Annotated in this window: 56 protein-coding genes (1 of these 56 running past the window's edge); 43 read left to right on the forward strand and 13 right to left on the reverse strand. The window is 63.1% G+C overall.

Annotated elements, in window-relative coordinates; all coding sequences use genetic code 11:
• Positions 1-202: 202 nt before the first annotated feature.
• Positions 203-523 carry a hypothetical protein gene (locus tag GSQ88_RS14440; RefSeq protein WP_159008425.1) on the reverse strand — a complete coding sequence of 107 codons (321 nt, stop codon included), beginning with the start codon at positions 521-523 and terminating at the stop codon, positions 203-205.
• Positions 524-855: 332 nt separating this feature from the next.
• Here GSQ88_RS14440 and GSQ88_RS14445 point away from each other — a divergent pair, with 332 nt between their 5' ends.
• The 6 genes from GSQ88_RS14445 (at position 856) to GSQ88_RS14465 (ending at position 6,596) form a co-directional block, all read left to right on the forward strand.
• The gene (locus GSQ88_RS14445; RefSeq protein ID WP_159008426.1) at positions 856-2,043 is read left to right on the forward strand and encodes a serine hydrolase domain-containing protein; all 1,188 of its coding nucleotides are present in this window, start codon (positions 856-858) and stop codon (positions 2,041-2,043) included.
• A 96-nt stretch (positions 2,044-2,139) separates the two neighbouring features.
• Positions 2,140-3,834, forward strand: a complete 1,695-nt coding sequence (locus tag GSQ88_RS14450; RefSeq protein WP_159008427.1) for an AMP-binding protein — start codon at positions 2,140-2,142, stop codon at positions 3,832-3,834.
• A gap of 333 nt (positions 3,835-4,167) precedes the next feature.
• Positions 4,168-5,097, forward strand: coding sequence for a penicillin-insensitive murein endopeptidase (gene mepA, locus GSQ88_RS14455; protein WP_159008428.1), 930 nt, complete (start codon positions 4,168-4,170; stop codon positions 5,095-5,097).
• Between the two features lie 189 nt (positions 5,098-5,286).
• Positions 5,287-5,436, forward strand: a complete 150-nt coding sequence (locus GSQ88_RS35245; RefSeq protein WP_210253812.1) for a hypothetical protein — start codon at positions 5,287-5,289, stop codon at positions 5,434-5,436.
• Between the two features lie 276 nt (positions 5,437-5,712).
• Positions 5,713-6,192 carry a hypothetical protein gene (locus tag GSQ88_RS14460; RefSeq protein WP_159008429.1) on the forward strand — a complete coding sequence of 160 codons (480 nt, stop codon included), beginning with the start codon at positions 5,713-5,715 and terminating at the stop codon, positions 6,190-6,192.
• An 83-nt stretch (positions 6,193-6,275) separates the two neighbouring features.
• The gene (locus tag GSQ88_RS14465) at positions 6,276-6,596 is read left to right on the forward strand and encodes a hypothetical protein (RefSeq protein ID WP_159008430.1); all 321 of its coding nucleotides are present in this window, start codon (positions 6,276-6,278) and stop codon (positions 6,594-6,596) included.
• Between the two features lie 591 nt (positions 6,597-7,187).
• Here GSQ88_RS14465 and GSQ88_RS14470 read toward each other — a convergent pair.
• On the reverse strand, positions 7,188-7,415 hold the full coding sequence (locus GSQ88_RS14470) for a hypothetical protein (protein ID WP_159008431.1): 228 nt from the start codon (positions 7,413-7,415) through the stop codon (positions 7,188-7,190).
• A gap of 256 nt (positions 7,416-7,671) precedes the next feature.
• Here GSQ88_RS14470 and GSQ88_RS14475 point away from each other — a divergent pair, with 256 nt between their 5' ends.
• On the forward strand, positions 7,672-7,863 hold the full coding sequence (locus tag GSQ88_RS14475) for a hypothetical protein (RefSeq protein WP_159008432.1): 192 nt from the start codon (positions 7,672-7,674) through the stop codon (positions 7,861-7,863).
• Positions 7,864-7,886: 23 nt separating this feature from the next.
• On the opposite strand, the gene GSQ88_RS14480 is transcribed toward GSQ88_RS14475, so the two are convergent.
• Complete coding sequence (locus tag GSQ88_RS14480) at positions 7,887-8,888, reverse strand: adenosine kinase (protein WP_159008433.1); 1,002 nt, start codon at positions 8,886-8,888, stop codon at positions 7,887-7,889.
• Positions 8,889-9,216: 328 nt separating this feature from the next.
• Between GSQ88_RS14480 and murJ the strand changes: the two genes are divergently transcribed.
• The 16 genes from murJ to GSQ88_RS14560 all read left to right on the forward strand — a co-directional run bounded on the left by murJ (position 9,217) and on the right by GSQ88_RS14560 (position 24,735).
• Positions 9,217-10,773, forward strand: coding sequence for a murein biosynthesis integral membrane protein MurJ (murJ, locus tag GSQ88_RS14485; RefSeq protein WP_159008434.1), 1,557 nt, complete (start codon positions 9,217-9,219; stop codon positions 10,771-10,773).
• Between the two features lie 43 nt (positions 10,774-10,816).
• A complete protein-coding gene (gene trpS, locus GSQ88_RS14490) occupies positions 10,817-11,869 on the forward strand; it encodes a tryptophan--tRNA ligase (RefSeq protein WP_159008435.1) in 1,053 nt (350 codons plus the stop codon).
• Positions 11,870-12,231: 362 nt separating this feature from the next.
• Positions 12,232-12,726 (forward strand): universal stress protein, encoded by a 495-nt coding sequence (locus GSQ88_RS14495; protein WP_159008436.1) that lies wholly within the window; start codon positions 12,232-12,234, stop codon positions 12,724-12,726.
• Between the two features lie 152 nt (positions 12,727-12,878).
• Positions 12,879-13,448 (forward strand): NifU family protein, encoded by a 570-nt coding sequence (locus tag GSQ88_RS14500; protein ID WP_159008437.1) that lies wholly within the window; start codon positions 12,879-12,881, stop codon positions 13,446-13,448.
• 93 nt (positions 13,449-13,541) lie between these two features.
• Positions 13,542-14,240 carry a tRNA (adenosine(37)-N6)-threonylcarbamoyltransferase complex dimerization subunit type 1 TsaB gene (tsaB, locus tag GSQ88_RS14505; RefSeq protein WP_159008438.1) on the forward strand — a complete coding sequence of 233 codons (699 nt, stop codon included), beginning with the start codon at positions 13,542-13,544 and terminating at the stop codon, positions 14,238-14,240.
• Positions 14,240-14,752, forward strand: coding sequence for a ribosomal protein S18-alanine N-acetyltransferase (gene rimI / locus GSQ88_RS14510; RefSeq protein WP_159008439.1), 513 nt, complete (start codon positions 14,240-14,242; stop codon positions 14,750-14,752). The genes tsaB and rimI overlap by 1 nt, the downstream gene beginning before the upstream one ends.
• 133 nt (positions 14,753-14,885) lie before the next feature.
• Entirely contained in the window at positions 14,886-15,335 is a 450-nt protein-coding gene (locus GSQ88_RS14515) for a Fur family transcriptional regulator (protein ID WP_159008440.1), read from the forward strand.
• 14 nt (positions 15,336-15,349) lie between these two features.
• The gene (locus GSQ88_RS14520; RefSeq protein ID WP_159008441.1) at positions 15,350-16,045 is read left to right on the forward strand and encodes an HAD family hydrolase; all 696 of its coding nucleotides are present in this window, start codon (positions 15,350-15,352) and stop codon (positions 16,043-16,045) included.
• Between the two features lie 175 nt (positions 16,046-16,220).
• Complete coding sequence (gene miaB / locus GSQ88_RS14525; protein WP_159008442.1) at positions 16,221-17,657, forward strand: tRNA (N6-isopentenyl adenosine(37)-C2)-methylthiotransferase MiaB; 1,437 nt, start codon at positions 16,221-16,223, stop codon at positions 17,655-17,657.
• A 4-nt stretch (positions 17,658-17,661) separates the two neighbouring features.
• On the forward strand, positions 17,662-18,717 hold the full coding sequence (locus tag GSQ88_RS14530; RefSeq protein WP_159008443.1) for a PhoH family protein: 1,056 nt from the start codon (positions 17,662-17,664) through the stop codon (positions 18,715-18,717).
• An 84-nt stretch (positions 18,718-18,801) separates the two neighbouring features.
• Complete coding sequence (ybeY, locus tag GSQ88_RS14535) at positions 18,802-19,308, forward strand: rRNA maturation RNase YbeY (RefSeq protein WP_246784802.1); 507 nt, start codon at positions 18,802-18,804, stop codon at positions 19,306-19,308.
• Position 19,309: 1 nt separating this feature from the next.
• Positions 19,310-20,428, forward strand: coding sequence for a hemolysin family protein (locus GSQ88_RS14540; protein WP_159008445.1), 1,119 nt, complete (start codon positions 19,310-19,312; stop codon positions 20,426-20,428).
• Positions 20,425-22,038: an apolipoprotein N-acyltransferase gene (gene lnt / locus GSQ88_RS14545; protein WP_159008446.1), complete on the forward strand. Its 1,614-nt coding sequence runs from the start codon at positions 20,425-20,427 to the stop codon at positions 22,036-22,038. The genes GSQ88_RS14540 and lnt overlap by 4 nt, the downstream gene beginning before the upstream one ends.
• A gap of 308 nt (positions 22,039-22,346) precedes the next feature.
• Complete coding sequence (locus GSQ88_RS14550; protein ID WP_159008447.1) at positions 22,347-22,763, forward strand: helix-turn-helix domain-containing protein; 417 nt, start codon at positions 22,347-22,349, stop codon at positions 22,761-22,763.
• Between the two features lie 53 nt (positions 22,764-22,816).
• The gene (locus tag GSQ88_RS14555; RefSeq protein ID WP_159008448.1) at positions 22,817-23,953 is read left to right on the forward strand and encodes a M20 family metallopeptidase; all 1,137 of its coding nucleotides are present in this window, start codon (positions 22,817-22,819) and stop codon (positions 23,951-23,953) included.
• Positions 23,950-24,735, forward strand: a complete 786-nt coding sequence (locus GSQ88_RS14560; RefSeq protein WP_159008449.1) for a tRNA (guanine(46)-N(7))-methyltransferase TrmB — start codon at positions 23,950-23,952, stop codon at positions 24,733-24,735. The genes GSQ88_RS14555 and GSQ88_RS14560 overlap by 4 nt, the downstream gene beginning before the upstream one ends.
• A gap of 206 nt (positions 24,736-24,941) precedes the next feature.
• Here GSQ88_RS14560 and GSQ88_RS14565 read toward each other — a convergent pair whose 3' ends face one another.
• On the reverse strand, positions 24,942-26,024 hold the full coding sequence (locus tag GSQ88_RS14565; protein ID WP_159008450.1) for a DUF2336 domain-containing protein: 1,083 nt from the start codon (positions 26,022-26,024) through the stop codon (positions 24,942-24,944).
• Between the two features lie 412 nt (positions 26,025-26,436).
• On the opposite strand from GSQ88_RS14565, the gene rimP reads away from it, so the two are divergent.
• From rimP to GSQ88_RS14620, 11 genes are all read left to right on the forward strand, one after another.
• Positions 26,437-27,249: a ribosome maturation factor RimP gene (gene rimP, locus GSQ88_RS14570; RefSeq protein WP_159008451.1), complete on the forward strand. Its 813-nt coding sequence runs from the start codon at positions 26,437-26,439 to the stop codon at positions 27,247-27,249.
• 3 nt (positions 27,250-27,252) lie between these two features.
• The gene (gene nusA / locus GSQ88_RS14575; protein ID WP_159008452.1) at positions 27,253-28,866 is read left to right on the forward strand and encodes a transcription termination factor NusA; all 1,614 of its coding nucleotides are present in this window, start codon (positions 27,253-27,255) and stop codon (positions 28,864-28,866) included.
• A 75-nt stretch (positions 28,867-28,941) separates the two neighbouring features.
• Complete coding sequence (locus GSQ88_RS14580; RefSeq protein ID WP_159008453.1) at positions 28,942-29,649, forward strand: RNA-binding protein; 708 nt, start codon at positions 28,942-28,944, stop codon at positions 29,647-29,649.
• Positions 29,650-29,707: 58 nt separating this feature from the next.
• Entirely contained in the window at positions 29,708-32,335 is a 2,628-nt protein-coding gene (infB, locus tag GSQ88_RS14585; protein WP_159008454.1) for a translation initiation factor IF-2, read from the forward strand.
• A 129-nt stretch (positions 32,336-32,464) separates the two neighbouring features.
• Entirely contained in the window at positions 32,465-32,878 is a 414-nt protein-coding gene (rbfA, locus tag GSQ88_RS14590) for a 30S ribosome-binding factor RbfA (RefSeq protein ID WP_159008455.1), read from the forward strand.
• Complete coding sequence (gene truB, locus GSQ88_RS14595; RefSeq protein ID WP_159008456.1) at positions 32,878-34,005, forward strand: tRNA pseudouridine(55) synthase TruB; 1,128 nt, start codon at positions 32,878-32,880, stop codon at positions 34,003-34,005. The genes rbfA and truB overlap by 1 nt, the downstream gene beginning before the upstream one ends.
• 2 nt (positions 34,006-34,007) lie before the next feature.
• Positions 34,008-34,277, forward strand: a complete 270-nt coding sequence (rpsO, locus tag GSQ88_RS14600; RefSeq protein WP_159008457.1) for a 30S ribosomal protein S15 — start codon at positions 34,008-34,010, stop codon at positions 34,275-34,277.
• A 38-nt stretch (positions 34,278-34,315) separates the two neighbouring features.
• A complete protein-coding gene (locus GSQ88_RS14605) occupies positions 34,316-34,630 on the forward strand; it encodes a hypothetical protein (protein ID WP_159008458.1) in 315 nt (104 codons plus the stop codon).
• The gene (pnp, locus tag GSQ88_RS14610) at positions 34,623-36,773 is read left to right on the forward strand and encodes a polyribonucleotide nucleotidyltransferase (protein ID WP_159008459.1); all 2,151 of its coding nucleotides are present in this window, start codon (positions 34,623-34,625) and stop codon (positions 36,771-36,773) included. The genes GSQ88_RS14605 and pnp overlap by 8 nt, the downstream gene beginning before the upstream one ends.
• 356 nt (positions 36,774-37,129) lie before the next feature.
• On the forward strand, positions 37,130-37,576 hold the full coding sequence (locus GSQ88_RS14615) for a GNAT family N-acetyltransferase (RefSeq protein ID WP_159008460.1): 447 nt from the start codon (positions 37,130-37,132) through the stop codon (positions 37,574-37,576).
• Between the two features lie 11 nt (positions 37,577-37,587).
• On the forward strand, positions 37,588-38,184 hold the full coding sequence (locus GSQ88_RS14620) for a glutathione S-transferase family protein (RefSeq protein ID WP_159008461.1): 597 nt from the start codon (positions 37,588-37,590) through the stop codon (positions 38,182-38,184).
• Positions 38,185-38,201: 17 nt separating this feature from the next.
• On the opposite strand, the gene fabV is transcribed toward GSQ88_RS14620, so the two are convergent.
• From fabV to fabA, 3 genes are all read right to left on the reverse strand, one after another.
• Positions 38,202-39,371 (reverse strand): enoyl-ACP reductase FabV, encoded by a 1,170-nt coding sequence (gene fabV / locus GSQ88_RS14625; protein ID WP_159008462.1) that lies wholly within the window; start codon positions 39,369-39,371, stop codon positions 38,202-38,204.
• An 84-nt stretch (positions 39,372-39,455) separates the two neighbouring features.
• Entirely contained in the window at positions 39,456-40,679 is a 1,224-nt protein-coding gene (fabB, locus tag GSQ88_RS14630) for a beta-ketoacyl-ACP synthase I (protein WP_159008463.1), read from the reverse strand.
• Positions 40,680-40,760: 81 nt separating this feature from the next.
• The gene (fabA, locus tag GSQ88_RS14635; protein WP_159008464.1) at positions 40,761-41,291 is read right to left on the reverse strand and encodes a bifunctional 3-hydroxydecanoyl-ACP dehydratase/trans-2-decenoyl-ACP isomerase; all 531 of its coding nucleotides are present in this window, start codon (positions 41,289-41,291) and stop codon (positions 40,761-40,763) included.
• A 362-nt stretch (positions 41,292-41,653) separates the two neighbouring features.
• Here fabA and irrA point away from each other — a divergent pair, with 362 nt between their 5' ends.
• Complete coding sequence (gene irrA / locus GSQ88_RS14640) at positions 41,654-42,127, forward strand: iron response transcriptional regulator IrrA (protein WP_283810685.1); 474 nt, start codon at positions 41,654-41,656, stop codon at positions 42,125-42,127.
• 138 nt (positions 42,128-42,265) lie between these two features.
• Here irrA and GSQ88_RS14645 read toward each other — a convergent pair whose 3' ends face one another.
• Complete coding sequence (locus GSQ88_RS14645) at positions 42,266-42,793, reverse strand: SH3 domain-containing protein (protein ID WP_159008466.1); 528 nt, start codon at positions 42,791-42,793, stop codon at positions 42,266-42,268.
• A 331-nt stretch (positions 42,794-43,124) separates the two neighbouring features.
• Here GSQ88_RS14645 and GSQ88_RS14650 point away from each other — a divergent pair, with 331 nt between their 5' ends.
• Positions 43,125-44,126, forward strand: a complete 1,002-nt coding sequence (locus tag GSQ88_RS14650; protein ID WP_159008467.1) for a 2-hydroxyacid dehydrogenase — start codon at positions 43,125-43,127, stop codon at positions 44,124-44,126.
• A 182-nt stretch (positions 44,127-44,308) separates the two neighbouring features.
• Here the strand turns inward: GSQ88_RS14650 and GSQ88_RS14655 are convergent, their stop codons facing one another.
• Positions 44,309-45,256, reverse strand: coding sequence for a LysR family transcriptional regulator (locus GSQ88_RS14655; protein WP_159008468.1), 948 nt, complete (start codon positions 45,254-45,256; stop codon positions 44,309-44,311).
• Complete coding sequence (locus GSQ88_RS35970) at positions 45,253-45,375, reverse strand: hypothetical protein (RefSeq protein ID WP_283810684.1); 123 nt, start codon at positions 45,373-45,375, stop codon at positions 45,253-45,255. Before GSQ88_RS35970 ends, GSQ88_RS14655 begins: the two co-directional genes overlap by 4 nt.
• Between GSQ88_RS35970 and GSQ88_RS14660 the strand changes: the two genes are divergently transcribed.
• Positions 45,374-46,381 (forward strand): aldo/keto reductase, encoded by a 1,008-nt coding sequence (locus GSQ88_RS14660; RefSeq protein WP_159008469.1) that lies wholly within the window; start codon positions 45,374-45,376, stop codon positions 46,379-46,381. The genes GSQ88_RS35970 and GSQ88_RS14660 overlap by 2 nt on opposite strands.
• Before the next feature lie 31 nt (positions 46,382-46,412).
• Here the strand turns inward: GSQ88_RS14660 and GSQ88_RS14665 are convergent, their stop codons facing one another.
• On the reverse strand, positions 46,413-47,213 hold the full coding sequence (locus GSQ88_RS14665; protein ID WP_159008470.1) for a HesA/MoeB/ThiF family protein: 801 nt from the start codon (positions 47,211-47,213) through the stop codon (positions 46,413-46,415).
• Between the two features lie 326 nt (positions 47,214-47,539).
• Between GSQ88_RS14665 and GSQ88_RS14670 the strand changes: the two genes are divergently transcribed.
• The gene (locus GSQ88_RS14670; protein WP_159008471.1) at positions 47,540-48,958 is read left to right on the forward strand and encodes a serine protease; all 1,419 of its coding nucleotides are present in this window, start codon (positions 47,540-47,542) and stop codon (positions 48,956-48,958) included.
• An 11-nt stretch (positions 48,959-48,969) separates the two neighbouring features.
• On the opposite strand, the gene ggt is transcribed toward GSQ88_RS14670, so the two are convergent.
• Together ggt and mutM are read right to left on the reverse strand one after the other, a co-directional pair.
• Positions 48,970-50,649: a gamma-glutamyltransferase gene (ggt, locus tag GSQ88_RS14675; RefSeq protein ID WP_159008472.1), complete on the reverse strand. Its 1,680-nt coding sequence runs from the start codon at positions 50,647-50,649 to the stop codon at positions 48,970-48,972.
• Between the two features lie 142 nt (positions 50,650-50,791).
• Positions 50,792-51,673, reverse strand: coding sequence for a bifunctional DNA-formamidopyrimidine glycosylase/DNA-(apurinic or apyrimidinic site) lyase (mutM, locus tag GSQ88_RS14680; protein ID WP_159008473.1), 882 nt, complete (start codon positions 51,671-51,673; stop codon positions 50,792-50,794).
• Positions 51,674-51,752: 79 nt separating this feature from the next.
• Between mutM and ubiE the strand changes: the two genes are divergently transcribed.
• From ubiE to GSQ88_RS14705, 5 genes are all read left to right on the forward strand, one after another.
• Complete coding sequence (ubiE, locus tag GSQ88_RS14685; RefSeq protein ID WP_159008474.1) at positions 51,753-52,514, forward strand: bifunctional demethylmenaquinone methyltransferase/2-methoxy-6-polyprenyl-1,4-benzoquinol methylase UbiE; 762 nt, start codon at positions 51,753-51,755, stop codon at positions 52,512-52,514.
• Entirely contained in the window at positions 52,511-54,079 is a 1,569-nt protein-coding gene (gene ubiB / locus GSQ88_RS14690; protein ID WP_159008475.1) for a 2-polyprenylphenol 6-hydroxylase, read from the forward strand. Before ubiE ends, ubiB begins: the two co-directional genes overlap by 4 nt.
• 53 nt (positions 54,080-54,132) lie before the next feature.
• Positions 54,133-55,584 (forward strand): bifunctional phosphopantothenoylcysteine decarboxylase/phosphopantothenate--cysteine ligase CoaBC, encoded by a 1,452-nt coding sequence (coaBC, locus tag GSQ88_RS14695; RefSeq protein WP_159008476.1) that lies wholly within the window; start codon positions 54,133-54,135, stop codon positions 55,582-55,584.
• Complete coding sequence (dut, locus tag GSQ88_RS14700; protein WP_159008477.1) at positions 55,581-56,039, forward strand: dUTP diphosphatase; 459 nt, start codon at positions 55,581-55,583, stop codon at positions 56,037-56,039. Before coaBC ends, dut begins: the two co-directional genes overlap by 4 nt.
• A 181-nt stretch (positions 56,040-56,220) precedes the next feature.
• On the forward strand, positions 56,221-57,134 hold the 5' end (the start) of the coding sequence (locus GSQ88_RS14705; protein WP_159008478.1) for a sensor histidine kinase. Its footprint extends 1,606 nt past the window's final position; 914 of the gene's 2,520 nt are visible here — the first part of the coding sequence; it begins with the start codon at positions 56,221-56,223; the stop codon falls past the right edge of the window.

A 57,134-nucleotide genomic window follows, 5' to 3' on the forward strand; every position in this document is an offset into this window, starting at 1 on the left:
GCCAGCCCCTGCTTCGCGCTCAGGGCAATCGAATCACACCCCAACCGCCCTGGCAAATGCTCGTGGCCGAAAGATTCTCCCGCTCTGAGGTGCGAACTCTTGCGAGCCTCGAAGGATGGCCGCAAGCACTGCGTTGAACACCATGCTTCGAGGCGCGCCGAAAACGGCGCGCACCTCAGGATGACGTCCGAGATAGCGCCGCTCAGGCCGCGCCGCTCATATAGGTTTCGCGGCGGCCGATCATGCGTTCCGCGGCGGCTTTGGCGTCCGCCTTGGAAGAGGTCGCGCAGGTGCGATATTCGAGATCGGGCATGGCCTTGGTTTCGCGCCGCCCGAACCACGATTTGGAACCGATCGGCAGCATCGACAAAGCAGACGCGACGTTATCGACCGCATCGAACGAGTGCAGTGCACCGGTACCCGCGTAACGGACTTCATAAATGCCCGGGCTGATCGGCGCCTCGATATTCTCGCCGCGCCCGGCGCGGGGATATCGCTTCCATTCGCTCCAGGTCGAGATCATCCTTTGTCTCCGCGCAATAACAAAATTTGCCAATAGTTTTAAAGAATTACGGCATCCAATGGCCGCTATTTGCGCCGAAATCCGAACGCCTTACAACTAAAATCGTGGTCAGGCTTAATACCGCTATCAACCTAACGCCTGCCATCCCGGGGGTCACCTTCGCTCCCGCGCCATCCACCGCAAATTATGAGCAGATGTCATCGTTGCGGTCGGCCGCCGGCCGGCCGCGATCACGAGATCGCTACATCAGCGGCAACGTGCCGCCCGGCCTTGCGAGACGCGCTTGCCCGGAGGATGATCGGCCACTGCAAAAAATAAACGGGAGGTGATCCATGCACAGCAAGTCTCAGATCGATCAGCTATTGCGTCAGATGTCTGACGCCAAGGAAATTCCCGGCGTGGTCGCGATCGCCGCGACCAGCAAGGAGACCATCTATCAAGGCGCGTTCGGCAAACGCGATTTGTCCAAGGACGTGGCGATGACGCAGGACAGCGTGTTCTGGATCGCCTCGATGACCAAGGCGATCACCTCGGCCGCCGGCATGCAGCTGGTCGAACAAGGCAAGCTGTCGCTGGATGAGCCGATCGGCAAGGTGCTACCCGATCTTGCCTCGCCGCAGGTGCTTGAAGGCTTCGATGCCAACGGCGAACCCAAACTGCGCCCGGCGAAAAAGCCGATCACGCTGCGCCATCTCATGACCCACACCGCCGGCTTCGCCTACAACATGTGGAACGGCGACATCTTGCAGTACCTGGAGAAGACCGGGACGCCGGCCGTCACCACCTGCCAGAACGCCGCGCTGAAGACGCCGTTGGCGTCGGACCCCGGCACCCGCTGGGAATACGGCATCAATATCGATTTCGTCGGCAAGGCCGTGGAAGCCGCCAGCGGCAAGCGGCTCGACGCTTATTTGCGCGACCATATGTTCACGCCGCTCGGCATGAGCGACACCGGCTTCAAGATCACAGACGATATGCGCAAGCGCCTGGTCGGCATGCACGCCCGCGGCGAAGACGGGTCGCTGACGCCGATCCCGTTCGAGCTGGAGCAGGAGCCGGAGTTTCACATGGGTGGCGGCGGCCTCTACGGCACGGCCGCCGATTATCTCAAGTTCACCCAGATGATCCTCAACAAGGGTCGCGGCAACGGCAACCAGGTACTGAAGCCGGAGACGGTCGCGCTGATGGGCCAGAACCACATCGGCGAACTCAACATGGGCAAGCTGACGACGGCGATCGGATGGGCGACCAACGATGTCGACCTTTATCCGGACATCGTCAAGAAATGGGGCTTGAGCTTCCTGATCAACACCGCCAAGACCCCGGAAGGCCGCAGTCCCGGCAGCCTCGCCTGGGCCGGCCTCGCCAACACCTATTACTGGATCGATCCGGCACGCGACGTCGCCGGCGTGATCCTGATGCAGCTGTTGCCGTTCGCCGACAAGAAATGCCTGGAAGCCTTCGCGGGCTTCGAGCGCGGCGTCTATGCCGGGCTCGATGCCGGACAGAAGGCGGCCTGATAAAACAACCGTTGTTTGATGCACATATTCCCTCCCCCCTTGCGGGGGAGGGAGCTCATCGGAACCACTCTTACGCGTAGATGCGGAGAAGCAAACTTGACCGAAAAAGCCGACAGCTATGTGTGCGGGGTGGCCGATGCGCCGCTGCTGGGTGACACCATCGGGCGCAGCCTCGACCTCGCGGCCCGGCGCTGGGGCAATCGCGATGCGCTGGTTTCGCCGAGCCACGATGTCCGATGGGGCTGGACAGAATTCGCCGCGCGGGCCGATGCGCTGGCCGCGGGCTTTCTGGCGCTCGGCCTCGAACGCGGGGCGCGGATCGGCATCTGGTCGCTCAACCGGCCGGAATGGACGCTGACGCAATTTGCCGCCGCGAAAGCCGGCCTCATCCTCGTCACCATCAACCCGGCCTATCGGCTGAGCGAACTGGAATTCGCGCTGGCCAAGGTCGGCTGCGCCGCGATCGTCACGGCAACGGCGTTCAAGACCTCGAACTATATGGAGATGCTGACCACGCTGCTGCCTGAGCTGGCCACATCAACGCCGGGCCAACTGCATGCGGCGCGGTTGCCGCAACTGCGCGCGGTGATCCAGATCGGCGGGCCGGCATTTCCCGGGACCATCCCGTTCGAGGACGTGGCGGGAATCGGCGGCGCGAGCCACGCCGCCGAGCTTGCGACACTCGCCGCCACGCTGCAATTCGACGATCCGGTCAATATTCAATTCACCAGCGGCACCACCGGATCGCCCAAGGGTGTCACGCTGACCCACCACAATATTCTCAACAACGGCTATTTCGTCGGTCGCGCGATGCGCCTGACCGAGGCGGACCGTATCTGCATTCCGGTGCCGCTCTATCATTGCTTCGGTATGGTGATGGGCAACCTCGCCTCGGTCACGCTCGGCGCCGCGATGGTCTATCCCGGCGAGGGGTTCGATCCCCTGGTGACGCTGCAAACCATCGAACGTGAGAAATGCACGGCGCTCTACGGCGTGCCGACGATGTTCATCGCCGAGCTCGACCATCCTGACTTTGCCAAATTCGACCTGTCGTCGCTGCGCACCGGCATCATGGCCGGCGCGCCCTGCCCGATCGAGGTGATGCGGCGGGTCAACGAGCAGATGAACATGCGCGACATCACCATCGCCTATGGCATGACCGAGACCAGCCCGGTCAGCTTCCAGAGCGCCACCGACGATCCGCTGGAGCGCCGGGTATCGACGGTCGGCCGCATCCTGCCGCATGTCGAGGTCAAGGTGGTCGATCAGGGAGGACGCGTGGTGCCGCGCGGCGCGCGCGGCGAACTCTGCACCCGCGGCTACAGCGTCATGCTGGGCTATTGGGACGAAGCGGAAAAAACCAGAGACGTGCTCGATGCCAGCGGCTGGATGCACACCGGCGATATCGCCATCATCGATGACGAAGGCTATTGCAACATCGTCGGCCGCATCAAGGACATGGTGATCCGCGGCGGTGAAAACCTCTATCCGCGCGAGATCGAGGAATTCCTGTATCGCCATCCGAAAATCCAGGACGTGCAGATTTTCGGCGTCGCCGATCCCCGCTACGGCGAGGAGCTGTGTGCCTGGGTCCGAACCCGATCCGGCGAGAGCCTGACCGCCGACGAGGTGCGCGGCTTCTGCCAAGGCCAGATCGCGCACAACAAGATCCCGCGCTACGTCGAATTCGTCGACGAGTTTCCGATGACCGTCACCGGCAAGATCCAGAAATTCGTGATGCGCGAAGCGGTCGAAACGCGGCTCGGGTTGAAGGCGGCGAAGACGGCGTGACCTCGTAGGGTGGGCAAAGGCGCGCTTGCGCCGTGCCCACCATCGTTCATCGTGCGTGCGATTGGTGGCCACGCGGAGCCCGTCATCGGGCGCGCATTCGCGCGACCCGGTGGCTTTGCCCACCCTACGATTCTCATCCGATGCACCTCGCGCCTACCCCTCTCCACACATTTGCAGAGAGGGATAGGCATGGCGTCCCGGCCTCAGCATGGGCGCCCCTCGGCGGTGCACGGAAGGGCCTCAACAAAAATCTCGAAAACAACCCCATGCAAAGTAGGGTGGACCCTAACGAGTCCCGGAACGCCGCATCATCAAGATCGATTGTCTGACCGCATGCACAAACGAATTCTTCTCACGATGCTGGCTGTGCCCATCGCGGCTTTGACCGCGACAGCCGTGCTTGGCCAGGACAAAGGCAGCGTTGATCCAAAGCCGCTGCCGCCGCTGGTCAATCCCAACGATCCAGATTTAGGAGCGGATGAGCTGTTTGGTCGCGTGACATCACCCGCACGACTGGCAGCTCATTCAATCGGTTTCTATGGCAAGGGCTGTCTTGCCGGCGCAGAGGCGCTTCCGATCAGTGGCAAGACCTGGCAAGTCATGCGGCCGTCGCAGAATCGCAACTGGGCACATCCCGACATGGTTGCCCTGCTGAAGCGATTGTCCGCCAAGGCGCACGAGGTGGCGGGTTGGCCCGGACTGCTTATCGAAGACATGTCGCAACCGCGTGGTGGGCCTATGCTCACCGGGCACGCGAGCCATCAGATTGGGCTGGATGCCGACATATGGTTGACGCCGATGCCGAAGCAGCAATTGTCGCGAAATGAACGTGAGGAAATGTCAGCGACCAACATGGTCCGCGCTGACCGGCTCGACATTGATCCCACCGTTTGGACGCCCACTCATCTGTTGGTGATCCGTGCAGCCGCCCAGGAGCCGCGGGTGGAGCGCATTTTCGTCAACGCCGCGATCAAGAAGGCGCTGTGCCGCGAGGCCAAGGGCGACCGCAGTTGGCTTGCCAAGATCCGCCCGTGGTATGGCCACGATTATCACTTCCATGTTCGGATAACTTGTCCTCCAGGAGACAGCGCTTGCACGCCACAGTCACCGCCGTCGGATAGCGAGGGATGTGCCTCAGCGGATCTGGCCTATTGGTTCACCGATACCGCACTTCACGCTGAACTCTCAACTGGGAGGCCAGTCCCAACGATAACCCTGTCGCAATTGCCGGCTGCCTGCCGGCAAATCCTGTCGGCGCCTTAAGTTCGCGCTGTGTCGCCTTTTGGCACGAAGCCGACATTCCTCGGGTCGGTTCTCAATTCTGCTTTTGACCCTTGGCGGAAGTTTGCTCTAGCCGGAGCCGACCTGTCGTGCTCTTAATTCGGGAGTGGCTTTTATCTTTGGCCACGCGGAAGCCTACTTCGTCGCGCGCTAACCCGTGGAGTGGCAACCATGTTGCAGAACGTCATAGCTGGATTTGTCGTAGTGGCTTTGATTGTCATGGGCGTGCTTGCGTATGCCCAGAAGCATGAAGGGTGCTTGCACGGACGCTCGCTCGAAACCTTCAAGCCCTGCGGAACAATGAGCACCGACAACATATAGCGCTGCCCGCGACGCCGCGGCTAATCTCGCGACCTCGATCAGACGGCCTAGATCTGGTTGTGGCACCTCTGAGACATGCTGACCGATGCTTTCCATGTCTGTTGATGAGGGAGGACCGGAAGTGATCGGTGCATGGGCAAATGGATGCGAATGACCCACACCAGACCTCGCCGCTTCATTCAAAGTTGAGCATTTGGTGGTGTAAAAAGTAGATGTGTTCGGCTTATGCAACCGAACGCCGACCTTGTCGGGTCGCTGGAAATCTGGAGGCCGTCCTTGGGCAATGATGGCGATAGTGTCTTACAGACATTTCGCGATGCGCTGATAGGTCTGCCTTTGTCGCACCTCTGGCGAGGGTACGGCTCAGCTATCTTTCTGGAGTTCGGGCGTCTCACACCCAGGACCCGCCGTTCCGGAGAAGCCGGTAACCCGACAGGCGAACTTGGGCTGATGATCCAGTGGAGTTGGCGCATTGAAGACACAGTGTCCATCCTGTGCGGAAGTTGGAGCCAAGAGCACTTGTGGGAGCCGACGTTCGACCTGCTCCGCAATAAGGCAGTCGTCGAGCTATCTGTCGTAGGAAGATTGCCCGAAATCGTTGTAGCTCTGAAAGAGAGCGTCTACGTGTCGTCATTCATGACTGCCGAAGGCGATCCCCAATGGTCACTGTTTGATCGACGAGGCGGCACTTTGAGGACATTGAGCGTCGAGGAAGGGCGCTTAAAGTTGGATGTTGATCGGTCGCCGTTGTCATAGTCCGGCTTGTTGGGTGTATGGGCTGTGCTACCGAGCCGCAAACACTGAGAACCGTCTTCGGCGCTCGAATTAGGAGAAAATCTGTGAGTAAGGTCAAAACTCCACAGGACAAGAAGCGGCACAGCTACGAACTCGACCGACGCAATACATATGGCGAAAATCAGAAGAGCAGTCGTAAGAATATCCCACGCAGCAAACAACTCTCTCATCAAGACGAGCGTCGCTCCGTGCAACAAGTTTTAGTCTCCGCGCTACGCAGCGTTACAGACGCTGACGAAGCGCAGTCTCAGGCACTGATCAAAGGTCGGATGAAAAAGCTGAGAGGATTTCGTAAGTCACCGGATAGTCCGTTGGGCGAGGTCGTTAAGCGGCGTTTGCGTAAGCGCGCGTCAGAGATGGAATGAAGTGGCACTCTTGGGCAGCGCACACTGACTGTGTTTGGTTTCCGCTTCTGCCACGAAGCCGACATCCCTCAGGTCGGCTCTCAATTCTGCTTTGAAGCTCCGGTCTGATATCTTCGTGGAAGAATGGCAAACTCGTCACGTTCGAAGATCGTTACCCTGGAAATGCAAACACCATTCCGTGCACTGCAAGAAAGTCGGCCACAAGTCTGCCAAACAAAAGAAAGCAGCTAGCCGCGACGATGAGCGAAGCGAAAATCATTCGGCGGTCGCTGGGTCTGTTGCGTTTGCCAACGTGGAACGAGCCGGTCTCGTCCAAGGTGACATCATTAGGATGCGTCCTAGGCCCTAAAGTGTAGGCTATGCATCCAAAGCATAGGATGAATACGATAGAACTGAGCGAAAGGCAGTTGGCATCCGGTGCAGTTATGAAGACTTTCGGACCTCTGACTTGGAACGGATACACAAAGCCGGATGAGTAATCGGGTCGGTTCGGCCTGTTCAACATTAAATAGCCTGTTTCCCAGATCGACGTGATCAGCGAAACCATAGAAATCCCCAACGCAATTTCAAAGATGTATTTCCTAAAGAACGTCAAGACGGCCTTCCTTTGGCGTCGAGATATCGCAACAGGCGACGCATGCCGAGACCCGCGATTACAAGAAGCAGCGCGAAATCCGGCAGGAAAAGAATTCCGTAATGCCAAAGGTTGATCTTTTCGCGCGGGCGGACGGTCACGCCATTGATGATGAGCGGCGCTGTAGCAGTCGCGTCGGTTGTGCTTGACTCCGCTACCAAGCGTTGGGGTTCCAGGGATGCCATAGAGCCAATCTACCATGGGTCTTGTTGTCGTTCACTCACAACCGCGAAATCGTAGAAATTAGTTGTAGTGACCTATGAGTCAAATAGATAAAGTTTACTCCAAACTCCACCGATGTCTGTTGTTGGCACTTAGCAGACTTCTCGTGATGGCCAGCTTAAGTCCGGAAGGCGCGCCAAAGCGGACGCACGCCCACCCTCTGAATTTATGGGTTCAGGCTGACGCTAAGACGCGCGAAGCCTGTCATCGGGCGCGCGCATGCGCGAGACCCGGCTTGGGTTGAAGGGCGACGAAGACGGCGTGACCGGGAAACACCGGCTCAACATCGTCATGCCCGGGCAGAAGCGCGAAGCGCGTCTTCGCACCAGATGTCCCGGCCATCCACGTCTTGGCCTAATCCAAAAACAGAAAGACGTGGATGCCCGGGTCAAGCCCGGGCATGACGGCTGAGAGATTGCGCCCGCGAGATCAATCTACACCGGCAACCCGTGCTTCTGCGCCAACTCCTTCAACGACGTCTGCGGCCGCGCGCCGATGTGCTGGATCACTTCGGCCGCGGCCAGGCCGCCGAGCATGCCGGCTTTCTCGTAGCCGGCGCCGCGCACCAGGCCGAACAAAAAGCCTGCCGCGAACAGGTCGCCGGCGCCGGTGGTGTCGACCAGCTTCTGGATCGGGAATGCCGGCACAGAGATGACGCCCTCGCTCGAGGCCACGACGCAGCCTTTCTCGCTGCGGGTGACGATGCCGAGTTTGACGTCGTTGCGCAATTGCGTCAGCGCGCTGTCGAAATCGGGCGTTTGGTACAGCGAACGCAACTCGGCCTCATTGGCGAAAATCAGGTCGGCGGTGCCGTTGCGCATCAATCCAAGAAACTCGTCGCGATAACGATCGACGCAAAACGAATCCGACATCGTCAGCGCGACCTGGCGGCCGGCGCCATGGGCGATGGTCGACGCTTTGACAAACGCCTCCTTCGCGCTCGCGGGATCCCAGAGATAGCCTTCCAGATAGAGAATCGCGGACGCCGCGACCTGGGCTTCGTCGATGTCGGCGGGCGTCAGATCCTGCGCCGCGCCGAGATAGGTATTCATGGTGCGCTCGCCGTCCGGCGTCACCAGAATGTAGGAGCAGCCGGTGGCGGGACCGCCCGGCGCCGGCGCGGTTTCGAAGGCGACGCCGGCGGCGCGGATGTCGTGGGCGTAGAGCCGGCCGATCTGGTCGTCCTTGATCTTGCCGACATAGGCCGCGCGCGCGCCGAGATTGGCGATGCCGACAATGGTATTGGCGGCCGAGCCGCCCGACATTTCGGTCGCCGGCCCCATGTCCCGATAGATCGAGGCCGCGCGGGCCTCGTCGATCAACGCCATGCCGCCCTTGGTCATGCCGTGGCCAGTCAGAAATCCATCGTCGGTCTGCACCAGAACGTCGAAAATCGCGTTACCGATCCCGAGAACGTCGTATTTCGCTGAAGTCATTCGATGCGGTCCTGTTGCGGCGATGGCGATAGAGGCGGCGTATCATGACCGGGCCAGCGCCAGCAAGCGGGGCCACCGGAACGGCGTTCGATTAAGCTTACTACCGGCGTCATCCTGGGAGCCTTTGGCCCCATGCTCAGCCGTCATCCTGAGGAGCGCGTTTCGCGCGTCTCGAAGGATGGCCGCACGCACAGCGCTGAACACCATCCTTCGAGACGCGCGCAAGGGCGCGCTCCTCAGGATGACGTCGGGGTAAACCTCTCAGGATGACGGTTGGGATAGCCTCACTCCGGATGACGCGGATACGACGCGGCTGCTATAGAACCTCATGATCCGCGCCTTCCTCACGGTATCGACGGGAACACTGGCCTCGCGGCTGCTCGGATTCGTCCGCGATGCCATGATCGCGGCGCTGCTGGGCGCGGGTCCGGTCGCGGACGCGTTTCTGGTGGCGTTTCAACTGGTCAATGTTGTCAGGCGATTGCTGAGCGAGGGCGCGCTGAACGCGGCGCTGGTGCCGGCCTGGCTGCGGGTGCGCGACGCCGACGGCCCGGTCGCGGCCGCAGCCTTTGCCGGCCGCGTGCTTGGCACCGTCAGCGCGGCGCTGCTCGCCGCCGCCATCCTCATCGGCCTGTTGATGCCGTTCGTGATCGCCGCGCTGGCGCCGGGCTTCGCCGGAAACGAGACGCTCGATTTCGCCGTCCATGACGCCCGCCTGATGCTGCCTTATCTGGCGTTCGCCGGGCCGGTCACGGTGATGATGGCGCTGTTGAATGCGCAAGGCCGCTTTACGCTGACCGCGTTCTCGCCGCTGCTGTTCAATATCGCCTTGATCGGCGTGATGATCGCGCTACTCGGCTGGCGGCAAAACGCAGCCGATGCGGCGCTGGTGATTGCCGCGACCGTCGGCATCGCCGGATTTCTGCAATTGCTGATGCTGGTCTTGAGACGCGATGGCACCGCGACACCGCTGCGCGTGGTATTCGACCGCGAGATGCTGAGGTTTTTCGGCAAAGCAGTCCCGGGCATGATCGCAAGCGCCGGGCCGCAATTGCTGATCGTTGCCGGCGCCATCATCGCCTCGGCCTCGCCGTCGGCGGTGTCCTGGCTTTATTTCGCCAATCGCCTGATCGAGCTGCCGCTCGGCATTGTCGGCGTCGCGATGGGCACCGTGCTGGTGCCCGAGCTGACGCGCGCGCTGCGCGGCAACGATGATGCAGCGATGGCGCATGCCGAGTCGCGCGGGCTGGAACTCGCGGTCGGGCTGGCGTTGCCGGCGACGCTGGGATTGATCGCGTTGGGCGAGCCGATCGTGCGGATGTTGTTCGAGCACGGGCTGTTCAGTTCGGCCGACACCGAAGCAACGGCGCGGGCGCTGATCTGGCTGGCGCTTGGCCTGCCCGCTCATGTGCTGGTCAAGGCGTTGTCGCCCGCCTTCTTTGCGCGTGACGACACCACGACGCCACTATCGGCAACGCTGAAGGGCATCGTCGTGGCGGTCGCAGCCGCTGTGGTGCTCGGCCGGTTGTTCGGCGCCGGCGGGGTCGCGGCCGCGATCGCGCTTGGCGCCTGGAGCAACGCCTTGTCGCTGATCCGGCGCGGCGCTGCGACCTTCGGGTTTGCGATCGATCATGACGCGCGCCGGCGGTTACCGCGCATCGTCGTGGCGGCGCTGGCCATGGCAGCGCTGCTGTGGCTGGCGGCGCATTTCGCGCTGGCACAAGTTACGAATATGCACGGCGTGGCGCGGGTCGCGGCCCTGTTGGCCCTGATCGCCGGCGGGATCGCAATTTACGGCTTGCTGCTCGGGCTTTTGGGCGTAACCGGTTGGCGCGAAACGCTTAACGCGGTCAGGCAGCCCTCACGGGGCGACTTGCGCATATAAAGCGCGCATGGCAAACGACGCGCAGAACAGCGGGAAATCGACCATGGCCATCGTTGAGCGGGTTTTTTCGGGCGTCCAGCCCACCGGCAATCTGCATCTCGGCAATTACCTCGGCGCGATCGTCAACTTCGTGAAGTTGCAGGAGACGCATAACTGCATCTATTGCGTCGTCGACATGCACGCGATCACGCAAGGGGCGGACGTCTGGGGCGGCCCGGCGGAGCTTGCCCGCAACACCCGTGAGGTCGCGGCGGCCTTCATCGCCGCCGGTGTCGATCCGAAGAAACACATCGTGTTCAATCAGAGCCAGGTGTCCGGCCACGCCGAACTGACCTGGATCTTCAATTGCGTGGCGCGGGTCGGCTGGCTCAGCCGCATGACCCAGTTCAAGGAGAAGGCGGGCAAGGATCGCGAGAACGCGTCGGTGGGTCTGTATGATTATCCGGTGCTGATGGCGGCCGACATCCTGCTGTACCGCGCAACGCATGTGCCGGTCGGCGAGGACCAGAAGCAGCATCTGGAGCTCGCGCGCGACATCGCGCAGAAATTCAACAATGATTTCGGCGATTCGATCCGCGGCCAGGGGTTTAACGAAGGGCTGTTTTTCCCGCAGCCGGAACCGCTGATCACCGGACCGGCGACGCGGGTGATGAGTTTGCGCGACGGCACCAAGAAAATGTCGAAGTCGGATTCATCGGATAATTCGCGCATCAACCTGACCGACGATGCCGACACCATCGCGCAGAAGATCCGCAAGGCCAAGACCGATCCGGAGCCGCTGCCGTCGGAGGAAAAGGGTCTGGAAACCCGTCCCGAAGCCGACAATCTGGTCGGGATCTATGCGGCGCTTTCCGGCCGCAGCAAGCAACAGGTGCTGAGCGAGTTCGGTGGCGGACAGTTCTCCAGCTTCAAGAATGCGCTGGTGGAGCTGTGCGTCGAAAAACTGTCGCCGATCGCCTCCGAAATGAAGCGGCTGGTCGCCGACCCCGGCCATGTCGATGCAATCTTGGTTGATGGCGCCGAGCGCGCCAACGCCATCGCCGCCGAAACCATGAAGTCGACCAAGGATATCGTCGGATTTATCCGTTCGCGCTGATAGATCGATTGCGTGAAACCAATCGGTTCACACTTCCGGACCTCGTCCTGAGGAGCCTGTGAAACAATCTCTGACGTCATCCTGAGGAGCGGCGTCTTCGCCGCGTCTCGAAGGACGGTGTTGCGCAGTGCGTGCGGCCATCCTTCGAGGCTCGCAAGAGCTCGCACCTCACGGGTGAACGCAATTGCGTTCATCCCGGGGATGACGGCCGAGATAGCTTCACAGGCTCAGAGGATGAGGTCGGGGGAGCATCCTAACTCCGGAAACGCTGTACCAGCTAATTCGCCGTCGCGACACCGCTTGTGGAAGACGCCTGCGCCGTGGCAGCATGGCAGCCGGTTTGGTTCAGCACCGGGACATGCATGACCGCCCAGCGACGAAGCTACGAGAGCGGCCACAAGCCGAAATGCCTCGTCATCGTTGACGACACCGCGGAATGGGACCGCGCGGTCTATTATGCCAGCCGCTGGGCGATGCGGGTCGGCGGCGGCGTGGTGATGCTGCGCATCATCGAGCTCGAAGAACAGAATCAGCAATGGCTCGGGGTCGCCGACATCATGCGCGCCGAGGCGCAGGAGGATGCCGATGCCGCGCTCGATCGCGCCGCCGGCCGGGCCAACGGCATCGCCGCGATCACACCCGAGCGGGTGATCCGCGAGGGTGACCCGACCGAACAGATCCTCGACGTCATCGACAAGGATGTCGATATCGCGATGCTGGTGCTGGCGGCCAATCCCGGCCCCGAAGGCCCCGGCCCGATCATCGCCCTGATCGCCAATGTAGCCGGCTCGTTCCCGATTCCGGTGACCGTCGTGCCCGGGGATTTGAGCGACGACGATATCGACGCGCTGTCTTAAGGCCTGGCGGCGGGAAACACCCCCGGGAATAGCCTAATTGGCGGGAATTACAGGTCATTTCGGGCGAATTGGGCTTGACCGTGCGTTTGTCGTCGCCATCTGCTAAGGGAACCTCACGCGCCGGCCTTGAACCGGCGACGCCGGAGAAAACCATGTTCATTCAGACCGAAGCCACCCCCAATCCCGCCACCCTGAAATTCATTCCTGGCCGCACGGTGCTCGACAGCGGCACCATGGAATTCGTCAATCGCGAGGCCGCGGCGCGCTCGCCGCTCGCCGAAAAGCTGTTCGGCGTGGCCGGCGTCACCAGCGTGTTCTACGGCTCCGATTTCGTCACCGTGACCAAGGACGACAGCGACTGGCAGCACCTCAAGCCGGCCATCCTCGGCGCCATCATGGAACATTACATGTCCGGCGCGCCGCTGTTGGCCGACGGCAGCGTCGCCAGCGACGCGGCGGCCGACGAAGAGGACGAGTTCTTCAACGAGGACGACGCCGAGACCGTGGAGATGATCAAGGACCTGATCGAAACCCGGGTGCGGCCGGCGGTCGCCAACGACGGCGGCGATATCACCTTCCGCGGCTTCAAGGACGGCATCGTCTATCTCAACATGAAGGGCTCCTGCGCGGGCTGCCCGTCATCCACCGCGACCCTGCAGCACGGTATCCAGAACCTCCTGAAGCACTTCGTGCCCGACGTGGTCGAAGTCCGGCCGATGTGATTGGGAGTGGCGAATAGTGAGTAGCGAATGGCGAATAGAGATCGGCCTTAGCTTTCCATTCGCTATTCGCCACTCGCCATTCGCCACCTTTCGATGCTGATCCTCGCCATCGATACCGCGCTCGACGCCTGCTCGGCCTGTGTGCTCGACAGCCGCGCCAGCAAGCTGATCGCGCAGGAATCGCTTCCGATGAAGCGCGGCCATGCCGAGGCGCTGATGCCGCTGATCGCGCGTGTCATGCGCGAGGCCGCCGTTGCCTTCACCGCGCTCGACCGCATCGCGGTGACGACCGGGCCCGGCAGCTTCACGGGCCTGCGGGTCGGCCTCTCGGCGGCGCGCGGCATCGCGCTGGCGGCCGGCAAGCCGGTTGTCGGCGTTACCACGCTGACGGCGTATGCCGCCCCGGTCGTCAGCATCAATGCCGCGCAGCCGGTGATCTCCGCGATCGATGCGCGGCATGACCATGTCTACGTTCAGGTGGTCGGCGGCGACGGAACTTCGTTGCTGGCCCCGCGCGTCGCCCCGATCGAGGAAGCGCTCGGCGCCGCGCGGTTCGGCGCGCCGCATCTGGTCGGCAACGCCGCGCAAATACTCGCGGAACGCTGGCCCAAAGATGCGCTGCCGCCGTTCCAGGTCGATGCGCGGCCCGCACCGGATATTGCCTGGGTGGCGTGGCTGGGCGCCGCGGTCGATCCGGACACCGCGCTCGCCCGGCCCTATTATTTGCGCGCGCCGGATGCAAAGCCGCCCAAGGATCTGCTGCCGAGAGCAGCCCAGCCCTCCGCCTCATAATGCCAAAGTTTTACGAATCCTGGCTCTCCGAATCCTGGCTGTCCGGATGGTGGGGCGGCGGCACGCCGGTGGTCGAACCCGCTTCGTTGCGCGATGCGCGACGGCTGGCCCAGCTGCATGGCGAATCGTTTCACCGCGGATGGGGCGAAGGCGAATTCGAGGGCATGCTGACCGAGCGCAACACGCTGGTGCATCGCCTGAGGATCGGCAGCCAGATCGCCGGCTTCGCGGTATCGCGGATGGCCGCCGATGAGGCCGAAATATTGTCGATCGCGGTGGCGGCGAGCCAGCGGGGCCGCGGCCTGTCCCGCAACCTGTTGCTGACTCATCTGGGGCACTTGGCGGCCCGCGGCGCCCGCACCATATTCCTCGAGGTCGAGGAAAATAATCAACCGGCGCGACGGCTCTATGAACGGGCTGGATTTAGCGTGGTTGGCCGCCGCGAACGCTATTACCAGCAGCCCGGCGGGGAACAATTGAACGCCCTGTTGATGCGCCGCGACTTGTCGTAACGCCTGCGCGGTGGCACAAGGGGGCCAATCATGAAGTGCGCATGATCCGGTCGCCAAGCCGCAAACGCCTTGGCGGATCATGAGCTTCCGGATCATGAGCTGCTAGATTATGGGCTTCTCTGGGGCGAAGATGATGACCGCACTGAAATCCACCTCCACGCTCGAGGGCACCGGCATCGAAGCACGCTGTGCCGCCACCGGCATGCGCATGACCGAGCAACGCCGGGTGATCGCGCGCGTGCTTGCGGAAGCCGAGGACCATCCCGATGTCGAGGAATTGTACCGCCGCTGCGTCGCGGTGGACGACAAGATCTCGATCTCGACGGTCTATCGCACCGTAAAACTGTTCGAGGATGCCGGCATCATCGAACGGCACGATTTTCGCGAGGGCCGCGCCCGCTATGAGCAGATGCGCGACAGCCACCACGATCATCTGATCAATCTGCGCGACGGCAAGGTGATCGAGTTCACGTCCGAAGAGATCGAGAAGCTGCAGGCCGAGATCGCCCGCAAGCTCGGTTACAAGCTGGTCGATCACCGGCTCGAGCTGTATTGCGTCCCGCTGGACGACGACAAGTCCTGAGCAATCTGGCGCGCGTGGAAACACCTCACACCAAACGCTCGTCTTTCGATCTCGTGATCTTCGATTGCGACGGCGTGCTGGTCGACAGCGAACTGATTTCCTGCCGCGCCCATGCGCGGACCCTGACGCGCCACGGCTACGCCATTACCGAGGACCAGGTGCTCGAGCGGTTTCTCGGCGTCTCCGATCGCGAAGCCCGCGCCACCATCGAAGCCGAGATCGGCCAAACGCTGCCCGACGATTTCGAGGCGCAGATCAAGAGCACAATCCTGAACGCCTATGGACGGGATCTGCGCGCGATCCCATTTGTCGCCGAGGCCATCGCCGCGATTGACCTCGCCAAATGCGTGGCGTCGAGCGGCACGCCCGAAAAAATCCGCCATGGCCTTGAATGCGCGGGCCTCCATGACCTGCTCGCGCCCAACCTTTTCTCCGCCACGCAGGTCGCGCGCGGCAAGCCGGCGCCCGATCTGTTTCTGTTCGCGGCCGAGCAGATGCACGTGCCTCCCGCGCGATGCGTGGTGATCGAGGACAGCGTGCCCGGGATTACCGGCGCGCTCGCCGCCGGCATGCACGTGCTGGGCTTTCATGGCGGCAGCCATTGCCGGCCCGGATATGCCGACAAACTCCGCGCCGCCGGCGCCCAAATCACCTTTGACGATATGCGGCAATTGCCCGCCTTGATCGCGGACGGCGGTCAGCGGGCCTGATTGATCTCACAATGGGCTCCAAAAGCCCGGTGTTTGAGCCCGGCGGTGCTGTGAGCCCTCCAAAACGACGGCTTCCGGCGGTCGGATGCTGGATTTCCGCGGCTTTGACCTATAATTGGAGCCCATATCGATCCGGCGCCGTATTGGCGCCATGTCCAACCAGCATTCAGGTTCCATGACCCCGCCGCGCAAGCTGCATATCAAGTCCTATGGCTGCCAGATGAACGTCTACGATGCGCAGCGCATGGTGGACACCTTGGCGCCGGAAGGCTTTGTCGAGACCGCCGATGTCGATGATGCGGATCTGGTGATCCTCAACACCTGCCACATCCGCGAAAAGGCGTCCGAGAAAGTCTATTCGGAACTCGGCCGGCTGCGCGTGGTCAAGGAAGAAGCCGCGCGCAACGGGCGCCAGGTCAGCATCGCGGTGGCCGGCTGCGTCGCGCAAGCCGAAGGCCAGGAGATCATCCGCCGCGCGCCCGCGGTCGATGTCGTGGTCGGACCGCAAAGCTATCATCATCTGCCGCAACTGCTGGCGCATGCCAAGCGCCACGGCCGTGCGCTGGAGACCGAATTTCCGGTCGAGGACAAATTCGGATTCCTGCCACCGCCAAAACCTGCGGCGATCCGCGCGCGCGGCATTTCGTCGTTCGTGACGGTGCAGGAAGGCTGCGACAAATTCTGCACCTTCTGCGTCGTGCCCTATACCCGCGGCGCCGAAGTGTCGCGGCCGGTGACCAAGATCGTCGATGACGTCCGCAGGCTCACCGAGAACGGTGTCCGCGAGATCACCTTGATCGGCCAGAACGTCAATGCCTATCACGGCGAAGGGCCGCAGGGGCAAATCTGGTCGCTCGGCAAGCTATTGGTTCACCTCGCAGCACTACCCGGCATTGCGCGGCTGCGCTACTCGACCAGCCATCCCCGCGACGTCGACCAGGAACTGATCGAGGCCCATCGCGACCTGCCGTCGCTGATGCCGTTCGTGCACCTGCCGGTACAATCCGGTTCCGACCGGATCCTGGCCGCGATGAATCGCAAGCATACCGCCGAGGATTACCGCCGCGTCATCGACCGATTTCGCGCGGTACGCGAAGATATTGCGTTTTCTTCGGATTTTATCGTCGGCTTTCCCGGTGAAACCGAGGAAGATTTTGCCGCGACCCTCGCCCTCGTCACACAAATCGGATACGCTGGCGCTTATTCGTTCAAGTATTCGCCGCGGCCAGGCACGCCGGCGGCGGATTTGCAGGAGACGGTGTCAGCGGCTGAGATGGACGAGCGATTGGTGCGGCTTCAGGAATTGATCGACAGCCAGCAATCGGCCTTCAACATGGCTGCGATTGGCCGCACGGTCGATGTGCTGTTCGAGCGCGCCGCCCGCAATCCCGGCCAGATCGTCGGCCGCACTGCCTATCTGCAGCCGGCGCATGTGATGGCCTCCCCCGATATCATCGGACAGGTGTTGCCGGTCACCATCGAAAGCCTCGAGCGCTACAGCCTGCTCGGTACTCTTGCGTTCACGACCCTTGCGTCCAAGACCCTTGCGTCCACGCCGCATGCGCGGGCAGCCCAGCCTGCCTTTTCTCCTCCATTGAATACGGGAGCCTGAACCCTTGCCAAAAAGTGCATCGGATTCGCCTTCACTCGCTCCCAGCCGCAAACTCGACCGCGACATGCAAGCTCCACCCGAAACCCAGGTCGTCATCGACTTCGAGGACAACAAGAGCGCCTCGGTGCTGGTCGGGCCCTACGGGCAAAACCTGGCGCTGATCGAGCGCCGGCTTGGCGTCGTGGTCGATTCCCGCGGCAATCACATCACCATCGCCGGATCGCGCGATGGCTGCGATGCCGCGCGACGCGTGCTGGAGACGCTGTACACGCAGGCAACCCAGGGACACGACCTGGCGCAAGGCGACGTCGAAGGCGCGATCCGCGCCGTGATCGCGCAGGGTTCGCTGTTCGAGTTCGACGCCAAGTCCGCCAAGCAGGCGTTCGACACCATCAATCTGCGCAAGCGCCCGGTGCGGGCGCGTACCGCCGCCCAGGACGCCTATATCCGCGCGCTCAAGCGTCATGAACTGGTGTTCGGCATCGGACCCGCGGGCACCGGCAAGACCTGGCTCGCGGTGGCGCATGCCGCGCAATTGTTCGAACGCAAGGAAGTCGACCGCATCATCCTGTCGCGGCCCGCGGTGGAGGCCGGCGAACGATTGGGCTTCCTGCCCGGCGATTTGCGCGAGAAGGTCGATCCTTATTTGAGGCCGATCTACGATGCTTTGTACGATTTGATGGATTCGCGGGTGGTCGAGCGCGCGTTGCAGACCGGTGAAATCGAGATCGCCCCGTTGGCGTTCATGCGCGGCCGCACGCTGACCAACGCCGCCATCATCCTCGACGAAGCACAAAACACCACGTCGATGCAGATGAAGATGTTCCTGACGCGGCTTGGTGAAAACAGCCGCATGATCATCACCGGCGATCCCAGCCAGGTTGACCTGCCGAACGGCCAGACCTCGGGCCTCGCCGAGGCCGCCAAGCTGCTCAATGGCGTCGAGGGTATCGCCCAGGTGAGATTCACGGCCGAAGACGTCATCCGCCATGAACTGGTGGCGCGGATCGTCGCCGCCTATGAAGGATTGCCGCAACGGCCGTCAGCCACCAAGTCTTGATGCGAACACGCTTTGTCGCGCGCGCTGGGAGCCAATTCCCATCGCAAGAGAAATGCTAACCCGATGGCGTCCACCGCCCTTGTCATGTCAGACGTTCTGATTGTCGCCGAATGCTGGCAGGCCGAAGCCGACGCCGAGGCCGTGATCCATCGCGCCATCGCCACCGCCGCCGAGATCGCCAATGCCGACCATGGCGAAGCCGAACTCGCGGTGATGCTGACCGACGACGAAGGCATCCGCACCCTCAACAGCAACTGGCGCGGCATCGACAAGCCGACCAATGTGCTGTCGTTCCCCGCCTTGCAGCCGACCGGCCCGCGTGGTCCCGACGAAGCGCCGCGGATGCTCGGCGACATCGCCATCGCCTATCAAACGATGCGCAAGGAAGCCGACGACGAACAAAAGCCGTTCGAGCACCATCTCAGTCATCTGGCCGTTCACGGCTACCTGCATCTGATCGGCTACGATCACGAAAACGATGCCGACGCCGACACCATGGAGGGCCTCGAGACCGAGATTCTCGCGCAACTCGGCATGCCCGATCCGTATGCGGAGCGAGATTCCGGCAAGGATCCGGAGCGGATGGACTGAGATGGCCGACTCCGAACCGACCCACGACAATGCGCGCAATACGCGCAACCTGCCCGCGGTGGTGCAGGACGGCGAGGTTATGCGTCCGGCCGCCGACAATTGGCTGACTCGTGCGATCCGCACGCTGTTCGGCTGGAAGCCGGGATCGGTCCGCGACGATCTACAGGTCGTGCTCGATGCCTCGACGCCGGACGAAGTCGGCTTTTCGGCGATCGAGCGCACCATGCTGCGCAATATCCTCGGCCTGCATGAACGCCGCATCGCCGACGTGATGATCCACCGCGCCGACATCGTCGCGGTCAAGCGCGACATCCCGCTCGGCGAATTGATGAGCCTGTTCGAGAGCGCGGCGCATTCGCGCCTCGTGGTCTACAATGAAACGCTCGACGATCCCGAGGGCATTGTCCACATCCGCGATCTCCTGGCGTTTATGACCGCGCGTGCGCGCGTGACGGATGGCGGCAAGGCAAAGCGCAAGAAGCCTTACCCGGCCGGCCTCGATTTGCGCACGGTTGATCTGGCGATGCCGCTCGCGGACGCCAATATCATCCGCAAGCTGATCTTCGTGCCGCCGTCGATGCGGGCGATCGATCTTCTGGTGCAGATGCAGGCCACGCGCATCCATCTGGCGCTGGTGGTGGACGAATATGGCGGCACCGACGGCCTGGTGTCGATCGAGGACATCGTCGAACAGATCGTCGGCGAAATCGACGACGAGCATGACAGCGACGAGCCGCCGTCGATCGTGCGGCAGGCGGATAATTCCTTCATCGCCGACGCCCGCGCCAGCCTCGACGACGTCCGTTCGGTGATCGGCGAGGATTTCGTCACCGGCGAGGCCGGCGAGGAAGTCGAGACGCTGGGCGGCTATCTGGTGACCCAGGTCGGCCGGCTGCCGGTGCGCGGCGAAGTCATTTCCGGTCCCGGCAATTACGAAATCCAGGTGCTCGATGCCGATCCGCGGCGCGTCAAGCGGCTGCGCATCGGTACGCGCAAGGAGCGTCCCGCACCGCGCACCCAGCGCGAGACCCGTCGCCGCGAAACGTCCCCGGAGACAGGTCAGCCGCAGGCCAATGACAATACCAGCCCGCCCTCGGGCGATGGAGCCGGCTCGTCGTGACCGCCGCCAATAAACTCCGCGTCGCCGGCCTTTCGATCATCCTGGCGTGGGGATGGAAGCGCGCCGCTATCGCGCTCGCAGCCGGCGCCTTGTCGGCGTTGGCCATGGCGCCGTTCAACGCATGGCCGGTGCTGTTCCTGACGTTTCCGGTGATGGTCTGGCTGATCGATGGCGCCGGCGCCGGCCGTGCGCGCGGCGTTCCCGCCGCGGCGATGGCCGGATGGTGGTTCGGCCTCGGCTATTTCGTGCCGGGCCTGTACTGGATCGGCTACGCCTTTCTGGTCGACGCATCGACCTTTGCCTGGCTGCTGCCGTTCGCGATCCTTGGCCTGCCGGCCTATCTGGCGCTGTTTACCGCCTTTGGTTTTGGCTTCGCGCGGCTGATCTGGACCCGGGATGCCTCGCGCGTGCTGGCGCTCGCAGCAGCCCTGACGGTGAGCGAATGGCTGCGCGGCCATGTGCTGACCGGCTTTCCCTGGAACGCCTTCGGCTACGCCCTGAGCGAGCCGCTGGCGCTGGCCCAGACGGGATCGCTGGTCGGCCTGTGGGGCCTGACCTTCCTGAGCGTCGCGATTTTCGCGAGCCCGGCCGTGCTGATCGACGGCACCTCACGCGGACGCAAGCCGTGGATCGCGCCGGCGCTGGCCCTGCTGCTGCTCGCGGCGATGGGAATCTTCGGCGCCGTCCGGCTGGCGTTGCAGCCGACCACGATGGTCGCCAACCTCAAGCTGCGGATCATGCAGCCCAACCTGCAACAGGACCAGCGCTTCAACTACTCCGCCAAGGCGGAGGTGATGAAGAAATATCTGACGCTTTCGGACCGCGCCTCCGGACCGCAATCCACCGGCGTGCGCGACGTCAACATCCTGATCTGGCCGGAATCGGCATTTCCGTTTTTCCTGACCCGCGAAGCCGATGCGATGGGGCAGATCGCCGATCTGTTGCCAAAGGGCACGGTGCTGATTACCGGGGCGGTGCGCGCGCCCGAACTGCCGCCCGGCGTCAAGATCACCCGCGCCTATAATTCGATCTATGTGATCGATCACGACGGCAGCGTGCTGTCGGTCTACGACAAGCTGCATCTGGTGCCGTTCGGCGAATATCTGCCGTTCCAGGACTGGATGGAAAGACTGGGCTTCGAGCAACTCACCAAAGTCCAGGGCGGATTCATTCCGGGCGCGGTCCGCCGCACCCTGGAGATACCGAATGCGCCGCGCGCGCTACCCTTGATTTGCTACGAGGCGATCTTTCCCGGGACCGTTGCGACGCGCGACGATCGCCCGGGCTGGATCGTCAACCTGACCAATGACGGCTGGTTCGGAATGTCGACCGGTCCCTATCAGCATCTGCAACAGGTGCGGCTGCGCGCGATCGAGGAAGGCTTGCCGGTGGTGCGCGCCGCCAACACCGGTATTTCCGCGGTGATCGATCCGTTGGGGCGGGTCGTCGCACGGCTCGGCCTCGGCCTCGAAGGCGTGCTCGATTCAAGCCTGCCGTCGGCCATTCCACCGACGATTTACGCGCGCGTCGGCGACACGCCTGCCGCGATTTTGCTCGCCGCGGCGTTGATCTTCGTGATCCGCCGCCGTACGGCGAAACGAGCTTCCTGACGTCTAAGGATTCATACTTGGTTTTGGATACCGGCATTAAGCACGGTGCGCGACACTGCGCCGGTTGACAGATCGGCGCTCATTCGCAATCTGGCCACAGTGAGGGAGAATAAGTTCAAGCAATTGAATTAAAATTATGTGCAGTCCTCACCGGCCGCTGAATTCGATGCGGTCTCTCTTTCTCGAGCATGATCCGGAAAAGTGGGTACCGGTTTTCCGAAAAGATCATGCTCAAATAAATAGATAGAATGGCCTGCTAAGTTTTAGTTCGGCCTCTTCCCCTCGCGTGATCCCAAGGAGTGTTGGAGATGTCGACCAAAGCGCCCAATCCTGTTGACAAATATGTCGGCAGTCGTGTGCGCATGCGCCGGATCATGCTTGGCATGAGCCAGGAAAAACTCGGCGAAGCATTGGGCCTCACCTTCCAGCAGGTTCAGAAATACGAAAAAGGCACCAACCGGGTCGGCGCCAGCCGCATTCAGCAGATTTCCGAAATCCTTCAAGTGCCGGTTTCGTTTTTGTTCGAGGGAGGACCGAGCGGCGCGGTGAGCGGCGACAATTTCGCCGAAGCCGCCTCGCCGGCCTACATTTCCGATTTCCTGGCGACCTCCGAGGGCCTGGCCTTGACCCGCGCCTTCACCCGCATCACCGACGCCAAGCTTCGGCGCAGCATCGTCGACATGGTCGAACAGATCGCCGCGCGCGAAGGCCCCGACCGGCGCTGAGCACCAGCCTTTTCCCGGAATGACAAGGATTGATTTCCGATGTAGGCAACAGCATGCAGACCACAGCCTCGTCCAATCCGTTCGACCCCCAAACCATCCTTGACGGCATCCGCCGCTGGGTTGAGATGGAAACCCCGACCGAAGCGCCGGAGCGGGTCAACCTTTTGGCGAACCTGGTCGCGGACGGCTATCGCGATCTGCCGGCTACGGTCGAGCGCATCGCCGGCTGCGACGGCTGCGGCGATCATCTGGTGGCGCGCTCGTCATGGGGCCAGGATCATCCGGGCATTCTGGTGCTGAGCCATCTCGATACGGTTCACCCACTCGGATTCATCGAGCGCCTGCCATTTCGTATCGAAGGCGACAGCGCGTTCGGTCCGGGCATCTACGACATGAAGGGCGGCGCCTATCTGGCTTATCATGCGTTCCGGCAGCTTTGCGCCGCAGCCGAACGTTCGCCGCTCGGCGTGACGCAACTTTACGTCTCGGATGAAGAGATCGGCAGCCCGACGTCGCGCGCGCTGATCGAGGCCGAGGGCCGCAAGGCAAAATATGTGCTGGTGACGGAGCCGGCCCGCGATGGCGGCAAAGTCGTCACCGGGCGCAAAGGCGTCGCGCGCTTCGAGGTCTTCATCAAAGGCGTCCCCGCTCATTCCGGAACGCGGCCGCAGGACGGCCGCAGCGCGATCCGCGAACTCGGCAATATCATTCAAACGCTGGAAGCCATGAACGATCCGAAGCGCGGCGTGACCGTCAATGTCGGCGTCGTCAGAGGCGGCACCCGGTCGAACGTCATTGCGGAGGAAGCCTATGCGGAGGTCGATATGCGCGTTCCGACCATCGCGGATTCCGACGAGCTGGTGCCGAAAATCCTGAACCTGACATCACGCACCGACGGCGTCAGCGTCAAGGTGACCGGCGGCTTGAACCGGCCGCCTTACGAGAAGGGCAATGCCGGTGCTGCGCTTTTCGAGCACGCCAGGACGCTCGCCACCGAACTTGGAATAGATCTGGTGGACACCGCGACCGGCGGCGGCTCCGACGGCAATTTCACCGCACCTCACACCGCGACACTCGATGGCCTCGGGGTCGACGGCCAGGGCGCGCATACCCATTATGAGCAGATCTACATCTCCTCGATCGAACCGAGGGCGCGGCTGTTGCATCGGCTGTATCAGACGCTGCGATGAGCAATGCTCCGCGCGATCCGAGGGATCACACTGATTTGGACCACGAAGCTTTGGACCACGATGCGCCGCCCGAAGCGGAGGCCGATCGCAGGTTCTTCGGCCGCCGCAAGGGTCACAAGCTGCGTGTCCATCAGCTCGATCTGATCGAGCAATTGCTGCCGCGGCTGGCGCTCGACATCCAGGACTCCAACGATACTTCGAAGCCGTCCGATTTTGCCGGCCTTGCCGCGCGCTTCGACCGGCCGGTCGATGAGGTCAGGCTGGAAATCGGATTCGGCGGCGGCGAGCATTTGATCGCGGAGGCGCTCGCCTTTCCGAACACCGGATTCATCGGCTGCGAACCCTATGTCAACGGCATGGCGAAGATCCTGGCGCAGATCGAAACCCATGACATCGCCAATATCAGGCTGTTCGCCGGCGACGCCGCCGAATTGCTGGCATGGGCGCCACCGCTGGCGCTGGCGCGGATCGATCTCATCCATCCCGATCCGTGGCCGAAGCGGCGGCACTGGAAGCGGCGCTTCGTGCAGGATGCCACCATCGTGGCGATGGCGCGCATCCTTAAAGCCTCAGGCGAGTTTCGTTTTGTCTGCGATATCGACGATTATGTCGCATGGACGCTGGCGCATCTGGTGCGGTCGCCGGATTTCGAATGGACCGCTGAGCGCGCGGCTGACTGGCGCGCGCCGTGGCCCGGTTACACGATGACGCGCTATGGCCGCAAAGCCGAACGCGAAGGCCGCAAGGCGGCGTATTTGCGGTTTCGCAAGATCAGAGCGTGATGAGATTAGATTGAGCGACGGCGCGCCTCGCTTCACCTCTCCCCGGCGGGGAGAGGTCGATTTGCGAAGCAAATCGGGTGAGGGCTCTTATGCCAAACGAGAGGCCCTAACCCCTCACCCGGCGCTACGCGCCGACCTCTCCCAACGGGAGAGGTGAAGGAAATCGCGGCCGATTCAATCAATAATCATCGTGCTCCGGTTGATGCTCACGCCGACTGACGGGTCTGCCAGAAATTGACGACGCGCTCGGCGGTCGAGGGCATCAGCCGCGTGAAATTGACGCGGGCGGTCTCGATATCGGCCGGTGCCGCGATCCGGTTCGGACCGAGCCGAAGCAGAATCAAGGCGCGCACGGTCGCCCATTCGAGGCCGATGGTCTTGCCGACGATCAGGATCGGATCGTGACGGTCGCCCGAGATCAGCCGGTCGAGCGTCGCGATCTTCACCGCCGACATCGCCGACAACGCCGCGATCGATTCCTCGTATTTGAAGCTCTTGGCAAAGCCGAGCAGCGCGGCTTCATTGAGTTCGCCGGCGCCATGCAGCGCCAGGATCTTGCGTTGCGCCGGCGCGAAGTTGCGGCGGCTTTCGACCGGTTCGGGCGGGCCGGAAAGTTCGCTGATCGCCATTTTGATCGCCGCCTGCCGCTCGGGCTTGACCACGTCGAGCAGACGCCGGCGCACGATGTCGATCGATCCCTCCAGAAGATCTTTCAACTGCGGCGCCGACAGATCGGCGCGCTGGCCGACCGCGAGCGTCAGCACGCCGTCATGGCTGGCGCGCTTGATCAGCGCCGAATATCCGGCCTGTGAAAAAAGCGCGCCGGCATTGCCGGCGGCGCGCCGGACCACATCGCGGTCGCCGCGGTGCACGATAATGTCGGTGAGATCGCAAGAAAGCGTCCGCCGCTCGGACATCGCCAGCAGATGCCCCTGGCCCTTCGCGCCCGCGATTTCGATCAACGCCTTTTCATCGATCACCGGTGAGCGGCGCAGCAGCGGGCCCGCGATCGCGATGGCGTCCTCGCGCGCGAGTTGCCCGACCAGCCCGCGCGGCGCGTTGGCCAGCAGCGACAACCGCTCGGCGAGATCGGCGCGCGCGGCAAGCTCGGTATGGGGAACGAGATCGGTCAGAACGCCGTCGAACAGATCGACGTGATCCGGTCGGTAATTCGCGACCCCCGAAAGAAACAGCTCGGCGATCCGCCGGCCGACATCCGCCAGGCGCTTGGAATCGCCGTTCCTGACCATCTCATCGAGCCCGGGAATCAGCGAGGGAGCGACTGCCATCAAACCTACTTTTCCGGCAAATTCCTCATGGGGGATCTGCGGTGAACGGGTGCAGGAATTTCAAACCGGCGCCGCCCGCGCGCATTGTCGGCAATTCGGTAATTTAGGCGGGCTTGGTGAAGGAAGGGTTAGGTTGATGAACCGCGCGAAACGGCCGTAAAATCGCGCTTTCGGGTCCCGCAGCCCTTGCCGGACAACGCCAAAACCGCTATATCGACGGCAACTTATGGTTCTCATACGATCGCGTATTGAGAGTGGGCCCCTCCGGACCCGCTCTTTTTTATTACCCGAACGGACCCGACGCAGGAGCAACGGCGGGCGGCTTGGGTAGACCAACCGGACGCAGCCTGAGCGCCGGCCTCACTCAAACACACGCTAGACAGCTCAAGTTAGACGCATTTTGACCCTGGACATGACTGATCCAATTACTGGTTCCATTGTAGATTCCTTGGCCGATTCCGTGGACCTCGATCTGCTCGCCGAGCCGCGCCTCGTCGTCGAGCCGGGCGTCGCGGCACGCGTGTCCGCGGTTGCCGGTCCGGTCTTGCAGGGCATGGGCTACCGGCTGGTGCGGATCAAGATTTCCGCCGAATCCGGTTGCACCGTGCAGATCATGGCGGAACGGCCCGACGGAACCATGCAGATCGAGGATTGCGAGGCGATTTCAAAGGCGCTGTCGCCGGTGCTCGATATTGCCGACCCGATCGAGCAGGCCTATCGCCTCGAGGTTTCCTCGCCCGGGATCGACCGTCCGCTGGTGCGCCGCTCCGATTTCGAGCGTTATGCCGGCCATCTGGTGAAAATCGAGATGGCGGTTGCCCATGAAGGCCGCAAGCGGTTTCGCGGTACCCTAGGCGGCGTCGAAGGCGATGCGATCCGGCTGCATCGCGATGACAGACGCACGGACGAAGAGGCCGATGTCGCGCTTGTCATGGAAGATATTTCGGATGCGCGGCTGGTTCTGACCGACGAGTTGATCGCGGAATCAATGCGGCGCGGCAAGGCCGCCGAGCGCGAGTTGCGCCAGCAACTCGGGCTCGAGCCACCGCCGCCGCCCCACGCCACCAAAAGCGATCCGGCCAAAAGCAACAAACCGAAGCCGAAATTAAAGCCCAAAGCCAACGCCAAAGGCGCGCCCAAGGCTCCGCCGAAGAATACCAAGGAACACCGTCTTGCCGCGGAAAGAGCCCGGCGAGGCGAAATCGATCCCATCGAAGGAGAATGAACCATGGCTGCTGTCAGCGCCAATAAACTTGAACTGCTGCAGATCGCAGACGCCGTCGCCCGCGAAAAATCCATCGACCGGAGCATCGTGATCGCGGCGATGGAGGATGCGATCGCCAAGGCGGCGCGTGCCCGCTATGGCAGCGAGACCGACGTTCACGCCGAGATCGACGCCAAAAAAGGTGAACTGCGGCTGTCGCGCCACATGCTGGTGGTCGAGCAGGTCGAGAATTCGTCGAACCAGATTTCGCTGATCGACGCCCAGCGCGCCAATCCGGGCGCCCAGGTCGGCGACACCATCGCCGATACCCTGCCGCCGCTCGAATATGGCCGGATCGCCGCGCAATCCGCCAAGCAGGTGATCGTGCAAAAGGTCCGCGAGGCCGAGCGCGACCGCCAGTATCAGGAATTCAAGGATCGTATCGGCGATATCGTCAACGGCATCGTCAAGCGCGTCGAATATGGCAGCGTGATCGTCGATCTGGGCCGCGGCGAAGCCATCGTACGCCGCGACGAGATGCTGCCGCGCGAGGTCTTCCGCAACGGCGACCGGGTCCGCGCCTACATTTTCGATGTGCGCCGTGAAACCCGCGGTCCGCAGATCTTCCTGTCCCGCACCCATCCGCAATTCATGGCAAAGCTGTTCGCGCAGGAAGTGCCGGAGATCTATGACGGCATCGTCGAGATCAAGGCGGTCGCGCGCGATCCCGGGTCGCGCGCGAAAATCGGCGTGATTTCAAGGGATTCGTCGGTCGACCCGGTCGGCGCCTGCGTCGGCATGCGCGGCTCGCGCGTGCAGGCCGTGGTCAACGAATTGCAGGGCGAAAAGATCGACATCATCCCGTGGTCGCCCGACATCGCGACCTTCGTCGTCAACGCGCTGGCGCCGGCTGAAGTCGCCAAGGTCGTGATCGACGAAGACCGCGAGCGCATCGAAGTCGTGGTTCCCGACACCAATAACCAGTTGTCGCTGGCGATCGGCCGGCGCGGCCAGAATGTGCGGCTCGCCTCGCAGCTGACCGGCTGGGACATCGACATCCTCACCGAAACCGAGGAATCCGAGCGGCGGCAGGCCGATTTCGAGAATTCGACGCGGGTCTTCATGGAAGCGCTCAATGTCGACGAAGTGGTCGGCCAATTGCTGGCGTCGGAAGGCTTCACTTCGGTTGAGGAACTGGCGCTGGTCGACGTCAAGGAACTGGCCGGCATCGAAGGCTTCGACGACGAAACCGCGACTGAATTGCAAAGCCGCGCCCGCGAATATCTGGAACAGCTCGAGAGCGAGCTTGAAAACAAACGTAAGGAACTCGGTGTGGAAGACGCTTTAAAGACGGTGCCCGGCGTGACCTCGAAAATGCTGGTGAAATTCGGCGAGAACGACATCAAGACCGTTGAAGATCTGGCCGGTTGCGCCACCGACGATCTGGTCGGTTGGACCGAGCGTAAGGAAGGCAGTGAGCCGACCAAGCACCCGGGCATTCTCGATGCCAACGAGATTTCGCGCGACGATGCGGAGAACATGATCATGCAGGCGCGCGTGATCGCCGGCTGGATCACCGAAGCCGATCTCGCCAAGAAGCCCGAGACGGCGGAAACGCCCGAAGACCAGCCGGTTTAAGGACCGTGCTTCGCAACATCGAACTCTCCTTCTGCGCCCAGACCCTACGCAGATGAAAAGGCAGACGCACCACGAATGCTTGCTATTGCTGACCCCGATCTCGACAACGGACCGCGGACCGACAGGTCCGCGACGATGCGGATGTGCGCGGTCACGCGGCAGGTGCGTCCGATCGACGAACTGATCCGGTTCGTGGTCTCGCCGCAGGGCGAGGTTGTGCCGGACCTCAAGCGCAAGCTTCCCGGCCGTGGCATGTGGATTTCAGCCTCGCACCAGGCGGTTGCGGAAGCCGCCCGCCGTAACCAATTTAGCAAGGGTTTCAAGCGCCAAATACGCGTCACGGCGGCGTTGGCGGCGGATACCGAGGCCCTCTTGGTCCGCGGCGTGATCGATGCGCTCGCCATGGTCGCCAAGGCAGGCCAGGTTGTATCGGGCTTCAGCAAGGTCGAGGGCGCGCTTGAACACCAGGGACGCGTCCAGGTGCTTGCGCTGATCCACGCCAGCGACGGCGCGGCCGACGGAATCCGCAAATTGGACGCCCAATCGACCGCTCTGGCCCGGTCAAAGGCCGAAAATAGCGACCAGGCGCGCGAAATTCCCGTCGTTACCGTGCTGACATCGGAACAATTGGATTTGGCACTGGGCCGGTCAAATGTGATACATGCTGCCCTGCTCGCGGGCTCGGCGAGCAAGACTTTCCTGTCGCGCAGCCAGATCCTGGTCCGATACCGGATGGCGGATGACGACAAGACAGCCGGCCATACGGCCAAGAATACGGATTAAGAATTCGCCGATAAAAACCGTGCGGACACGCACGACGCAACAAGATTAGGACTGCTGAATGGTCGATACGAAAACGCCTGGCGACAAGACACTGAGTGTCCCGACCAAGACCTTGACGCTCAAGCCACGCGTCGAGACGGGCACCGTGCGCCAGAGCTTCAGCCATGGTCGCACCAAGCAGGTGGTGGTCGAAAAGCGCGGCAAGCGCCGCGTTGGCGGCGATGGACCCGCGACCGAAGCCGCGCCCCACGTACCCGAGCCGGTCGTCGCCAAGCCGGCGCCGCCGCCGGTCAAGGCGCCGCTGAGCCGCCCCGCCCCGCCGCCGGCTCCGCCGCGCAGCAATTCGGGCGTGGTGCTGCGTACGCTGACCGAGGATGAGCGTTCCGCCCGCGCCAGCGCGCTGGCCGACGCCAAGGTGCGCGACATTGAAGAACGCCGGCTGGCGGAAGAAGAAGCCAAGCGCCGCAACAGCAAGGAAGGCATCGAGCAGGCCGAGCGAGAGGCCGCCGAGGCTCGCCGCAAGGCCGAAGAAGAGCGTCATCGGGCCGACGAGGAAGCCAAGCGCAAGGCCGAGCTCGAAGCCAAGAAGCGTTTTGGCGAAGCCGAGGCCAAGGCCGCGGCGACCGCAACCGCGGCGGCCCGTGCCGCAGCGGCGCCGCCGGCGCGCGCTCCCGGCGTTGCCGCCGACGCCAGCGACGAGGACGAAGGTCCGCGTCAGATTCGCCGTGGCCCCGGCGGCGTTGCCCGTCCGGCCACCCCTCCGAAAACCACCGCCAAGCCGGCTCCGGCCAAGCAGCGCGGCCGCCTCACGCTGGTCACAGCCCTCACTGCCGATGACGTGCGCGAGCGCTCGATCGCCTCGTTCCGCCGCCGCACCCAGCGCCTGAAGGGGCATGCGTCGAACGAGCCGAAGGAAAAGCTGATCCGCGAAGTCGTCATCCCGGAAGCCATCAATATCCAGGAACTCGCCAACCGCATGTCTGAGCGCGCGGTCGACGTGATCCGGCTGTTGATGAAGCAGGGCGCGATGCACAAGATCACCGACGTGATCGATGCGGATACCGCGCAACTGATCGCCGAGGAACTCGGCCACACCGTCAAGCGCGTGGCCGCCTCCGACGTCGAGGAAGGCCTGTTCGACGCCGTCGATGATTCCACCGACGTCGAGCCGCGTTCGCCGGTGGTGACCGTGATGGGCCACGTCGACCACGGCAAGACCTCGCTGCTCGACGCGCTCCGCCATGCCAACGTGGTGTCCGGCGAAGCCGGCGGCATTACCCAGCATATCGGCGCCTATCAGGTGACCTCGCCGGAAAGCGGCAAGAAGATCACCTTCATCGACACCCCGGGCCACGCCGCGTTCACCGCGATGCGCGCCCGCGGCGCCAAGGTCACCGACATCGTGATCCTGGTGGTCGCCGCCGATGACGGCGTCATGCCGCAGACCATCGAGGCGATCAACCACGCCAAGGCCGCCAAGGTGCCGATGATCGTGGCGATCAACAAGATCGACAAGCCCGACGCCAAGGCGGACCGCGTGCGCACCGAATTGCTGCAATATGAAGTGCAGGTCGAATCGCTCGGCGGCGACGTCGTCGACGTCGAGGTATCCGCCAAGAACAAGACCAATCTCGACAAGCTGCTCGAGATGATCGCGCTGCAGGCCGAAATCCTCGACCTCAAGACCAACGTGGAACGTCCTGCCGAAGGTACCGTGATCGAAGCCAAGCTCGATCGCGGCCGCGGTCCGGTCGCCACCGTGCTGGTTCAGCGCGGCACGCTACGGGTCGGCGATATCATCGTCGCCGGCGCCGAAATGGGCCGGGTCCGCGCGCTGATCAACGACCAGGGCGTAACCATCGACGAGGCCGGCCCCTCGGTGCCGGTCGAAGTGCTCGGCTTCAATGGACCGCCGGAAGCCGGCGATCGGATGGCCGTGGTGGAAAACGAAGCCCGCGCCCGTCAGGTCACGAGCTACCGCGCCCATCAGAAGCGCGAGAACGCCGCCGCCAGCATTTCCGGCATGCGCGGTTCGCTCGAACAGATGATGTCGCAGCTCAAGACCTCGGGCCGCAAGGAATTCCCGCTGATCGTCAAGGCCGACGTGCAGGGTTCGCTGGAAGCCATCCTGGGTTCGCTGGAGAAACTCGGCACCGACGAAGTCGCAGCCCGCATCCTGCATGCCGGTGTCGGCGGCATCTCGGAATCCGACGTGACGCTGGCCGAAGGCTTCAACGCCGTCATCCTCGGGTTTTCGGTGCGGGCCAACAAGGAAGCCGCAGCGGCCGCCAAGCGCAACGGCATCGAGATCCGTTATTACAACATCATCTACGATCTCGTGGACGACATCAAAGCCGCGATGTCCGGCCTCTTGGCCCCGACATTGCGCGAGACCATGCTCGGCAACGCCCAGATCCTGGAGGTGTTCAACATCTCCAAGGTCGGCAAGGTCGCCGGTTGCCGCGTCACCGATGGAACCGTGGAACGCGGCGCCAATGTCCGCCTGATTCGCGACAACGTCGTGGTGCATGAAGGCAAGCTGTCGACGCTGAAGCGTTTCAAGGACGAAGTGAAGGAAGTGGCCTCCGGCCAGGAATGCGGCATGGCGTTCGAGAGCTACGGCGACATGCGTGCCGGCGACGTCATCGAGTGTTATCGCGTGGAGACGATCCAGCGCTCTCTGTAAGTCCAAACCTTACGAAGCGCTTTCTTTCGTCATTGCCGGACTTGATCCGGCAATCCATCCGCCAAGTGCGGAATCTATCATGAAGTGATGGATGCCCGGGTCAAGCCCGGGCATGACAAGGTGATTTGAATGCCCGACCACCACAAGAAGAGCTCCGCCCCCGGCGGCTCGCAGCGTCAGTTGCGCGTCGGCGAAACCGTGCGTCATGCGATTGCGGACATCCTGTCGCAAGGCAGCGTGCACGATCCGGCCCTCGAGGGCCACATCATCACCGTGCCCGAGGTGCGGATGTCGCCCGATCTGAAGCTTGCGACCGTCTATGTCATGCCGCTCGGCGGACGCGACACCGACGCCGTGCTCGCCGCTTTGGAACGCAACAAGAAGTTCCTGCGCGGCGAAGTCGCGCATCGCGTTAACCTGAAATTCGCGCCTGATCTTCGCTTCCGCGCCGACGAACGATTCGACGAAGCGGAACGGATCGAGAAATTACTGAGAACACCTGCGGTGCAACGAGACCTCGCACCCGATTCGGACGAAGACTGATGATCGTGACCACCGCGAACGACCTGATCGAGGCGCCGATTGGCGATTCGAACGGCGCTGAAAAAAATATTTTGGAAGAAAATATTTCTTCCCATGCGGACGCTGCCGCCACGCGTCACGACGAACCGCATACGCGCTCGGGCAAGCAGCCGCGCCAGAACAACCAGCCGCGCCGCGACAAGCGCGACGTCCATGGCTGGGTGGTGCTCGACAAGCCGATCGGCATGACCTCGACCCATGCGGTCGCGGTGGTGAAGCGGCTGTTTTCCGCCAAGCGCGCCGGCCATGCCGGCACGCTCGATCCGCTGGCCTCCGGCGGCCTGCCGATCGCGCTGGGCGAGGCCACCAAGACGGTTCCGTTCGTGATGGATGGCCGCAAGCGCTACCGCTTCACGGTCGCCTGGGGCGAGGAACGCGACACCGACGATACCGAGGGCCGCGCCGTCAAAACCAGCGAGCTCAGGCCCTCCACCGAGGCGATTCTGGCCCTGCTGCCGCGCTTTACCGGCCTGATCGAGCAGACCCCGCCGCAATATTCCGCGATCAAGGTCCAGGGCGAACGCGCCTACGATCTGGCGCGCGACGGCGAAACCGTCGATCTGAAGCCCCGGCCGGTCGAGATTCACCATTTATCCCTTGTAGAACAACCGGATAGCAGTCATTCGGTGTTCGAGGCCGAGTGCGGCAAGGGAACCTATGTGCGGGCGCTGGCCCGCGATATCGGCCGCCTTTTGGGCTGTTTCGGCCATATTTGCGCACTGCGGCGGACCCTGGTGGGCCCGTTCGGCGAGGCGGACATGATTCCGCTGGAACAGTTGGAGGCTTTGTGCGATAGAGCCGCGTCTGGCGAGGGCAGCCTCGCCGACGCGCTTATGCCCGTTGAGACCGCGCTGGACGACATCCCGGCACTGGCCGTCACACGGGCTGATGCGGCAAGGCTCCATCGGGGCCAAGCCGTTTTGTTGCGCGGACGGGATGCGCCCAATAGTAGCGGCACAGTCTATGTCACGGTGGCAGGCCGGCTTTTGGCCCTCGCCGAAATTGGCAATGGCGAACTCATCCCCAAGCGTGTGTTCAACCTGACCGGACTGACTGCCAGTTCGGCTCGCAACAATGAAAGTGTTTGACGATGTCGATTACCGCCGAACGTAAAGCGGAAGTCATCAAGACGAATGCCAACAAAGCCGGCGACACCGGCTCGCCCGAGGTTCAGGTCGCGATCCTGTCGGAACGCATCAACAACCTCACCGGACATTTCAAATCCCACGTGAAGGATAACCATTCGCGCCGGGGTCTTTTGAAAATGGTCGCCACGCGCCGTTCCCTTCTTGATTACATCAAGAGGAAAGACGAGCCGCGTTACAAGGCGCTGCTTGAAAAGCACAACATTCGTCGTTGAGTTGTTAGCTTACGCGCGCATTTTGCGCGCGTTTTCGCATGATCTTCCGCGAGAAAAAGCGGACTCCGATTTCCGGAGACGATCATGTGCAAGAGCTCGATCCCGGAAAACCGGATAGCGGTTTTGCGAACAAGATCACGCTCAATAAACGTCCAGCAGCAATCCGGCCGCTGGGCACAACGGGCAAGGTGCCCGTACGACCCGAAAGGATGGACGCCATCCGGAATATAAAAACCATGGCAGGATCGCCGGATGCTGACGCCGTGTCAGCGTCTCGCAATCTTGCGCATGGTTTTTGTATTTCGAGCGTCCGTTTCTTTCGTGAACCCATGAAAGAAGATCGCAATGTTTAATATTCATTCAGTGGAAATCGACTGGGGTGGCCGTCCGCTCAGGCTCGAAACCGGCAAGATCGCCCGTCAGGCCGATGGCGCCGTGCTCGCCACGTACGGCGAGACCGTCGTGCTCGCCACCGTCGTTGCCGCCAAGACCGCCCGTGACGGCGTCGACTTCCTGCCGCTGACCGTCGATTACATCGAAAAGACCTACGCCGCGGGCCGCATTCCCGGTGGCTACTTCAAGCGCGAAGGCCGGCCCACCGAAAAGGAAACGCTGGTTTCCCGTTTGATCGACCGTCCGATCCGCCCCTTGTTCGTCGATGGCTGGCGCAACGAGACCCAGGTCATCGTCACCGTGCTGTCGCATGACATGGAAAACGATCCCGACATTCTGGCGCTGGTCGCGGCCTCCGCGGCGCTGACGATTTCCGGCGCGCCGTTCAAGGGCCCGATCGGTGCAGCCCGCGTCGGCTTCATCAACGACGAATACGTGCTCAACCCGACGCTCGACGAGATGGTCGAAACCCAGCTCGATCTGGTCGTCGCCGGCACCGCCGACGCCGTGCTGATGGTGGAATCGGAAGCCAAGGAGCTGAACGAAGACATCATGCTCGGCGCCGTGATGTTCGGCCACCGCCACTTCCAGCCCGTCATCAAAGCGATCATCGAACTCGCCGAGAAGGCCGCCAAGGAACCGCGCGACGTCAAGGTCGTCGATGAAAGCGCGCTGGAAAAGGAAATGCTCGGGCTGGTCGAAACCGAGTTGCGCTCCGCCTACGCCATTCCCGTCAAGCAGGACCGCTACGCCGCGGTCGGCAAGGTCAAGGAAAAGGTGATGGCTCACTATTTCCCGGAAGGCCAGGAGCCGAAATACGACAAGCTCCGCATCGCCGGCGTGTTCAAGGAACTGGAAGCCAAGATCGTTCGCTGGAACATCCTCGATACCGGCAAGCGCATCGACGGCCGCGACGCCAAGACCGTGCGCAAGATCATCGCCGAAGTCGGCGTGCTGCCGCGCGCCCACGGCTCGGCGCTGTTCACCCGCGGTGAAACCCAGGCGATGGTGGTGACCACGCTCGGCACCGGCGAGGACGAGCAGTACATCGACTCGCTGTCGGGCACCTACAAAGAGCAGTTCCTGCTGCACTACAACTTCCCTCCCTACTCGGTCGGCGAAACCGGACGCATGGGCGGCACCAAGCGGCGTGAAATCGGCCACGGCAAACTGGCCTGGCGCGCGATCCATCCCGTACTGCCGCCGCACCACGAATTCCCCTACACGGTGCGTGTGGTCTCGGAGATCACCGAGTCGAACGGATCGTCGTCGATGGCTTCGGTCTGCGGCGCTTCGCTGGCGCTGATGGATGCCGGCGTTCCCCTGAAGCGGCCGACCGCGGGCATCGCCATGGGCCTGATCCTGGAAGGATCGCGCTTTGCGGTCCTGTCGGACATTCTCGGCGACGAGGATCATCTCGGCGACATGGACTTCAAGGTCGCCGGCACCGAGTTGGGCATCACCTCGCTGCAGATGGACATCAAGATCGAGGGCATCACCGAGGAGATCATGAAGGTCGCGCTCGGCCAGGCCAAGGACGGCCGAATCCACATCCTCGGCGAGATGGCGAGCGCGCTGACCAGCGCGCGTGCCGAACTCGGCGAATACGCGCCGCGCATCGAGACCTTCAAGATTCCGACCGACAAGATCCGTGAAGTGATCGGCACCGGCGGCAAGGTGATCCGCGAGATCGTCGAGAAGACCGGCGCCAAGGTCAACATCGACGACGACGGCACCGTGAAGGTCGCATCCGCCGATGGCGAATCGATCAAGGCGGCGATCAAGTGGATCAAGTCGATCGCCTCCGACCCCGAACTCAACGCGATCTATGACGGCACCGTCGTCAAGGTGATGGAGTTCGGCGCGTTCGTGAACTTCTTCGGCGCCAAGGACGGCCTGGTTCACATCAGCCAGCTGGCCTCGGCCCGCGTGCAGAAGACCTCCGATGTCGTCAAGGAAGGCGACAAGGTCAAGGTCAAGCTGCTCGGCTTCGACGACCGCGGCAAGACCCGGCTGTCGATGAAGGCCGTCGATCAGACCACCGGCGAAGATCTCGAAGCCAAGCAAAAGACCGACGCCCCGCGCGAAGCCGCGGGCGAGTGAAGCGGCGAATAGCCAATCGCGAATAGCGAATAGCGAATAGTAAAAGGGCGGCTTTTTAGCCGCCCTTTTTTATTTTGCACACGCACACTCGCGCTCGTCATCCCCGCGCAGGCGGGGATCCAGTATCCCAGGGCGTTCGTGACTAGATTTTTGTTTGGACGCGTTTTCTTCACGCGAACCGGCATCCACTTCGCTCGAAAACGCTACAATTGCGAGGGGCTCTGGAATACTGGATACTCCGCTGGAGCCTGTCATCGGGCGACGCTTTCGCGTCGACCCGGTGGCGGAGTATGACGCTCTGGATGGTGTCCAAGCCGTCCGCTTCAGGGAATCCCCCGTAACGCGATCGCAATCCAATGTCCCCCATCATCCGCCCAGCCCGCATCGACGAATATGACGAGGTCGCCCGCGTCTGGATGAATAGCTGGGTGTCGACCGGACTCGCGGAAGCGAGCGCCTTTCTGCTGGCCAATCTGCGGGCGCGGGTGCCGACGGAGATCGAGAAGGGCTGGAGCCTTTACGTCGCCGACGACGACGGAACGCTGGCGGCGATGCTGGCGTTGCATATGGCCGATCGCTATCTCGACCAGCTCTTTGTCGCGCCGGAATATCAGGGCCAAAATCTGGGACGGCAATTGCTCGCATTTACCCGCACGCATCTACCGGATGAAATCTGGCTGCGCTGCGTGCGCGAAAACGAAAAGGCCTGGCGCTGGTATGAACGCGAGGGCTTTGTGTTTGAAAAGGAAGCGGTCGAGCCGATGAACGGGTTCGTGATGAAATATTATCGCTGGAAGAAATAGGAGATTATCCGATGATGAAGCTCTATTGGGCGCCGCGCTCGCGCTCATTCTCCGCGCTCTGGCTGATGGAAGAAACCGGGCAGCCTTACGAACGCGTGCTGACCGACATCACGTCGGGCGCGCAGAAGACGCCGGAATATCTCGCGATCAATCCGATGGGCAAGGTGCCCGCTCTCAGGGATGGCGACGCGACGATGGCGGAAGCGGCCGCGATCTGCGCCTATGTCGCCGAGCGCTATCCGGAAGCGAAGCTCGCACCCGCGCTGGGCGATCCGATGCGGACGAAATATCTGTACTGGCTGTTCTTTGCGCCGAGTTGTATCGAGCCCGCGATGGTGCAGGTCGCCACCAAGATCGAGATGAGTTCGGTGTCGGCCGGCTGGGGCGACGCGCAGCGCGTGTTCGACGTGCTCGACGCGGCATTGGCGACGGGGCCGTGGATCCTCGGCGAGAATTTTTCCGCCGCCGATATCGCGATCGGCGCCGGGCTGAACTTCGCGGTGCGGATGTTCAAGATGGTGCCGTCGCGGCCGTCGTTCGAGGCCTATATCGCGCGATGCGTGGCGCGACCCGCCTTCCAGCGCGCCGAGAAGCTCGCGGCGGGCTAGCTAGTAGACTGGCCGGCTCAGTCGACGATGCGGGGATCGACGTCCCGCGCGTAGTCGACGCCGTCGATACCGAACCCGAACAGCCGCAGGAACTGGCTGCGGTACTCGGCAAGGTCTGCCAATTCGCCGAGCGTCTCGGTGGTGAGCAGAGGCCATCGCCGCGACACCTCCGCCTGAACTTCGGGCGAAAGCTCCCAATCGTCGACCCTGAGGCGTTTTTCCTCGTCGACTTCGGCATCGGCGCCAAGCCGGGTCCGGAACAGGCGATCGATCTGTTCGATGCAGCCCTCGTGGAGCCCGAGCGGCTTCATGACCTTGAACAGCACCGTGCCATAGAGCGGCACCACCGGGATCGCTGAACTCGCCTGGGTGACCACGGCCTTCAGCGCCACCACCCGCGCCGCATCCTCGCCGAGCCGCTGCCGGATCTGTTCCGCTTTGCGGTCGAGATCGACCTTCGCCCGGCCCAGCGTGCCGTTCCAGTAGATCGGCCAGGTCAGTTCGCTGCCGATATAAGTGTAGTTGAGCGTTCGGAAGCCGGGTGCCAAAACGCCGGCGTCGGCGAGCTGGTCGATCCAGCGCTTCCAGTCAGCGCCCCCCATCACCGCGACTGTGGCTGCCGCTTCATCTTCACTCGCCGGCGCGATCGTGGTCTCGAAGACCTCGCCGGTTTCGGTGTTCAGGGTCTTGATCCCGACCGGCGCGCCTAGCGGCTTGATGGCCGAGCGATGGGTCTGACCGGTGTCGGGGTCTGTCCGGACCGGAGAGGCCAGGCTGTAGACCAGCATATCCAATTGCCCGAACCGTTCACGCACGTTGTCGATAAAGGTTTTCTTCATCTCGTCGGAGAAAGCGTCGCCCTCCAACGTGAGCGGGGATCGTCCGATCTTCTGGGCCTCGATCTCGAACGCGCGATTATTGTACCAGCCGGCGCTGCCCGTCCTGGTCGCCGTAGGCGCGCGCTCCAGCGACACGCCGATGGTCTCTGCGCCGCCGGCGAAGGTTGCGACAATGCGGCTCGCAAGGCCGTAACCCGTTGAACACCCCACCACCGCGATACGCTTGGGGCCCTCCGGGAGCGGCCCCTGGCGCAGAACATAAGCGATCTGCTCGCGGATATTTTTGGCGCATCCGTCAGGGTGTGCCGTGGTGCAGATGAAGCCTCGCACGCGCGGTTCGATAATCATGCGCACCCCATTTCGGATCGTTGCAAAGTTCCTGTCCGCTGGCTGCCGGCCTCGCTTGGCCCGCGGGAAGCGGTCAAAAAGAAATCAGGCATCCATACGCCGGAACACCAGCGTGGCATTGGTGCCGCCGAACCCGAAGGAATTCGAAAGCACGGTACCCAGTTTGACGTTGTCGATGCGCTTGCGCACGATCGGCATGTCGGAGAACATCGGATCGAGCTCGGTGATGTGCGCACTTTCGCAGATGAAACCGTTATTCATCATCAGCAGCGAATAGATCGCCTCCTGCACGCCGGTGGCGCCGAGCGAATGTCCGGTCAGCGCCTTGGTGGCTGAAATCGGCGGGCACTTTTCGCCGGCCCCGAATACCCTGCGGATCGCCTCGATTTCCGGAGGATCGCCGGCCGGCGTCGATGTCGCGTGCGGATTGATGTAGTCGACCTTGCTGTCGACCGTCGCCATCGCCATTCGCATGCAGCGCTCGGCACCCTCGCCGGACGGCGCTACCATGTCGTAGCCATCGGAAGTGGCGCCGTAGCCGATGATTTCGCCGTAGATGCGGGCGCCGCGCGCCTTGGCATGTTCGAGCTCTTCGAGCACCACCACGCCGGCGCCGCCTGCAATCACGAAACCGTCGCGGCTGATATCGTAGGGACGTGACGCGGTCGCGGGCGTAGCGTTATATTTCGACGACATCGCGCCCATCGCGTCGAACAGCACCGACAGCGACCAATCGAGCTCTTCGCAGCCGCCGGCGAAGATAATGTCCTGCTTGCCGATCTGGATCGTCTCATAGCCGTTGCCGATGCAGTGGTTCGACGTCGCGCAGGCCGACGATATCGAATAGTTCACGCCCTTGATCTTGAACCAGGTCGCCAGCGTCGCGGACGCCGTCGACGACATCGCTTTCGGCACCGCGAACGGTCCAACTCTTTTGGGTCCCTTGGTGCGCGTGGTATCGGCGGCTTCGACGATGGTGCGCGCCGACGGGCCGCCCGAGCCCATGATGATGCCGGTGCGAACGTTGGAGACATCGGTCGGCTCCAACCCGGAATCCCGGATCGCCTGCTCCATCGCGACGTGATTCCAGGCGGCGCCCTCGGCGAGGAAACGCATCGCGCGCCGGTCGATGACGTCGGCCGGATTTAGCGTCGGGGCGCCCTGCACCTGGGAACGAAAGCCGAGCTCGGCATATTTGGCCGCGCGCGTGATGCCGGATTTCGCCTCGTGAAGGCTCGCAAGCACTTCCTGGCTGTTATTTCCGATCGAGGAGACGATCCCCATCCCCGTGATGACAACCCGCCTCATGACTCCCTCGTCGTGCCGTTACGTTTCTGTGTGATGATCGTCTTCATACCGAAAGCCGCCTGATCAGTTGGAATAACTGGTTCACGTTCCCGGCTGCACTGCGGCATCCTGCTTGAACAACCCGACCTTCAGATCTTTGGCGCGATAGATAATCTCGTCGTCCATGGAAAGCCACCCGTCGGCAACACCCAGCACGAGCTTGGTGCGCATCACACGCTTGATGTCGACGTGGTAGGCAACCTTGCGGACAGTCGGCAGCACTTGACCCGCGAATTTCAGTTCGCCGAGCCCCAAGGCGCGGCCGCGTCCCTCGCCACCGATCCAGCCGAGATAAAAGCCGACCATCTGCCACAGCGCATCGAGCCCCAGGCATCCCGGCATCACCGGGTCGTTCTTGAAATGGCAGCCGAAAAACCACAGGTCCGGCTTCACGTCGAGTTCGGCGCGAATCAGGCCCTTGCCGTATTCGCCGCCGGTTTCCGAAATTTCGGTGATCCGGTCGAACATCAGCATCGGAGGCAGCGGCAATTGTGCGTTGCCGGGGCCAAACATCTCGCCGCGGCCGCACGCCAGCAAATCCTCATATTCGTAACCGCTGCGCCTGTTCAGCATGCTGCCTTGCCTCTCCTAGTGAAATCCCGATGGAGCACTTTCAGACCCGTTTCGCGTGGGAAGCACACCATCAGTCGCAGTCTGACGCTGACACCGGAGGTCCGGATGGACCTGCGGAAGCCGGTGTGCGCCTATGCGGAAACCGCATGGGCGGGTCCGGGCGCTCTCTAACATAGCCATTGCAGGCGGCAAAGCACCGCAACTAGGGTAAATCGCCTCATCCGGCCCTGAACTCCTTTTGATCCAAGCGTGCTCCAGTTGCGAAAAACTTGCATCTAAAGCGGATACTTTCTATATTCGAGCAAGATAGTGCCAAGATGATGAGTGTGGTGCCTGACGTGGACATGAACGACGACGCTTCGATGCTGAATGATGACGGTGTCATTCCGACGGTTCACGGTGCAGCGCACCAGCCGGCCCTGACCGGCTGCCCCTGGCACGACGTCAATGAAATGCTGCAGGCCGCGGGCCTGCGTCCGACCCGGCAGCGCATGGCGCTGGGCTGGCTGCTGTTCGGCAAGGGTGCCCGGCATTTGACCGCGGAAATGCTCTACGAGGAGGCGACCCTGGCCAAAGTGCCGGTGTCGCTCGCCACCGTCTACAACACCCTCAACCAGCTGACCGATGCGGGCCTGTTGCGCCAGGTCAGTGTCGACGGCACCAAGACCTATTTCGACACCAACGTCTCGGCGCATCATCATTTCTATATCGAAAACAATCACGAGCTGGTCGACATTCCGGACCCGCATCTGATGTTGCAGAAGATGCCCGAAATCCCCGAGGGCTACGAGATCGCCCGGGTCGACATGGTCGTGCGGCTGCGCAAGAAGCGCTGAGCGCTTACTCCAAAGCATTAGTAGGGTGGGCAAAGGCGCTTTTGCGCCGTGCCCACCATCTGCTAGATCCGAAATTGTTATCTTGAATGGTGGGCACGCTTCGCTTTGCCCACCCTACGGCCAACGAGCAAGCTTCGCTCACTCGACCTTTTCGTCGGCGTAGACACCCCACAGCCGCTGCTGTTCGATCCAACCGTCAAAACCATTACCGCTGACGTGGCACCAGTTGGACGCGCATCGCTTGACCTGCGTCACAACGCCGGCCTGCAAGCGGGCGGCGACCGCGCTGGTCTGATCGGCCCGATCGTAGATCGAGGCCAGATCGTCCTTGCTCTTCATGGTGACGACGGCGGTCCGGCGGCCCGACAGCAGCGAATGATAGACCCAGCCTTCGGCGCCTTCGGAATCGCGCACCCGACGCCAGTTCTCGAATTCGGCGGTGATTTCGACCGGCAGCCCCGAACGGGTGTAGACCCAGGCGACGTCATTGTCCTTGGTCGGGCCGGCCCTGACGTTCACATGATCGGATTTGAGGCTGACGTAACGCGGCACCGGCAATCCGCTGGTGGTGAGGGCTGCGTCCTTGGCCGAAAATCCTGAACTCACCGATGCGCCCAACAGGCCACCCGTGAGCGCCACCATCACACAAAAACGCCCCAACGCCATATCAACTCGTCCCCTGCCGAGATCGCAACTTAACTTCCAGGCTCAACTTCCAAGTTCCAACTTCCATGCGTTGAGCCGTCTGGAATGCCGACCCCTGACCCCCTGCCCGTCGCTCCGCGCCTCGTTTCGGGGTTCTTGTCTTGGCCCGGTCTTCTGCTAGAGAGGACGGAACGCTCAAGAAACCACCGATCAAACAAGACAAACCCGGATTTTCCCTAGAGAATCCAAGGGAAATACGGGAACCCCTAAGGAAACGCCGGGATCGCACTGCACCGGCAGTGTCGAACAACCCGGTTAATGAGGCCTCAACAAAGCCTCATGAGAGCAGGACATGTCGGTTAAGAAAAAGCCTCTCGTCGTCGTCACACGCAAGCTGCCGGACTCGATCGAGACCCGGATGCGCGAGCTGTTCGACGCCCAGCTCAATCTCGACGACAAGCCGCTGACGACGGATCAAATCGCCGAGGCGGTGCGGACCGCCGATGTGCTGGTGCCGACCGTCACTGACGAAATAACCGAGGAGCTGCTCAAGCAGCCCGACTGCAAGCTGAAGCTGATCGCCAATTTCGGCAACGGCGTCGACAATATCGATGTCGTCGCCGCCCATGCGCGCGGCATCACCGTGACCAACACGCCAAAGGTTCTGACCGAAGACACCGCCGACATGACGATGGCGCTGATCCTGGCGGTGCCGCGGCGGCTGATCGAAGGCGCCTCGATCCTGACCGACGGCAAGAGCTGGCCGGGCTGGTCGCCGACCTGGATGCTCGGCCATCGCATCGGCGGCAAGCGCCTCGGCATCATCGGCATGGGCCGGATCGGCCAGGCGGTGGCGCGCCGCGCCCGCGCCTTCGGCCTGCAGATCCACTATCATAACCGCCGTCCCGTCGCGCCCAAGATCGCCGACGAGTTGGGCGCGACCTATTGGGAGAGCCTCGACCAGATGCTGGCGCGGATGGACATCATCTCGGTGAATTGTCCGCACACGCCCGCGACCTACCATCTGCTGTCGGCGCGGCGGCTGAAACTGCTCCGCAAGGACGCCTACATCGTCAACACCGCGCGCGGCGGGGTGACCGACGAGGACACGCTGATCAAGCTGATCGAAGCCGGCGACATCGCCGGCGCCGGCCTCGACGTCTACGAGCACGAGCCCGCGGTCAATCCGAAACTGGTGCGGTTGGCAAAAGCCGGCAAGGTGACGCTATTGCCGCATATGGGCTCGGCGACGATCGAAGGCCGCGTTGAAATGGGCGAGAAGGTCATCATCAACATCCGCGCCTTCCTCGACAACCACAAGCCACCGGACCGCGTGCTGCCCAGCATGTTGTGAGGCCAATAGCGGCGTCTTCACCCTCCCCTGGAGGGGTCGGAGACGAGCGAAGCTCGCTCGTGGGTCGACGCGCCCCGGCGACGCGGAGCGTCGTCCGGTAGCGGCGGGCTGGGGTGGCGAGGTATGGGGCACGTCGGTTCACAACACTACTCCACCCCGCCCCGTCTCACATTTCGCTACGCTCATGTGAGCCGACCCTCCCCCTCCAGGGGAGGGTAAGAACTTTTCCGGCTCTCCTGCTTGCGCCACTCCGTGACGAACGCCACGAACGCTGCAAGCGCGGACGGCAATTGACGCCGGCTTGGGTAATACAAAAACGGCCCGGGAAACGGCTCGCACCAGTCATCAAGCACGCGGATCAGCGTCCCGGATTTCACCTCGTCGCGAACCCAGCCTCCGAAGGTCGGCCAGAAGCCGACCCCGTCCAGCGCCGCCCGCCGCGCCAGCCCCGGATAATTCACGATCAATTTCCCGGGTGGCGACACTTTCACGACGCGGCCGGCCTTCTCGAACTCCCAATCCGGGATGCCCCCACTTCCGAACCGGGCGCGGATACAGGCGTGATTCAGCAAGTCCCTGGGATGTTTCGGCCGGCCATGCTGCGCAATATATTGCGGCGAGGCCACCACCGCATAGCGCTGCGGCGGCCCAAGTGAGACCGCGATCATGTCCTGTTCCAGATGTTCGCCGTAGCGGACCCCGGCGTCGAAGCCGCCGGCCACGATATCGACAAAGGAACTGTCGCTGACGATCTCCAGTTCGATTTGCGGATAGGCCTCAAGGAAAGGTGCGGCCATCGGCGCCAGCACCAGATCGATCGCCGGGGGCGGCGCATTGATGCGTAAGCGCCCCGACGGCACGCCGCGGAGGCCGCGCACCTGATCCAGGGCATCACTGACATCCGCTATCGCCGGCCCGACGCGGGCCAGCAGCAGTTCACCGGCTTCCGTCAGCGCGACGCTGCGGGTGGTCCGGTTCATCAGGCGAACGCCGAGCCGCTCTTCCATGTCGCGCAACCGCTGGCTCAGGCTGGAGACCGAGACATTCTGCTCCAGCGCCGCGCGGCGGAAATTCCGGGTGCGGGCGACGGCAATGAAGGCGCTGAGATCGCGGAGGTCAAAATCACTCATTGTTCGGCAATTTGAACAAGGTGTTTTGGATTGTCCAGCTTATCGCGACAATGAACAGGGCGCATATCCAGCCTCGTCAGGCGCAGATCGATCGCCGCCGTCACGAGGAGAAGCACCATGGACCAACGCCAACTGGGTTCGACCGGCCCCAAAGTCTCCGCCCTCGGCCTCGGCTGCATGGGCATGTCGGATTTCTACGGCCCCACCGACCGCAGCGAAAGCATCGCCACCCTTCATGCCGCGCTCGACGCCGGGATCACGCTGCTCGATACCGGCGATTTCTACGGCATGGGTCACAACGAGATGCTGATCCACGAGGCGCTCGCAGGCTCGAACCGCAACAATGTCCAGATCAGCGTCAAGTTCGGCGCGTTGCGCGACCCCAACAGGGGCTTTCTCGGTTATGACAGCCGGCCCGCCGCGGTGAAGAATTTCGTCACCTATTCGCTACAGCGGCTCGGCGTCGACCACATCGACATCTATCGCCCGGCGCGGCTCGATCCCAACGTGCCGATCGAGGACACTATCGGCACGATGGCCGACATGATCAAGGCCGGCTGGATCAGGCATATCGGTTTGTCCGAGGTCGGCTCCGACACCATCCGCCGCGCGCATCAAGTGCATCCGATCGCCGACCTGCAGATCGAATATTCGCTGGTGTCACGCGGCATCGAGAGCGACATCCTGAAAACCTGCCGCGAACTTGGCATCGGCATCACCGCCTATGGCGTGCTGGCGCGCGGCCTGATCAGCGGACATTGGTCGAAAGATCGCGCAAGCGCGCAGGATTTTCGTCAGATGAGCCCGCGTTTCCAGGGCAGCAATCTCGATAGCAATCTCGTGCTGGTGGAGCGCTTGCGCACGATCGCCGATGAAGTCGGTGCGTCCCCCGCGCAGGTCGCGATCGCCTGGGTCGCCGCGCAAGGTAGCGACATCGTGCCGCTGGTCGGTGCGCGGCGGCGCGAACGGCTCAACGAGGCGCTCGGCGCACCCGAGGTGAAATTGACCGACGCCCATCTTGCCGCGCTCGCCAGCGCCTTTCCGCCAGGCGTTGCCTCCGGCGGACGCTATCCGGACGAGCACCTCAAACACATGGACAGCGAGAAGCCCGCGCAAGCATCGTAGGGCAAGCATCTTGAGGTCAGCGAGCGTAAGTTCAGCGATGCCCGCTCAAATCGGTGATGACCGGCGCATCACCATGGAGCGGGTTTGCGGGATCGCGCCGGTAGCGCAGGGTTTCGAACCGCATCGCGCGCGCATCCAGCATCAATAGTTTCCCGACCAGCCCCTCGCCGAAGCCGACGATCTCGCGGATCGCCTCCAGCGCCATCATCGATCCCAGTACGCCCGCCAGCGCGCCCATCACGCCGGCTTCGGCGCAGGCCGGCACCGTGCCGGGCGGCGGCGGTTCGGGAAACAGGCAGCGATAGGTCGGGTTGAATTCACCCTCCGCGTTTCTCTCGTGGGCGCGGATCGTCGTCAGCGATCCATCGAACTGGCCCAGCGCCGCCGTGATCAGCGGTTTGGCGGTGAGGAAACAGGCATCCGAAACCAGGTACCGGGTTTCGAAATTGTCGGATCCGTCGAGCACCAGGTCGTAGCCGCCGATCAGCGCCATCGCGTTGCCGGCATCCAGCCGCGTGGTGTGGGCCTCAAAACGCACATGGGGATTGAGCGCGTAAATTTGTTCCGCGGCACTGTCCACCTTTTGCCGACCGATATCCCGCGTGGTGTGGATGACCTGGCGCTGCAGATTGGACAGCGACACATGATCGTCATCGACCACGCCCAGCGTGCCGATTCCGGCGGCGGCGAGATACATCAGCGCCGGTGCGCCGAGGCCTCCCGCACCGATCACCAGCACTGACGCCTCTTTCAGCGCAAGCTGGCCGGGGCCGCCGACCTCGCGCAACACGATATGACGGGCGTAGCGTTCGAGTTCTTCGGGACTTAGCATCGTCGGTTTGCTTCCTTCAGTCCGTCCGTCACTTCGGCCTCATGGTGAAGCTATCTCGGACGTCATCCTGAGGAGCGGCGTCTTCGCCGCGTCTCGAAGGATGGTGTTCAGCTCCGTGCTTGCGGCCACCCTTCGAGGCTCGCAAGAGCTCGCACCTCACGGGTGAACGCAATTGCGTTCATCCCGGGGATGACGTCCGAGATAGCTTCATGACGCCCTAGTGTCGCCCAAGAGCCCTTCAAGAGAGTCCCGTGAACCATGGCGTGGTTGTTGCCGACCAAGCAGATGTGCTTAATTGCGCGCGCTTCAATGGTCCAGGATGTGTCATGAGATCGATGCTGAGAGCAACATTGATATTCGTGGCCTCGACATCGGTGGCTTTGGCTGCGTCCGCCCCGCAATCCGCCACGGCGCAGACGCCCGCACCGGCCGCCGCGGGCGCCAAATCTAAACCTGTCGCCACCAAGCCGGTCGCGGCCACGCCGGCGCGGCCCGCGTTGCAGACCCCCGCTGATACCGCCAATGCGATGGCGCAGGGCGAACGTCTGGCGCTGCAATCGGACCTCGCCTGGGTCGGCCAGTATAACGGCGCGATCACGGGCGAAGTCAGCGAGCGCATGGTGGCTGCGATCAAGGAATTCCAGAAGGGGCGCGGCGGCAAGGAGACCGGCGCACTCAATCCGCAGGAGCGCGGCGTACTCGCCGACACCGCGAAACGCCGCCAGGAAAACGTCGGCTGGAAGATCGTCACCGACGCCGGGACCGGCGTGCGGCTCGGAATACCCGGCAAACTGGTGCCGCAGCAGACCAGCGACGCCAATGGCACCAAATGGAGTTCGCCCACGGGCACGGTTCAAGTGGTGCTGACGCGGCGCAAGGAGGCCGGCCCCACCACGGCAAAGCTCGCCGAACGCGAGAAGAAAGAACCCACCGGGCGCACGGTCGATTACACCGTGGTCAAGCCGGATTTCTTCGTGCTGTCGGGCCTGCAAGGCCTGAAGAAATTCTACCTGCGCGGGACCTTCAAGGGCGATGAGGTCCGTATCCTCACCATCCTGTACGATCAGGCCACCGAGAACACCGTCGAGCCGGTGGTGATCGCGATGTCGAGCGCATTCAATCCATTTCCCTCCGGCGCCCAGATCGCCGGTCCGCCGCCGCCCAAGACCGTTGAATACGGCACCGGGGTTGTCGTCAGCGAGGACGGCGCGATCCTCGCCGATCGGCAGATCACCGATGGCTGCCTCGCGATTGCGATCGCAGGCTTCGGCAATGCCGATCGAGTCGCCGAGGACAGGGACCACGACCTGGCTCTGCTGCGCATCTACGGCGCGCGCGGATTAAAGCCGCTCAATATCGCGAGCGGGCCTGCGGATTCCAATGTCGAACTGACGGGGATCACCGATCCGCAAAACCAGGGCGGCGCGGCGGCGGCGAGCAGCGTCAAGGCATCGGTCGCGCCAATTGGCAGTGACCTCGCGCTATCGCCGGCGCCCGGCCTGGGCTTTTCGGGCGCCGCCGCGCACGATGCCAACGGCAAATTCGCCGGCATCGCGCTGTTGAAGCCGGTGGTGGTCGCCGGACCGGCCAATGCCACGCCGGCGGCGCAGGCGACGCTGGTTGCCGCCGATACCGTGCGCGGCTTTCTCAGGGCCAATGGCGTGAGTGGGTCAGAGGGATCGGCGGATGCCAAAACGTCCGACGCCAAAGCCTCGGTGGTGCGCGTGATCTGCGTACGGAAGTAGCTCGTACGACCTCACTCCAGCGCAAATCTCACGCCGGCGCGTGCCAATCCGCCGGCAAGCCCGATCGGCGTGCCGTCGGCGCGCCAGCAGGCGGCGCCGGTCAAGGTGCCATCCTCGTGAAACTGGATCGCGTTCATGCCACCGGCCACCGTCGGCACCGCGGCAACCTGATGGCCCCATGATGTGAGTTTGGCGCGAACGGCTTCGGGAACGGCGAATTCAACTTCGAGGGCATTGCCCTCGGTCCAGACCCGTGGCGCCTCCACGGCCTCTTGCAGGCTCATGCCGTGATCGATCAGATTGATCAGCGCCTGCAGCGCGCTCGGGAAAATCCGCTTTCCCCCGGGCAGGCCGAGCGCAAAAGCAAGCTTGCCGCCGCGCAGCGCCATCATCGGCGACATCGAGGTGGTGACGCGCTTGCCCGGCGCCAGCGACAACGCATGGCCGGGCCTCGGATCGTACAGGTTCATGTAATTGTTCGGCACCACGCCGAGGCCGGGAATCAGGATCTTGGCGCCGAACAGATTGTTGATGGTCTGCGTGGTCGCGACCACGTTGCCCATCGCGTCCGCCGCGGTCATGTGCGTGGTGTGCGCGCTTTCGAGCTGCGCCACGCCCGCACCCCATTTTTGCGCGCGGCTTGCATCGATCGCCCGGCGACGCTCGCCAGCGTATTCCTTCGACGTCAGCCGCTGCACCGGAACGCCGACGAAATCCGGATCGCCGCTGGCCGCGGCGCGGTCGGCAAACGCAATCTTCAGCACCTCGGCCAACAGATGGATGGTCTCGGCCGACCCAAAACCCATGGCGGCCAGGTCGTAGCCCTCGAGGATGTTCAGCATTTGCGTGATGTGCACGCCGGAAGCCGCCGGTGGCGGCGGACCGAGAATTTCCCAGCCGCGATATTCGGCCCGGATCGGCGCGCGCTCGACCGTCTTGTAGGAGGTGAGATCCTGGCGCGCGATGAAACCGCCATGCGCGCTCATGTAGTCGACCAGGATATCGCCGAGCGGACCGCTATAGAGGGCCGCTTCGCCATGCTGCGAAATATACTTTAGCGTCTCGGCATATTCCGCCTGCACCACGCGCTCGCCGGCTTTGAGCGGCATGCCGTCCGGCAGATAGATCGCCGAGATCGGTTTATCCCTCAGCATATCCGCCGCGCCGTCGGTGATGCACTCATGCAGATAAGGTGTCGCCGCATAGCCGCGCGACGCATGCTTGATCGCGGGCTGCATCACATCGGCGAGACTCATGGTGCCGAACCGGCGCAACGTCTCGCACCAGGCTTTTAGGGAGCCCGGAACAGCAACCGCTTTCGCGCCGTTGAGATTTTCGTCATCGACGGTGTCGAATACATCGTGCGCCGAGCCGGGCCTGGACTTGTAGGTATCGGGCCGGACCGCCAGCGGCACGGTGCTCTGGCCGTCGATGAAGCGATGGCTGCCGTCGGCCACGCGAATATGCGCCATGCCGCCGCCGATGATGCCGACCATCATCGGCTCGACCACGGTCAGCGTGAACAAGGTCGCGATCGCGGCATCGATGGCGTTACCGCCGGCCGCCAGCATCTCCGCGCCCGCCGCCGAGGCCAGCGGATGATTGCTCACCACCATGCCGCGGCTGCCCGAAGCCGGCTGCTTCCGACAATTGAAAACCGTGCCCGCGCGATCCCGCCAGTTGTTGGTCATGTTCTCGTACCGCCCTAGCTTGTAGGGTGGGCAAAGCGAAGCGTGCCCACCATTCTTCCTTCTTGACCGACTGCACATGCGCCGGTGGGCACGGCGCAAGAGCGCCTTTGCCCACCCTACAAATTCAATGCAACGCGCGTGGCTATTTCTGGCATTTCGGACACCAGAATGTCGAGCGGCCGTTCTGGGTGAAGCGCTTGACGATGCCGCCACAGCTGCCGTTCTGGCATTTCTCGCCTTCGCGGTCATAGACCTGGAACGAATGCTGGAAATAACCGAGTTCGCCCGAGGTCTGGCGATGATCGCGCAGCGACGAGCCGCCGGCCTTGATCGCCTGATTCAGCACCGTGTGAATGGCCGTGACCAGATGTTTGGCGTGATCGGTGGGCTCCGCTTTTTTGGTGGAAAGCGTGCTGGCCTGCCGTTTCGGCGACAGATGGGCGCGAAATAGCGCCTCGCAGACATAAATGTTGCCGAGGCCCGCGACGACGCGCTGATCGAGCAGCGCGGCCTTCAGGCTGGTCTTCTTGTCGGCACAGGCGCGCGCCAGCATGCCGGCATCGAATTCATTGCCGAGCGGTTCAGGACCGAGCCCTTTCAGCAAAGGCTCATCCTCCAGCGCGTTGCGGGCGATGATTTTCATGTAACCGAAGCGGCGCGGATCGTTGAAGATCACGGCTGCGCCCGACGACATGTGGAACACCACATGATCATGGGCACGGTCCTCGCTGCGCGGGTAATGGAATTGGCCGGGTGTCTGCTTGTCGTCCGCTTTCAGGACGCGAAATGAGCCCGACATGCCCAGATGCATCAGCAACACGTCGCCGGAGCCGAGATCGGCCATCAGATATTTCGCACGGCGGCCGAGGCCGGTCACGGTCTGGCCCTGCAACCGCGCGATAAAATCTTTCTGAAAGGGAAACCGCAGATCCTTGCGGCGGGCCTCCGCTTTGACGATTTTGGACCCCTCCATGGCCGGCTGCAGGCCGCGGCGGACAGTCTCGACTTCGGGTAATTCGGGCATGAAGGCGTTCACCTTGTGGGCCTGACGTGATAGCGCCATTGCGGCGGGCGCGCTATGGTCCGGTGATGGAGATAGTTTGATGGATCGGCCCGACCAAACCACGCATTTCGGCTTCAGGGACGTGCCCTTGGGCGACAAACAGACGCTGGTGAACGATGTGTTTCACAGCGTGGCGAAGCGTTACGACCTGATGAACGATCTGATGTCGGCGGGGCTGCATCGGGTCTGGAAAGACCTGATGATCAACGCGCTCAATCCGCCGCGCGGCGAAGCGCCGTTTGCGCTGCTCGATGTCGCCGGCGGCACCGGTGATATCGCCTTTCGTGCCGCCAAGGCCTCCGGCTCCGGGTTCCGGGCCACCGTTTGCGACATCAATTCCGATATGCTGGCGGTCGGCCGTGAGCGTGCGGTGGCGCGCCATCTCGAAGATCAGGTGTCGTTCGTCGAAGGCAATGCCGAGGCGCTGGCGTTTCCGGACCGCGCCTTCGACGCCTATACCATCGCGTTCGGCATCCGCAATGTGCCGCGGATCGACCTTGCGCTCAGCGAAGCGTTTCGCGTGCTGAAGCCCGGCAGTCGATTCCTGTGCCTGGAGTTTTCCACGGTCGATGTGCCCGGCCTCGATCGCATCTATGATCTGTTCTCGTTCAAGGTGATCCCGACGCTCGGCCGCGCCGTGACCGGCGACGCCGAGTCCTACCAATACCTCGTCGAGTCGATCCGCAAATTTCCCAGGCCAAATGCGTTTGCCGAGATGATCCGCACCGCCGGTTTTTCGCGGGTGTCCTCGCAGAGCCTGTCCGGCGGCATCGTGGCATTGCATTCGGGCTGGCGTCTGTGATTTCTGCCATCACGCACATCGCGCGGCTCGCCCGCGCCGGCTTCGTGTTTGCACGTGAAGGCGTGTTCGGCGTAGTCGATCCGAGCCTGGTGCCGCCACCCGGACAACTCGCGCTTCGCCTCGCGCGGCTGGTCGAGCGCCCTGGCGCCAAGTCCGGTCCTCGGTTGACGCGGGCATTGACGCGGCTCGGCCCGGCCTATCTCAAGCTCGGACAGTTTCTGGCAACCCGGCCCGACGTGGTCGGCGTCACCATGGCGCGCGATCTGGAAGCCTTGCAGGACCGGCTACCGCCGTTTTCGCAGGAAGAGGCCGAAGCGGTGATCGCCACGGCGCTGGAACGGCCTGTCGCGCAGGCCTTTGCCAGCTTCGGCCCTTCGGTCGCCGCGGCCTCGATCGCGCAGGTGCATCGCGGTGAGGTCGAACGCAACGGCGTGCTTCAGCAGGTCGCCGTGAAGGTGCTGCGGCCCAACGTGGCTTCGCGCTTCCGCCGCGACCTCGGCGATTTCTTTTTTGTCGCACACAAGGCCGAAGCCCATTCGGCGGACGCCCGACGGCTACGACTGGTCGAAGTCATCAATACGATGTCGCGCACCGTGGCGATGGAGATGGATCTGCGGCTTGAAGCTGCCGCATTGTCCGAGATGGCGGAGAACACAAGCGACGATCCGGATTTTCGGGTACCGACCGTCGATTGGGACCGCACCGCGCATAATGTGCTGACGATGGAATGGATCGACGGCATTGCGCTGAACGATCACGCGCGGCTCGAGCAGTCGCAGGTCGATCTGCCCGATCTCGGCCGCAAGGTGATCCAGAGTTTCCTGCGCCATGCGCTGCGCGACGGCTTCTTTCATGCCGACATGCACCCCGGCAATCTGTTCGTCGACGACGCCGGCCGGCTGGTCGCGGTGGATTTCGGCATCATGGGCCGGCTCGGCATGAAGGAGCGGCGCTTCCTCGCCGAGATCCTGCTGGGATTCATCACGCGCGATTACCGCCGCGTCGCCGAGGTGCATTTCGAGGCCGGCTATGTGCCCCGGCATCATTCGGTCGAGAATTTTGCGCAAGCCATTCGCGCCATCGGCGAGCCGATCCATAACCGCACCGCCGAGGAAATTTCCATGGCGAAGCTGTTGACCCTGCTGCTGGAGGTCACCGGCCTGTTCGACATGCAGACCCGCCCTGAACTGATCCTGCTGCAAAAGACCATGGTGGTGGTCGAAGGCGTCGCGCGCGGCTTCGATCCCAAGCTCGACATGTGGAAGACCGCCGACCCCGTGGTGCGGGAATGGATCGAGCTCAATCTCGGGCCGGTCGGACGCATCCAGGGGGCGATGGCCGGCGCAGGTGAGATCGGCCGCGTCCTGGCCGGGCTGCCGGCGATCGTTTCGCGCACGGTGGCCGTGCTGGAACAGTTGGAAGACATGACCCGCGAAGGCCTGACCCTGTCGGAGGACACCTTGGCCTCGATGGGTGTGGCAGAAAGCCGCTGGCGCACCCTGGCGCACTGGATCATCGCCGGGACGTTCATCGCGCTGGCATTGGCGTTTTTCCATTCTTTTTGATTGCAGCGACAGCATAGAGTGCTAGCATTGCTATCATTCTATGGGTGTCCGTTATGGCCAGTCTTACCATCCGAAAGCTTGATGATGCGGTCCGCGACGAGCTGCGACTCCGTGCGGCGCGCAACGGCCGCTCGGTCGAAGACGAGGTGCGGGTGATCCTGCGCGAGGCGTCGGGCAGCCCCCTCCCGACGGTCTCCGCAACCGCGGCCCAGCCTGCCCCGCGCGGCGCCAGTCGCGCAGGCCTCCCGGCGCATTTGGAGCCCCCGCGCGTCACCCTGATCATCGGCGGCGGGATCGCCGCCTACAAGGCGCTGGACCTGATCCGGCGCTTGAAGGAGCGGCATATCCACGTCCGCTGCGTTCTGACCAAGGCGGCGCAGCATTTTGTGACGCCGCTCGCCGCCAGCGCCCTGTCCAACGAGCGCGCTTATACCGACCTGTTCGATGCCGCGAGCGAATTCGACGCCGGCCATATTCGCCTGGCGCGCGAGTGCGACCTGATCGTGGTGGCGCCTGCGACCGGCGATCTGATGGCGAAAATGGCGCACGGTCATGCCGACGATCTTGCGACCGCGATCCTGCTTGCCGCCAACCGGCCGGTCCTGCTGGCGCCGGCGATGAACCCGTTGATGTGGAGTAATGCGGCCACCCGCCGCAACGTCGCGCAACTCAGACACGATGGCGTCGTCATGATCGGTCCCAACAGCGGCGAGGTGGCCGAGGCGGGCGAGGCCGGTGTTGGCCGGATGGCCGAGCCCCTGGAAATAGCCGCCGCCGCCGAACAGCTGCTGCGGCCGCCGCAACCGCGCCCGCTGGCCGGCAAGCGCGTGCTGATCACCGCTGGACCGACGCATGAGCCGATCGATCCGGTGCGTTACATCGCCAACCGTTCTTCGGGCAAACAGGGCTTTGCCATTGCCGCCGCGGCCCGGGCCGCCGGTGCGGAAGTCATCGTGATCTCGGGGCCGGTCGATCTCGACGATCCCGCCGGCGTCACGGTCAAGCACATCGAATCCGCGCGCGACATGCTCGATGGCGTGCAAGCCGCCCTGCCGGTGGACATCGCGATTTTCGCCGCCGCGGTGGCGGATTGGCGGGTCGCCAATGCGGGCGAGCAAAAGATCAAGAAAACCTCCGCCGGCCTGCCGCCGCTGCAACTGGTGGAGAATCCCGATATCCTCGCGACCATCTCGAAACCAGGCGATCTCAGGCCAAAGCTGGTGATCGGCTTTGCGGCGGAAACCGAACATCTGATCGAGAACGCCAAGGCGAAATTCGCGCGCAAGGGCTGCGACTGGATCGTCGCCAATGACGTCTCGCCGGCCTCGGGCGTGATGGGCGGCGATCGCAACAGCGTCCATCTGCTGGCGCGCCAGCACGGTGAGATCACCGTCGACTCCTGGCCGGTGATGACCAAGGAGCAAGTCGCGACCGAACTGGTGGCGCGAATCGCCAAGACAGTTGAGAACACAGTCGAGACCACCGCGACGGAGAAGACCTCGTGAGCGCCACTGTGAAAGTCGACATCCGCCACTTGCCCCACGGCGAAGGCCTGGCGCTGCCGGCGTATCAAAGCGCGTATGCGGCGGGGCTCGATCTGGTGGCCGCGGTGCCCGAGGATGCGCCGATGACGCTGGGTCCCGGAAAATACGCGCTGGTTCCGACCGGCCTCACCATCGCGCTGCCGCCGGGCTATGAAGCGCAGGTCCGTCCGCGCTCCGGGCTGGCGGCCAAACACGGCATCACCGTGCTGAATTCACCAGGCACCGTGGACGCCGACTATCGCGGCGAGATCTGCGTGCTGCTGATCAACCACGGCGATGCGCCGTTCGCGATCCGGCGCGGCGAACGCATCGCGCAGATGGTGATTGCCGCGGTCACGCAGGCGGAACTCGTCGCGGTTGCGGAACTCTCCGCAACCGAGCGCGGCAGCGGCGGATTCGGTTCGACCGGGCGCTAGCAAACAGCGGCGCATCTTCATAAAACTGCGCCGATCGCGTTCACCATCGCATTTTTTCACCTCGCGATTTTGCGTTCACGGTCTGGACTCTTACCCGCTGACTCCCGTTGGGGATATTGTCATTCGATTCGCGAACGGCGGGTACGCGCCGGGCGTACCGTCGTGCGGTTTGGGGCAATCTATGTCGGGCGTGATCGGTTCGATGCGTCGGACGCTGCTGTCGTGCACATCACTGGTGCGCCACGGTCTGATGGTGCTTGGCTCTACCTTGGTCTCGGCCACGCCGGGCCATGCCGACGAACTGGCCGTGCTGCGCAAGCTTTCCAACTTCGTCACGCTCAACCACCAGGAATTCGCCGCCCTGACCACCTCGCTGGCGCTGCTCGGCTTTACGGTGGTGGCGGCGATCCTGTTGATGCGGACGCGGGCACGCGCCGCCAAAAGCGAGACGCGGCTGCGTTCCGATATCCAGCGCCTGCAGATCGAGGCCGACCGTTACCGGGCGTTGCTGTTCGCCGAACCGCAAATCCTGATCTCGTGGGCGGCGGGCGACAATCGCCCGGAAATCAGCGGTGACATTTCGCTGCTGATGGCGCGGGATTCGCAACCCCAGCGTATCCTCGCGTTCGGAACCTGGCTGCCGCCGGAACCCGCGCTGCAGATGGATCATGCGGTCGATGCGCTGCGCGAGGCCGGCGAGGGTTTCCTGCTCAATCTCACTACCTCGAACGGCCACGCCTTCGAGGCGATGGGCCGCGCGGTCGGCGGCCAGGCCATTGTCCGGATTCGCGAACTGGGTGGCTTGCGCCGGGAACTGGCTGAAACCCATCTGCGGCACAAGGCGCTGCTGGAAGAGACCGAAATGCTGCGCGGCTTCGCCGCCGCCGCGCCCTGGCCGATCTGGACCAAACGCGCCAAGGATGGGCTCAAGGGTGGGCTCGCTTACGCCAATGCGGCCTATGCCCGCGCGACCGAGGCCGTCAGCGTCGCCGACGCGATCGCGCGCGACCTCGAGCTGCTCGACAGCGCCGGCCGCGCCGAGATGGACCGCGCGCTGAACGACACCGCGGCTTTCACCGCGCGGCTGCCGATCGT

It is taken from the genome of Bradyrhizobium sp. S69 (assembly GCF_009766005.1).
In the GTDB taxonomy this organism is placed as follows: domain Bacteria; phylum Pseudomonadota; class Alphaproteobacteria; order Rhizobiales; family Xanthobacteraceae; genus Bradyrhizobium.

Coding starts and splice junctions, on each gene's coding strand:
- mepA (WP_159008428.1), top strand. CDS start 4,168: ATGCACAAACGAATTCTTCTCACGATGCTGGCTGTGCCCATCGCGGCT.
- irrA (WP_283810685.1), top strand. CDS start 41,654: ATGCTGAATGATGACGGTGTCATTCCGACGGTTCACGGTGCAGCGCAC.
- GSQ88_RS14650 (WP_159008467.1), top strand. CDS start 43,125: ATGTCGGTTAAGAAAAAGCCTCTCGTCGTCGTCACACGCAAGCTGCCG.
- GSQ88_RS14440 (WP_159008425.1), bottom strand. CDS start 523: ATGATCTCGACCTGGAGCGAATGGAAGCGATATCCCCGCGCCGGGCGC.
- GSQ88_RS14500 (WP_159008437.1), top strand. CDS start 12,879: ATGTTCATTCAGACCGAAGCCACCCCCAATCCCGCCACCCTGAAATTC.
- GSQ88_RS14560 (WP_159008449.1), top strand. CDS start 23,950: ATGAGCAATGCTCCGCGCGATCCGAGGGATCACACTGATTTGGACCAC.
- GSQ88_RS14645 (WP_159008466.1), bottom strand. CDS start 42,793: ATGGCGTTGGGGCGTTTTTGTGTGATGGTGGCGCTCACGGGTGGCCTG.
- tsaB (WP_159008438.1), top strand. CDS start 13,542: ATGCTGATCCTCGCCATCGATACCGCGCTCGACGCCTGCTCGGCCTGT.
- GSQ88_RS14605 (WP_159008458.1), top strand. CDS start 34,316: ATGATCTTCCGCGAGAAAAAGCGGACTCCGATTTCCGGAGACGATCAT.
- truB (WP_159008456.1), top strand. CDS start 32,878: ATGATCGTGACCACCGCGAACGACCTGATCGAGGCGCCGATTGGCGAT.
- coaBC (WP_159008476.1), top strand. CDS start 54,133: ATGGCCAGTCTTACCATCCGAAAGCTTGATGATGCGGTCCGCGACGAG.
- miaB (WP_159008442.1), top strand. CDS start 16,221: ATGACCCCGCCGCGCAAGCTGCATATCAAGTCCTATGGCTGCCAGATG.
- GSQ88_RS35245 (WP_210253812.1), top strand. CDS start 5,287: ATGTTGCAGAACGTCATAGCTGGATTTGTCGTAGTGGCTTTGATTGTC.
- mutM (WP_159008473.1), bottom strand. CDS start 51,673: ATGCCCGAATTACCCGAAGTCGAGACTGTCCGCCGCGGCCTGCAGCCG.
- GSQ88_RS14480 (WP_159008433.1), bottom strand. CDS start 8,888: ATGACTTCAGCGAAATACGACGTTCTCGGGATCGGTAACGCGATTTTC.
- GSQ88_RS14445 (WP_159008426.1), top strand. CDS start 856: ATGCACAGCAAGTCTCAGATCGATCAGCTATTGCGTCAGATGTCTGAC.
- ybeY (WP_246784802.1), top strand. CDS start 18,802: ATGTCAGACGTTCTGATTGTCGCCGAATGCTGGCAGGCCGAAGCCGAC.
- GSQ88_RS14515 (WP_159008440.1), top strand. CDS start 14,886: ATGACCGCACTGAAATCCACCTCCACGCTCGAGGGCACCGGCATCGAA.
- GSQ88_RS14565 (WP_159008450.1), bottom strand. CDS start 26,024: ATGGCAGTCGCTCCCTCGCTGATTCCCGGGCTCGATGAGATGGTCAGG.
- nusA (WP_159008452.1), top strand. CDS start 27,253: ATGGCTGCTGTCAGCGCCAATAAACTTGAACTGCTGCAGATCGCAGAC.
- rimP (WP_159008451.1), top strand. CDS start 26,437: ATGACTGATCCAATTACTGGTTCCATTGTAGATTCCTTGGCCGATTCC.
- fabB (WP_159008463.1), bottom strand. CDS start 40,679: ATGAGGCGGGTTGTCATCACGGGGATGGGGATCGTCTCCTCGATCGGA.
- GSQ88_RS14620 (WP_159008461.1), top strand. CDS start 37,588: ATGATGAAGCTCTATTGGGCGCCGCGCTCGCGCTCATTCTCCGCGCTC.
- fabV (WP_159008462.1), bottom strand. CDS start 39,371: ATGATTATCGAACCGCGCGTGCGAGGCTTCATCTGCACCACGGCACAC.
- GSQ88_RS14615 (WP_159008460.1), top strand. CDS start 37,130: ATGTCCCCCATCATCCGCCCAGCCCGCATCGACGAATATGACGAGGTC.
- ubiE (WP_159008474.1), top strand. CDS start 51,753: ATGGATCGGCCCGACCAAACCACGCATTTCGGCTTCAGGGACGTGCCC.
- rimI (WP_159008439.1), top strand. CDS start 14,240: ATGCCAAAGTTTTACGAATCCTGGCTCTCCGAATCCTGGCTGTCCGGA.
- rbfA (WP_159008455.1), top strand. CDS start 32,465: ATGCCCGACCACCACAAGAAGAGCTCCGCCCCCGGCGGCTCGCAGCGT.
- GSQ88_RS14470 (WP_159008431.1), bottom strand. CDS start 7,415: ATGGCATCCCTGGAACCCCAACGCTTGGTAGCGGAGTCAAGCACAACC.
- GSQ88_RS14475 (WP_159008432.1), top strand. CDS start 7,672: ATGCGCGAGACCCGGCTTGGGTTGAAGGGCGACGAAGACGGCGTGACC.
- GSQ88_RS14670 (WP_159008471.1), top strand. CDS start 47,540: ATGAGATCGATGCTGAGAGCAACATTGATATTCGTGGCCTCGACATCG.
- GSQ88_RS14655 (WP_159008468.1), bottom strand. CDS start 45,256: ATGAGTGATTTTGACCTCCGCGATCTCAGCGCCTTCATTGCCGTCGCC.
- GSQ88_RS14555 (WP_159008448.1), top strand. CDS start 22,817: ATGCAGACCACAGCCTCGTCCAATCCGTTCGACCCCCAAACCATCCTT.
- fabA (WP_159008464.1), bottom strand. CDS start 41,291: ATGCTGAACAGGCGCAGCGGTTACGAATATGAGGATTTGCTGGCGTGC.
- trpS (WP_159008435.1), top strand. CDS start 10,817: ATGGCCATCGTTGAGCGGGTTTTTTCGGGCGTCCAGCCCACCGGCAAT.
- GSQ88_RS14540 (WP_159008445.1), top strand. CDS start 19,310: ATGGCCGACTCCGAACCGACCCACGACAATGCGCGCAATACGCGCAAC.
- GSQ88_RS14660 (WP_159008469.1), top strand. CDS start 45,374: ATGGACCAACGCCAACTGGGTTCGACCGGCCCCAAAGTCTCCGCCCTC.
- ggt (WP_159008472.1), bottom strand. CDS start 50,649: ATGACCAACAACTGGCGGGATCGCGCGGGCACGGTTTTCAATTGTCGG.
- GSQ88_RS14495 (WP_159008436.1), top strand. CDS start 12,232: ATGACCGCCCAGCGACGAAGCTACGAGAGCGGCCACAAGCCGAAATGC.
- murJ (WP_159008434.1), top strand. CDS start 9,217: ATGATCCGCGCCTTCCTCACGGTATCGACGGGAACACTGGCCTCGCGG.
- GSQ88_RS14550 (WP_159008447.1), top strand. CDS start 22,347: ATGTCGACCAAAGCGCCCAATCCTGTTGACAAATATGTCGGCAGTCGT.
- rpsO (WP_159008457.1), top strand. CDS start 34,008: ATGTCGATTACCGCCGAACGTAAAGCGGAAGTCATCAAGACGAATGCC.
- GSQ88_RS14665 (WP_159008470.1), bottom strand. CDS start 47,213: ATGCTAAGTCCCGAAGAACTCGAACGCTACGCCCGTCATATCGTGTTG.
- GSQ88_RS35970 (WP_283810684.1), bottom strand. CDS start 45,375: ATGGTGCTTCTCCTCGTGACGGCGGCGATCGATCTGCGCCTGACGAGG.
- pnp (WP_159008459.1), top strand. CDS start 34,623: ATGTTTAATATTCATTCAGTGGAAATCGACTGGGGTGGCCGTCCGCTC.
- infB (WP_159008454.1), top strand. CDS start 29,708: ATGGTCGATACGAAAACGCCTGGCGACAAGACACTGAGTGTCCCGACC.
- GSQ88_RS14580 (WP_159008453.1), top strand. CDS start 28,942: ATGCTTGCTATTGCTGACCCCGATCTCGACAACGGACCGCGGACCGAC.